Below are 57,298 nucleotides of genomic sequence, written 5' to 3' on the forward strand. Positions count from 1 at the left end.
GCGCAAACCTACGAGGTGCTGGCAGGCTGGGTCTCGGGCAAAGGCCTGCCGCCAGGGTATGGCGGAAGCATTCATATCTACGGCTAGCGCAGGTGCCACTCCCGTGCTGGCTACTTGGCTAGATAGACCTTGCGCAACGGTTGGTCCACCACCCAGGTGGTGTGCATGCCCTCGCGCAGGTGGCAGATGCTGCCCGGGACCAGGGAGATCTCCTCGGCTTCAAAGCCGTTGACCGGTTCAACCCGGACCGATGCCTTGCCCGACAGCACGATGAACAGCTCTTCAGCTTCGACGTCACGCATCGATCCTTCGCTCATTTCCCACAAGCCGAACTCCACATCGAAAATCTCGCCTAAGCGCTGCACAGCGGTGCCCGGGTTTCCGTTCACCAGCAGCCCGGCCTGCACAGGTTCCAAGTTCAAATCGATGCCCATCGCGTCAATGCTTCGGGTGTCATGTGGGTCTTCAAAGACCGCCGAATTATTGCTCATGAGTCGAACCCCATTCCAATGGCATCCATGGTGCGCAGGAACAATCCGCGCTTGCCCTCGCGGCGGTCGGCGCGCGCCATGGCAGCAGTCATCATCTTCACGCCCAGCCAAGCAGCAGGTTCCGGAGGGAACGGCAGAGGCTTTTTCTTCACCATCTTCAGCTCGGTCAGCTCGGTTTTGTGGCCTTCCAGCAGATCAAGCATGACCTTGGCGGCGAAGTGGGTGGCTCCCACACCTAGTCCGGTGAATCCAGCCGCTGAAGCGACCTTGCCGTTGTAGGCCAGATCGAAAAACGCGAAGAAGCGGCTGCAGGTGTCAATGGCTCCGCCCCAGGCATGGGAGAATTTCAGATCTTTCAAGTCGGGGAAGGTGGAGAAGAAGTGCGCTGCCAGCCGTGCGTAGGATGACTCGCTGTTGTAGTGCTTGCGGTCCACCTTGCCGCCGAAGAAGTACGGCGCGTCGTATCCGCCGTAGAGGATTCTGAAGTCCCTGTTCTCGTCAATGATGGGACGCGAGTAGTGGAAGCGGCTGTTCAAGTCAGCCAGCCCGGTCAGGGTTTCCCAGCCGATGGCTTCTCGCTGTGCTGCAGTCAGTGGCTCGGTGACCAGCGCATAGTCGTAAACCGGGACCGTCATCAGCGCGTTGCGCTTGAGCAGCGGCTGGAACACATTGGTGCCTAGCACGACCTTGGCGGCAAGAACTTGACCCGAATCGGTGTTCGCCGCCATAAGTTGACCCTGCTCGGCGAGGGAAAGCACGCGGGATTGCTCGTGGACTTTCACGCCGAGCTCTTCGCAGGCTTTGAGCAAGCCCCAAACCAGCTTGGCTGGGTGCACCAGGACAGTGTCGTCTTTCGACCAGGACCCGGAGATGAACGCGGTGGAACGGATCATCTTGGAGGTTTCTTCACGATCCAGATAGAGCACGTCCTCGCCGTTGGCTTCTTCGCGCAGCCACTGGTCCTGGTGCGGCTCGGTCGCCACGTTCAGGCCGCCGTCTTGGATCAGGTCGCAGTCGATGTCATATCGTTTGATGGCTCCAACGAACTCTTTGAGGTTTTCCTTGCCCAGCTCGGTCAGCCGGGCGTTTTCTTCCGGCAGGTGGTTTTCTCCATTGGATTCGCCGTGCACCAGCGACGCTTCACAGAAGCCGCCGTTGCGGCCTGAGGCTTCGTCGCCCACCCAGCCTGCTTCCAGCAGCACGACCTTGGCTTCCGGGTTGCGCTCCTTAGCCTGCAGGGCGCTCCATAATCCGGTGTAGCCACCGCCGACCACCAGTAGGTCGGCCGTGATCTGCTCAGCGAGCTTGGGCCGGGCGCCGGGGCGGTCGGGATTATCTAGCCAATAGACGGCCCTCTTGGTATCGCGCAAAGCTGCTGCGGTGAGTGCTGGGTCGATGTTCTTTTCGGCATTCTCGAAGAATGTCGGCGTAGAAGTAGTCATCACTGTTTCTTGGGTTGAAGTTGGTGTCTGATGGCTCGTGAGTCTTAAGGCTGCGAGCAAGTGAATGCAGTAGGTTGTCCAATGGCCCTGGCGAATGAGCAGATGAGATCATTTATCAGAGATATGACTTGACTCACATTCATTATGTTGCAAGTATATATCAGACCAACCAGTTGGTTGGTAGATTTTCGGGATTTACATAGATCTTAGGAGGCTTTCCGTATGACAAGCACTCAGCAGCGCACCAGCAGTCATGCCCAATCGGGTTCCAAGGGACTGGCTGCGGGAAAACTTGGACTGCTGCAGTCAACGGTCATTGGACTGGCCTCCAGCGCGCCGCTCTACTCGCTGGCAGCCACCTTGGGATTCATCGTCATGGCAGCCGGGGCGCAGACGCCTGCCGCCCTGATCGTCGCCTTCATCCCCATGTGCTTGACCGCCTTCGCCTACCGCGAGTTGAATACCGCGATTCCTGACAGCGGCACTGCCTTCACCTGGGCCGCCAAAGCCTTCGGTCCAAAAACCGGCTGGATGTCCGGCTGGGCGGTAATGGTTGCCGGCGTCATCGTCATGTCCAGCCAAACCGAAGTGGCTTCCAAATATCTGCTCCTGCTGATCGGCGACGGTTCAATTGCCGATTCAAAGGTATTGGTGACAGCCTTCGGCGCATTGATCATCATTGTGATGACCTGGATTTCCTACCGCGATGTTGAAACCGGCGCCATCACCCAGTACCTGCTCATGGCACTGCAGTATGTGGCGATTATTGCCTTCAGCATCGGCCTGTACCTTGCGCTGCAAACCATGCCGACACTGGGTCTTGAATTCTCCTGGGAGTGGTTCAATCCCTTCGCCAGCGAAAATCCGGTCGGCTTTGTCCAGGGCGTGCTGATTGCCATCTTCATCTACTGGGGCTGGGACACCTGCCTGGCCTTGGCTGAGGAAACCAAGAATCCGCGCCGGACCCCAGGCCTGGCCGCCCTGCTGTCCACCGTCATGCTGCTGGTGACCTATATCGGCATGACCGTACTGACCATGATGTTCGTGGGCATTGGCGAAAGCGGCAGGGGACTAGGCAACCCAGAAGGCGCAGACGACGTGTTCTTCGCACTGCGCCTAGATGCCATGGGTTCATGGGGCTGGCTGCTGGTTCTTGCGGTGGCTGTTTCTGCATTGGCTACTTGCCAGACCACCATCCTGCCCACCGCCCGCGGCACTCTGTCCATGGGCGTCTACGGTGCGCTGCCCAAGCGTTTCGGCGTAGTCAACGAGGCCTACAAGACCCCGACCTATTCGACGCTGTTCACCGGTTCAGCATCCTTGGTGTTCTACGTGGGCATGACGATCATCTCCGGGGACATCCTCGCAGACACCATTGAAAGCACCTCGCTGGCAGTGGCGCTGTACTACTCGATCACGTCCTTCGCCTGCATCTGGTACTTCCGTTCGTCCTTGACCTCATCTGCACGCAACTTCTTCTTCAGGCTCATCATGCCGCTGGTCGGCGGGCTGATGATGAGCGGCGTGTTCATCTTCTCGGCCATCAGCATGATGGATCCGGAGTACGGAACCACCACGATCCTTGGAATCAGCGGCACCTTCGTGATGGGCGTTGGGTCTCTTGCAGTGGGCTTCGTAGCCATGTGGCTGTGGTCCCTGCGCCCAGACTCCCGCGAGTACTTCGCCGGCCGGTCGCTGAACCGCGACACCCCGGTGCTGGTTCCGGAGAACTAGCGATCTGAGACCAAGGTATTCTCAGAACTAAGCACTAGTCAGCGTATTTTGGAGTAGCCGTGGCCGCGAGCACAGCAACAAAGCAGGAGATCATCCTCGAAGCCTATGTTGGGCTGCTCTACGACCACGGCACCCGCGAGGCAACCATCGACGCCACAGCCAAGCGCAGCGGGCTGTCCAAGGCCGGGCTGCTGCACCATTTCCACTCCCGCCAAGCGCTGGATACGGAATTGGTGCGGCGGCTGAACGAGCTGATCGATGCCGACGTGGCAGCCATGCGCACTGACCTGTCCCAAGCGGTGCACTACTACTTCACCTCGTCCATGGAGGAAGAATCCCCGCTTGAGCGCATGGTCGTGGCAAGCACCAGGCTGGCGCAGCGCGGCAATGCCGACGCGTCGGCAGCACTGCGCCGCGGACGCGACCTGTGGTTCCAGGTGCTCAACGAGGCACTGGGAGATCCGGTGCTTGCCAAGCTGGCACTGCTGGCAGGCGACGGGGTCAGCTACCACCTGGATATCTCCCGCGGGAACCAGGATGGCTTCCTGACTCCGGACACCATCGAGCAGCTGGTGCTGCGCCTGCGCCAGAAGTAGTCAGCCGGCCGTCCCGCCGTAATGGGCGGCAAGGCGCTGCAGCCCTTCATCGATGGTGACCTGCGGGGTCCAGTCGAGAACCCGGTGGGTTTCGCGCTGGTCGAACCAGTGCGCGGTGGACAGCTGCTCGGCCAGGAAGCGGGTCATCGGCGGCTCGTCATAGACAAGGCCGCGTGCACCGGCGGCAAGCCATGCGCGCTCGATCACCGACCCCGCGCCGCGGGCCAGCCAGCCCGGGACGCTGAACTTCGGTTCTGGCACCCCGCCGGCGCGGCAGATCCCAGCAATGAGCTCGCCGACCGGGCGCGGTTCCCCGTTGGTGACGACCAGGGCGCGGCCCTTGGCCTGCTCGATGCGTTCAAGTCCGCGCACGATCGCCGCGGCGGCATTATCGATATAGGTGGTGTCGATCAGCGCGGCGCCGTGGTCCAACAGTGGCAGCCGGCCGGCGGCCGCCCGCTGCAGGACGCGCTCGACTAGCTGAGTGTCGCCCGGCCCCCAGACAATATGGGGGCGGATTGCCGCGACCCGGAAGCGCCCGCTGTTGCAGCCCAGCGCGTAGAGCTCTGCGGCGGCCTTTGACCGGGCATAGTTTCCGCGGGCCCGCTCGGGGTCTGCGGTTCCCGCCGGGGCACCTGCCAGCGGTTCTCCGAAATGGGCTACCGACGGCGAGGAGACGAACACGAAGTCCGCGATGGCTGCATGCTGCGCCGCGGCGAGCAGCTGTTTGGTTCCCTCGATGTTGGTCGAGGCGAACTCTTCCCAGGGCACGGTGAATGACACCTTCGCGGCCAGGTGGATGACTGCATCCATCGAATCCACCGCCCTGGCGATGTCCGCCGGGTTCGCCAGGGATCCGAGCACCTCGTCGCCGGACCCGGGGGTGGGCCGGCGCTGGAAGGTGCGCGCATGGTGGCCCTGGCTGCGCAGCAGCGCCGCAACGGCGCCGCCGAGCATGCCGCTGGCCCCGGTGACCAGCACCCTGCGCGCTGCAGCTGGGGTTGTTGGACTCATGGCTTGCTGATCCTTCCGCCGGCGAGCGCGGACTGCGCCCAGCGGGCCAGATGGGCCCTGTCGATCTTGGAGTTGTGGCGGACGTCGGTGGGCAGCTCGGGCACCACCAGCACCGCCGCCACCTCGATGCCTGCGGCACCCACCGCGCTGCGGACCTTGGCGCTCAGCTGGGCTGGGGCAAGCCCCGGCTTGACGGCGGCAGGGGCGGTTTCCATGACTATCACCGCGCTCTGGGTGCCTGCCGGGCCCACCGGAACCAGCGCGGCGCGGCCCGCTCCGGGCACCGCTTGGGCCAGGTTCTCTGCCCTGACCGGGGTGATCGGGCCTGCGGCGGTGCGCAGCACATGGCCCAGCCGACCTTCGACCCACAGCCGCCCCTGCTCATCGAGGTGGCCGACGTCTCCGGTGCGGTGCCAGCCGGGGATCGCGGCGCTGTGCTGCTGGGTGATCCACAGCCTGTCGTAGCGGTCCTTGACGTGCGGGGCACTGACCAGGATTTCACCGGTCACCCCGGGTTCGGTGCTCGGTTCCAGGACCGGTTCGCCGTGCTCGTCCAAGACCGCGATGCTGATGCTGGCTCCTGCCACCGGGGTGCCCACGCAGACGCCGTTGCCGCTGCCGGCGGCGCGGATGCCCGCCAGGTCGATGTCTGTGACGCCCAGCGCCTCGGTCATGCCATAGGGGGTGTGCACGCTGGCGTTTGGGGTCAGCTGCTGGACCTCGTCAGCCAGGGCGGGCGGGATGGGCGCCCCGGCGGAGAGCATCAGCTGCACGTTCTCCAGGGCGCGGCGTTGCCTGGCCGAGAGCTGGTCCCTGGTGGCCAGGACGTTGGCCAGCGCGGCGGGGGAGGCGAAGACCACCGTGGCGTCCACTGCCGCGGCCGCGTCGGCCAGCGCCGCCGCGCTCAGCGTCTTGGGGGAGGTGACGTCCATGTCCGGGGTCACCGAGGTGGCGCCCAGTGCGGGGCCGAGCAGCGCGAAGGGCGCGAATCCCGCCACTAGGGCGGAGCCTGCCTGCAGCCCGTAGGTGTGCGCTAGGGTGTCGCGCATGGCTGCCAGCTGGCGGTGGGTATAGACCACGCCCTTGGCGGGGCCGGTTGATCCGGAGGTGAACAGCAATGCAGCGTCGGCGTCCGGGGCGGCGGGGGCGAAGTCCCCGGCGGCGGGCTTGCCGGCGGCTCCGGCGGCCAGCAGCTGCGGCACGCTGCTGCGCACCGAGAGCGTCTTGGCCAGTGCCGGCGGCAGCGTCTGGACGCTGATGCGGGTTCCCGGCCAGTTCAGCGCCTTGGCACCGAGCAGCGCCCGCTGGATGCCGATGAGGAACTGCGGGCCGGCGCCCTTGATGGCGCGGCCCAGTCCCTTGGTGCCCAGGCCCGCGTCGGCCACGACGATGACCGCGCCCAGGCGCAGGCAGGCGTAGATCAGCGTGGTCAGCTCGATGCCGGGAGGGACCAGCAGGCTGACGCGCGAACCGGGCTTGACCCCCAGGTGTTCAAGCCCCTTGGCCATGTCATTGACCCGCTGGCCCAGCTGAGCCCAGGACAGCGAGCGGGCGGGGAAAATGTCAACCACTGCTGGGCTGTGGTCTTCGGTGCGTGCATCAAGCTGCGCAAGCATCGGCTGGTAGTCCAGGCCGCCGGTGCTTCGGGGCGCGGCGTGACGTTCCTGGTCGGGACCGGACAGCCAGCTGAAGATCGGGGAGGCGATATCGCGGTCTTCTGCCAGCAGGTGCCCGGCGCCTTCAAAGCGGTGCACCTGGGCCTGGGGCAGTCGGCCGAGCAGGTCGCGAAGGTAGCGGTCGGAGAAGACCGGGTCTTTCGGCCCCCACAGCAGCAGTGCAGGAACCTTGAGGTCTCGGATGCCTGAAGAGATCCGGTTGAGCGCCGGCCGGCTGGGATGCTCCGGCGCGAACGGGATGTCTGCGACGAAGTTTCCCACGCCGGCTCGCCGCGCGGCGCTGGCGTAGGGGGCCATGAAGGCGGCGCGCACGTCAGGGGCGAGGGCCGGGTTGGCCAGGGAGTGGGTCACGCGCAGGAACGCGGCGGTGCTGGTGGTGCCCCAGTGGTGCACCGCCGGGTGGGATGCCAGCTGCAAGGCGGCCGGCAGTTTGAAGCCCGCTGGGTGCACTGCGGTATTCGTCAGCACCACGCTGGCCAGCTGGTCCTGGTGGGCCAGGGCCCAGCCCAGGGAAATGATTCCGCCCCAGTCGTGGCCTACGGTGGTGACAGGTCCGGACAGGTCCAGCGCATCGGTCAGGTCGCCCAGGTCGTTGACCCTGTCCGCCAGGCGGCGGAAGAGCCCGGTGCGTTCGGAGAAGCCCATGTCCAGCTGGTCCACGGCTATGATGCGCCAGGGAAGCGCGTTCTTTGATGCATGGGCGAACAGCGAGCGCCACAGGTAGGACCAGGTGGGGTTGCCATGCACGCACAGCAAGGTGCCTACCGGCTCGATGCCGGCGGCCTGCAGCTGCGCGCCGTTGTCCAGCACATGCCATCGGTAGCTGCTTCCCGGGGTGTCCACCAGGGAGCTGGACTCCACCTCCAGGTAGCGGGAGTATTCTGCGGGCAGTCCGGGGAATTCGCCGATCACCAGGCAAGCTCCATCATCGCCGTGTTCAGTCCCGAGCCCACGCCCATGCACAGCACCCGGTCCCCGGGCTTCAGCGATTTGGCTTCCTGCCACAGGGTCATCGGCAGCGAGGCCGGGCCTACATTGCCCCACTTGGGGAAGGTGACTGGCACGCGGTCGCGGACCAGCCCCACCGCCTTGATGATGGCATTGGTGTAGGACTTGGAGACCTGGTGGGTGACATAGCGGTCCATCGAGGTCCAATCCCAGCCGGCGGCATGAGCCTCATTCCAGGCGTCGACCACCAGCTCAAGGCCGTTGTCCAGCAGGCCCTTGCTGTCGGTGTACATCCCGGCTGGCCCGCCCACGCACAGCTCGTGGTGCGCGGTGCCGGCGCGGGACACCCCGCCCACGATCCGCGGCTTGCCCTCGTGCCTGTCTGCCGGGCCCACCACTGCGGCGGCCGCTCCGGAGCCTAGGGTGAGGGTCGCGAACTGGCGCAAGTAGTCTTCGCGGGTGGAATTCGGGTCGTTCAGCCGCTGGAAGGTGATTTCCTGGGTGGGCTGCGCGTCCTCGCCGGCAACGATCAAGGCATAGCTGATCTGGCCGGAGTCGATCATATTTGCGGCCAGGGTCATGCCGTTGACGAAGCCCAGGCAGGCGTTGGCGATGTCGAAGTTCAGCGCGGAGGAGGGCAGACCCAGCCCGTGGTGCACCTTGGAGGCCACCGAGGGTTCAAGATTGCGGCGGGTCACCGAGGTGTTGATCAGCAGGCCGATCTGCCCCGGCTCGATGCCCGCCGCGTCCAGCGCCTGCTTGCCAGCGGTGATCGCGGCGTCGTCGAAGCTTGTTCCGGCAGACCACCAGCGGCGTTCGGCCACCCCGGAGACGCGTTCCAGCAGCTTCTTGGACAAATGCAGCCGTTTCAGACTTGGCGCCAATCGCTCGTCGAACTCGGCGGAGCTGAGGACCTCGCCGGCCAGCACGCTGTTCACAGAGAGCAGGGCTACGTTGTTGTGTCTGAAGGTTGCATTGCCGTTCACGATAAAGCCTTTACAAGGGGACAGGCGTGCCAAACAGGCCACGGCGCCGGGCGCTCGGCAGGACCGTTGGGAGCTTTCGAGCTGAATTTCTCCTCTAACCGTATTCCTTCGAGGCCCCCTGCCCCTATTTCTCACGCGATTTCAGCCGTTAGCCCGAAAAAATCCAAGTTTAGCTGTGCGCTCGCCTCAGATCCGCTGGGAGTCTAGAGCCGGTGCCTGAGCTTGGCTGATATTTCTAACCTGCCTACAGCTCCTGAACACGGTGCGCAAAACCCAGCTGCACTTCCGTGCCTTCGGCGCGCAGTGCGGCGAAGCCGCCGATGGGCAGGGTGAACATCGGGCTGGTGTGTCCGAAGTCGAGGTTTGCGACGACCGGGATGTTCTGAAGCATCGGGTGCTTGGCGATAATCTGCGCAAGCAGGCCCCTGGTGACTTTCGAATCGAGTTGGAAGCGCCCGATCGCCACACCTGCCAGCTGGTCGGCGCCAGGAGCCTGCAAGATGGCGGCAAAATTGCGGCCGAACTCGTCGATGTCCACTGCGGCGTCGTCCTCGACGAAGAGCACAGCGCCTGAAAGATCTGGCATGTAGGGCGTGCCGCGCAGCAGGCTGAAGGTGCTCAGGCTTCCGCCGAGCACCCTGCCCTGCACCGAGCCGGCAGCGAAAACCCAGGGGCCGTCGGTGGCATGAACCCTCCGCTCGTCCTGGTTCATGAACCACAAATCGTCGGTGAACCCGCGCTGGTGTTCAATGCTCCAGGCAAGATCGTGGGTTGCCTTCTTGAACCAGAGCCCGGTTGGTTCGAAGAAATCTCGCATGCCAAAAGAGGACCAGTGCGCACCGACGTAGGTCAGCAGGCCGGTACGGGCATAGACGGCATTGGCCAGCGCGGTGAAGTCCGAGTACCCGCAAAAGACCTTCGGGTTCCGCGCGATCAGATCCCAATCGAGATAGGGGAGCAGCTCATTGGCATTGAAGCCTCCGATGACGCTGATGATGCCGTCGACCTCGGGGTCTGCGAAGGCAGCGTGCAGATCCTCCAGGCGCGAGGCGATGGGCGAGCTGTCGAAGTCGTCGTTCTCGTCGACATGCGCTCCGAAGTCCACCGTGATGCCCAGCTGCTCGAACCGCTCATTGATCCACTGCGTGTTGTCGTGCTCCATGACAAAGGCGCGTGAACAGGAAGGCGCGATGGCGCGCAGCCTTGATCCTGATTTCAAGCGTTGGGGAATCACTGTTTTCTCGGGCAGGATGCTCATGGCAAAACCCTATCCACGTGTTTGCCGTGCTTCAAGAGCTGAAACCGCTGATGAAATGGCTGGATTTCGTCATATTTGAACTGGTTTCCGACCCTTGCGGAAGACGAAGAAAAGCCGCTGAGCGTCATCCAGGTACCTCCGCAGCGTTTGTGTGACCCTTTCCAGATCGGCGCTGGGCGCAACAAAAGTCATATTCGCAGCCGGGACGCTGAATTCTTCGGCCTTTGGAACGAGACAGTGCGCCTTGGCGACACAAAGCTTTATCCAGGGACGCAATAAGCCAATATTTCACACTGTTGAGGTGCTTGACGTGGGTCTTTTTCGCAAGCTGTGGGGCTGTTTGGATGGTTTCTACCAACGCAGCCCACCACCGGACTACAAGGAACCACCCATGCAAACGAAGCATCAAATTTCAGCTCGCGCTTTGACGGCAGCCGCCCTGCTGGCCGTCGTTTCGATGGCGGTCAGCTCCTGCGCCACCTCCAGCCAGGCCGCCAGCTCAAACCCTGACGGTTCTGTCGTCGTCCGCTACGAAGGCGGGGCCAACGGCGTCAATCTCCCAGAGCTGGCCGAAGACCTCGGCTACCTGCAGGGCATCGATCTCCAATGGGTCGGCAACAACACCAGCGGGCCCGCCAGCATCCAGAACACCGCCACCTCCGCCACAGACTTGGGAAGCGCCTTCGCCGGAGCCGTCGTGAAGCTTCAAGAAGCAGGAGCCCAGATCACCGCCGTGGTCTCGTCCTATGGATCCGATGCGGCATCCAATTACACGTTCTACGTCCGCGACGACAGCAGCATCAAGGAACCGAAGGACTTGATCGGGAAAAGCGTCGCGGTCAACACGCTCGGGGCGCATTCAGAGGCGGTATTGAGCTCCTACCTACGCCGCAGCGGACTGACGGAAGACGAAATCAAGCAGGTGCAGCTGGTTGTGCTTCCACCCAGCGATACAGAGCAGGCCATACGCAGCGGCCAGGTCGATGTGGGCGCCTTGAGCTCGGTCTTCCAGGAACATGCCCTGGCCCAGGGCGGGCTGCGCAAGTTCCTGAGGGATGTGGACGTCTATGGGGATTTCAACGGCGGCCAGTACGTCTTGAGAGACGAATTCATTGCCGCCAATCCCGAAGCCACCCGAACCCTTGCCACCGGTATCGGCAAGGCAGCAGATTGGGCCAGCACACATAACCGCGAGGAAGTAGTGCAGCGCCTGAAAAGCATCATCGAAAAGCGCGGCCGTGGTGAAAGCACCGAACCGCTGAAGTACTACCGAAGCTTCGGCGTCTCAGAACACGGTGCCATCAAGGACGAAGACTTCAGCCGGTGGGGCCAATGGCTCAACGACACCGGGATAGTCGAAGGCGAAATTACGCCGGGGGACTACTACACCAACGAATACAACGATCTAGCGGTTGGAAAGTAGGACATCATGTCGAGTATTGAAATACAGAACGTCTCCAAGTACTTCCAGAGGAAAGCCCCGGGGACTACGGCAACAGTGACGGCACTTGAAGAAGTCAACCTGAGCGTAGGGCATGGAGAATTCCTCACCTTGGTAGGGCCCAGCGGCTGCGGCAAGTCCACCCTGCTGGATATTCTGGCGGGACTCAGCGAACCTGACGCGGGCCAGGTGCTGGTCGACGGCGAAGCAATCTCGGGACCTGGACTCGAGCGGTCAGTCGTATTTCAGCAGTACGCCTTATTCCCTTGGAAAACGGCGGCGGCAAATGTCGAGGTTGGCTTGGAGAGCCTAGCCCGTGGTCGTCGCGACCTCGGCAGGAAGCAGCGGCGGGAACGCGCAGTTGAGTACCTGCGGCTGGTGGGACTCGAAGGATTCGAAGACCGCTATCCGAGCGAACTGTCTGGCGGAATGAGGCAGCGGGTGGCAATTGCCAGGGCCTTGGCTCATGAACCAAAGGTCCTGCTCATGGACGAGCCTTTTGCAGCATTGGATGCGCAAACCCGCGAGCAGCTTCAAGAACTGCTGCTGCAGATCTGGAAGCGCACGGGGACCACCATCATCTTCATCACCCACGGAATTGAAGAAGCTATCTATCTCGGCCAGCGCGTGGCAGTGATGAGCGGGCGTCCAGGAAGAATCCAACGCATCATCAGCATCGATTTGGAACACCGGGACACTGAAGATGACGTGCGATCCACGACAGAATTCGGACGCTACCGCCACGAAATCTGGAACTTGCTGCACGCATCGGCCGATTCGATCGGCGCCAAGGCTGGACAGCCAGAACTCGCCCTGGCAGGAGCCGCGGCATGAGTACGATTCACGTCCCAGCTGCTGAATCCTCCAAGGCCAAGATCACCGGCGAAGCAACACAGTTGGCCAAGCCGCCGCGAAACGCCCACAGCAACGGGCTGCGGAAGATTCTGGATGGATCAGGTGCGATCATTCTTTTTCTGGTTGTCTGGGAAGTCATTCCCCAGCTGGTGCTCGCGCCATCAGCGAGAGTTTTCCTTCCGCCATTGCACGAAGTACTCGGGGCGCTGTGGCAGCTAGTTGCTTCAGGTGAGCTGTGGGTCCATGCTCAGGCAAGCCTCGGAAGGTCAATTGCAGGATTTGCCCTCGCCATTCTCACCGGGGTGCCGGCAGGGCTCGTCATTGCGTGGTATCCCCAGGTAAAGAACTTCTTGAATCCCCTGCTTGAAGTCTTCAGAAACACTGCCGCCTTGGCGCTGCTCCCCGTCTTCACGCTACTTCTGGGAATCGGTGAAACATCAAAAATATCAATCGTCGTGTTCGCCGCCTTCTTTCCGGTCCTGCTGAACACGATCCTCGGGGCGCAGAGTGTGGACCCGCTGCTGATCAGGGCGGCTAGAACGCTGGGATTGACCAACGTGGAAATCTTCGCCAAAGTCATCCTTCCTTCGGCGCTTCCGACAATTTTTACTGGAATCCGGATGGCAGGCACAGCTTCGGTGCTGGTTCTCATCGCAGCGGAAATGATCGGTGCCAAGGCCGGCCTCGGCTACTTGATCACCAACTCGCAAGCCAGCTTTCTCATCCCGCAAATGTATGCGGCGATTCTTACCGTCTCAATCCTCGGCTTCGCGGTGAACGCCGGCCTAGTTGCACTGGAACGGCGCTTCTCACGCTGGAACCAGCAATAGAACTCTCAACCTCATCCAACTGATACCCAAGGACTAAACATGTCACGATCGCTGATTCTCAACGCATTTCTCATGACCACCGGCCATCACGAAGCCTCATGGCGGCTGCCTCACTCCTCCGTAAATACAGGAACCGACGTTGCGCACTATCAGCGTCTTGCCCAGCTGGCAGAAGCAGCAAAATTCGACGCTGTGTTCTTCGCTGACAGTCCTGTTGTGCAGGCGCCGCCAGCGCAGCGGCCCGCCGGAGCATTGGACCCGATCCTCCTGCTCACCGCGCTGGCGACAGTGACAAAAAAGATCGGCCTGATCGCCACGGCATCCACCAGCTACAACGACCCCTATAACTTGGCCCGCGAATTTGCGACCCTGGACACCATCAGCAATGGCCGGGCCGGTTGGAATGTGGTGACCACAGCAGGCGACGCAGCCGCCAAGAATTTTTCCCAGTACCGGCAGTTCGACAGCACCCAGCGCTACTCCCGCGCCGATGAATTCTTGACTGCGGCGGTGAAGCTATGGGACTCGTGGGAGGATGACGCCCCCGTCGGCGATAAGCAGGCAGGGCTCTGGGCAGTCCCGGAGAAGATCCACCGCATCAACCATGAGGGCGAATATTTTCAGATTGAGGGACCCCTGAATCTGCCGCGCTCGCCGCAGGGCCGTCCGGTAATCATTCAGGCGGGAGCTTCGCCTGCAGGGAAAAACTTTGCCGCCAAATGGGCCGAAGCGATCTTCGCGGTCCAACAGTCGCTCACCCAGGGACAAGCCTTCTATGCGGAAGTGAAAACCAGAGCGGCAGCGGCGGGACGCGATCCGGAACAGGTGAAAGTACTTCCAGGGATCGTGCCGATCATTGGATCCACGGACCGTGAAGCCTCCGCCTTGGCGGACGAACTCGACTCGCTGATTCTGCCAGAACATGCATTGGCGAATCTGGCGCTGCAGCTGCATGTTGCTCCGTCGGAACTGGCGCTGGATTCCAAGCTTCCGGCAGGGCTAGAGCATGTGGTCGACGCCGAGAAATCCACGTCTCGACGGGACGTCATCCTCAAGCTGGGATACGGAAGAGATCTGACGGTACGCCAAATTCTGCGGGAATTGGGTTCAGGCAGAGGGCACCAAACAGTCATTGGCACACCTGAGCAAATTGCAGACTACATCGAAGAATCATTTACGGGACGAGCAGCAGACGGATTCAACATTATGCCCCCAGTCCTGCCTTCCGGACTAGAGACGTTTATTGAGCAAGTGGTTCCCATTTTGCAGCGCCGGGGCCTGTTCCGGACCGAGTACATTGCAGAAACACTGCGAGGCCACTACGGTCTGAGCCGCCCGCAGAGCATCTACTCTGAAGCCAGAGAAAAGCTTGTGGGTGTCTAGCGCACTGAAACCAAATTGCTACTAAACCATGAATGACGTGCCGTAAGAACGGCACGTCATTCATGGCTGTTGGGAGTTGTGAGGAAGTCACCGCAGTAGAGCCCTGGTGATTATCTTGGGAAGGCCCAATTACTTGGATTCATGAGAAAAATTCAAGCTGACCGTCGAACCGTGCGCAGTCAGTTCCGCGAACCCGCCAATCGGCAGTGTGAACATTGGACTGGTATGTCCAAAATCGAGGTTTGCGACGACAGGAACTTCCTTCAAGAGGGGATGTTTGGAGATGATGAGCTCCAGTTGCTCGCGTGTAACTTGTGATCCAGTTTGAAAACGTCCTATCGCCAGCCCGAGAATATTTTCCGCTTCAGGCAGCTGGAGCAGAGAGGCAAGATCGCGGGCGAAGTCGTGTGCGCCCACTGCTCCATCGTCCTCCAAGAAGAGAACTGTCCCATCCAGCGACGGCATGCAGTCGCCTCCTTGAAGGAGGTTAAGGGTGCACAAGTTGCCGCCGATGACTTTTCCTCCTGCGTCCCCTTCGTTCAGAATCCATGGCCCGTCAGTTCTGAGAGGGTTCCGATCATCTTGATTCATAAACCAAAGGTCGTCGGTAAACTCTGACTGGTGTTCGATGGACCATTCGAACTCGTGGGTCGCCTTTCTAAACCACTGGCCTGTCGGTTCGAAATGATCGCGCATGCCAAATGATGACCAATGAGCTCCCACATAGGTCAATAAGCCTGTGCGAGCATGGACAGCGTTAGCCAGCGTAGTGAAGTCGGAGTATCCGCAGAATACTTTCGGGTTGGCGGCAATTAGGTCCCAATCGAGATAGGGGAGCAGCTCGTTGGAGGTAAAGCCGCCGATGACGCTGATGATCCCATCGACGTTTGGATCTGCGAACGCTGCGTGGAGATCGGCTACTCTCGACTCGATCGAGGAACTGTCTAGAACATCTCGTTCATCGACATGGTCTCCGTACTGCAGCGTCAGCCCCATCGCTTCAAAACGTTCGATGATCCATTGCGTATTGTCGAATTCCATGACGAAGGATCGAGAATTTGACGGTGCGACGACGCGAATGGTGGATCCACGCTTGAGTCTGGCTGGTATCTGGATAGCCGATGGCATTGAGGTCATGCACTAAGGCTAAAGAGTGGTTCGACTGTAATCGAATTCTGATATGACATAAAGCGTCTGTTTCCTCAATTGATAATGAGGGAACAGACGCTTTACGCTTACCAGCCGCTATTCACTTTCACGGACAACACCGGACAGTGTGCTTGGAGGATAATCCGTTGGGCCGTGCTGCCTAGGATGAACTTTCCGATTGATGTCCGCTTGCGAAGGCCTATGACAATCAGCTCGGCTCTTTGGGCTTCGGCGACATGCAGAATATTCTCGGCAGCATCGGAACCCTGAGAGCTTCGCTCGATCCAGAAGTCGATGCCCGCTGAAGCCAGCCGCTCATCCAAGAGATGAAATTCTCTGGCATCAAGCAGCTTGTCATCCACCAATTGGTCGCCCTTGGACGAATTCACTACAACCAGTCGAGAACCAGATCTCTGTGCCTCGACAATTGCGCGGTCCAACGCCGCTTCGCCTTCCGGGGACGGGATGTATCCGACGACAATAGTCATTTCTTGTCACTTCCCTTAAGGCCAGACGTGTTGGTGGGCTGATTCGATCCTGCGCCTGCCTCGTCGCTAGGGACCTCGATATGGTCGATGGCAATTGCGTCTTCTGATACTGCTGGCTTGCCGCGAAGCCGGCGGAACAGTGCAATCCACAACGGCAAGGAGAGCAGCACAGCAATCAGGATGTAGATTCCCACAGCCAGAGGCTCGCTCCAGAGTCCCGAAATATCTCCGTTGCTCAGCTGGAAAGTTTTGCGCAGGCGAACTTCGGCCATAGGACAGATGATGACACCCAGAATGAGCGGCAGCACTGGCAACCCGAAGCGGCGTAGCGCAAATCCGAGCAGACCGATCAGTAGCAGCATCCACAAGTCCATGGCCTGCATGTTTACGGAGAAGGCGCCGAGTGTTGCGAAGAACAGAATTCCTGCGTAGAGGAACGGGCGTGGGATCTTCAGCAGCTTCGCCCACATGGGAGCCAACGGGAGGTTGATCAGCAGCAGCAGAGTGTTTCCGATGAACAGGCTGGCGATCAGCGCCCAGACAAGCTCAGGCTCATTCTCAAAGAGCAGTGGACCTGGCTGGATGCCCTTCATCATCAAGAATGCAAGCATCACAGCAGCGGTGGCGTTGGTAGGAAGGCCGAGTGCAAGCATAGGAGTTAATGTGCCTGCAGCTGAAGCATTGTTAGCCGCTTCAGGCCCAGCCACTCCTTCAATAGCTCCGTGGCCAAACTCTTCAGGATGCTTGGACAGCTTCTTCTCGGTGACATAGGACAGGAAAGTCGGAACTTCGGCGCCGCCGGCCGGCAGCGCACCGAAAGGGAAGCCGAATGCTGTACCGCGCAGCCAGGGCTTCCAGGAGCGCTTCCAGTCTTCCTTGCCCATCCACGGAGTGCCGACAGGAATGGTTTTTGCCGGGGTGGTGCGCAGATGCGCAGCAATCCACAAGGCCTCGCCGATAGCGAAGATCGCCACTGCGACAACAACAATGTCTAGGCCGTCGACCAGCGTGGGTATTCCGAAGGTCAAACGATCTTGTGCAGTAACGGGGTCAGCTCCGACCAGGCCGATGGCCAGACCCAAGCCTAGGGATGCAAAGCCGCGGATCTTGGAGGAACCCAGAACCGCTGTCACGGTGATGAGCGCCAACACCATGATGGCGAAGTAGCTTGGGTCACCAATGCTGACCGCAAACTTCACGACGAATGGTGCGATAGTCACCAATAACGCGGTGCCAATGGTGCCGGCAATGAACGAGCCAATGGCCGCCGTGGCCAAAGCTTGTGCGGCTCTGCCAGCCTTGGCCATCTTATGGCCTTCGATCGCCGTGATCACTGTGGCTGATTCGCCAGGTGTGTTCAACAGGATCGAGGTAGTGGACCCACCATACATACCGCCGTAGTAGATACCGGCGAACATGATCAAGGCGCTGGAGGTCTCCATTCCGTAGGTGACCGGCAGCAGCAGAGCAACAGCCATGGCTGGGCCGATGCCTGGAAGCACGCCAACTGCGGTGCCCAACATGACACCGGCGAATGCGAAAAGCAGGTTCATGGGGGTCAACGCGGAGGCAAACCCGTCCATGAGGAGGTTAAAAGTATCCATCTACTACAGCACCCCTGACAGGATTCCTGCTGGAAGTTTGATCCCTAGGCCTACATAGAACCCATAGAAGGAACCAAGAGAAACTACCAGGGCAATGAGGAAAGTCAGTACCCAACGCCGGCTTCCGAGGCAGACCGCGGTTCCAAAGAACAGGAGGGTCCCCGAAATCACCCAGCCAGCCCAATTGATGATGAGGATAGTCACTGCAAAGATTCCCAGTAACGGCAGGATGACTTTCCAATCGGTCGGCTGGTTCAAGTCGACGTCTTCCCCTTCTTCGCCTTCGGCTAGGTTGCCGCGAAGAACGGTAATTATCAGCGCGATCGCAGAAACGACGAGGATTCCACCGACAACGAATGGAACAGTTTTTGGCCCAATCACATCTGATTGGGAGTACGTCACCTGAAGCTGCGACGCATCAACAAATACAATGATTCCCACCAGAAGAAGAAACGCGGCGAACAGGAGTTCGACGCGCTTCTTCTTCGCTGTGGTTACTTCACTCACGCCAGACCCAGGGTCTTGAGCACGCTAGCTACGCGCTCGTCCTGTTCCATCAGGAAGGCCTTGAAATCATCGCCGGTCATGAAGGCATCGGTCCAACCGTTGGTCTTCAAGGCTTCCTTCCACTGCTCTGATTCATGCATCTTGGTAACAACATCAATCCACTTGGCCTTCGCCTCGTCAGACAGCTCCGGCGGGGCCACCAGTCCGCGCCAGTTGGTGAAGACCAAATCGATGTTTGATTCCTTCAGAGTTGGAGCGTCAACGCCTTCCAGACGCTTCTCGCCGCTGGTTGCCAGGACTCGCACCGAGCCCTCTTCGATTTGCTGCATGTACTCGCCTGCGCCGGAGGCGGCGAAGTCGACCTTGTCGCCGAGGATGGCAGGGAGCAAATCGCCGCCGCCGTCGTAGGACACGAAGTTCACACTCTTTGGATCCACGCCAACAGCTTCTGCCAGCTGCATCGGCAGCAGATGGTCTGGGCCGCCAGGGGAGGAACCTCCGCCAACCGACAGGCTTCCTGGATCCTTCTTCCATTCAGCAACCAGGTCGTCAATGGTCTTGAACGGGGAGTCCTTGGAGACCATGATGGCGCCCGGCTCTTCGATGAGCTTGGCGATTGGAGTGGTTTCGGTCAGCTTCGCGGAATCGTTCGTGTAGCTGGCGCCAACAACACCCAGACCCATCAGCATGGCAAGATCTTCCTTGCCCTTCTCATTGATCAAACGAGCCAAGCCCACGGTGCCGCCAGCACCTGCGAGGTTGAAGACTTCGGCGTTTGATGCAATTCCAGCTTCATCCATGACTTTGGCCGCAACGCGGGCAGTGGTGTCGTAGCCGCCGCCTGGAGTATTTGGAACCATGATTCGCAGCCCGGAAACCGGACCGCTGGAAGCCGAAGATCCGGAATCTGCCTTCTCTGAAGTGACACCGCAGCCTGTTGCGGTCAACGCGAGCGCAGCTGCTGCAGCAATTGCCGCAACGGCGCGGAATGGCTTGAAGGTTCGCATAGGAATAGTCCCCATATCTTTCATCGGTGGAGCGAATGAGTTTGATCCTATGAGTTGAATGTGGCTCGGGTCACGCTTGCGTAAGCAGAGTAGATACTGTTCATTGTGTAACCAGAAATGGTGACTTGGATCTCGTTTTGACTCGTTATTCTAGATGAGGGGCAGGATCCAGAAACAAGGAGTGTGCGAATCATGGCCACACTCGGCAAGAAGCGCGTGCGCGCTGTACGCCGCCACCTGAGTCTCGCAACCGAGCATTTGGTATTGCAGCTTCTAATCATCGCTGTGGTGATGGCGGGAGTGATTGCAGTGTCGGTGGATCAAGCAACAAATGATTTCGAACGCTCGGAAAGCAGACGCAGCCTGTCGGCCGCCGAATCGCTCGCTGCCAATCCCATGCTCCGTGCCTTGCTGCCCGAAGCCGCCCCAGAAATGGGTGCAGCACTGCCGGCAATGGCTGAATCCACCAGAAGCATCTCCGGCCTCGAATTCGTCGCGGTTGCCGATGCCGAGGGAAAGATCATCACCTCCAGTTATCCGCAGGATATCGGCAAATCCCTCATCAATTCCGAAACGAACGTTCTGGAAGGCCGAGCCTGGCGAGGCGAAGTAAAGAGAGAAAACGAACGGATCCTTCTTGCACAAGTACCCGTATTGAACGATAAAGGCCAGCTGATCGGCGTCGTTGAAGCCGGCCAAAGCTACCCCCACACCATTGAGATTTTCAGAGTTGTAGCGCCTAATGCCCTGATTACTTTGTTGATATGCCTTCTTCTGGGCGCAGGAGGGTCTTTCCTCCTGTCGCGCCGTGTCAAATATCAAACTCGGGGGCTTGAACCGCGGGAAATTACCGAACTCTTTGAACATCGTGAAGCACTATTGCACGGAGTCAAAGAAGGAATCATCTCTATCGGCCCGGACCAGCACGTGACCCTTGCCAACGATGTGGCCATCGACCTGCTGAACCTGCCCTTGGACTGCGTGGGACGAACCCTGAAAGAACTGAATGTCCAGCCGTCGGTTATTCGCGCATTGATGACAGAGCAGCCTGAACCCGACAGGGAATTTCTCATTGATGAAAAAGTCGTCGTTTTCAACCGCATGCCACTGCACAGCCGAGGAACCGACATGGGTTCCGTGACCACATTCAGGGACCGGACGGAACTGACGTTATTGGAGCAAGAACTTGGCGACACCAAGGCCACCAGCGACATGCTCCGCGCCCAAACGCACGAGTTCGCGAATCAGCTGCACACAATTTCCGGCCTGATCCAGCTGGAAGAATATGATGACGTGATCCGGTTTATCGATGGGGTCAGCTTCAGCCGCAGCAAGACCTTGGAAGAAATCACGCAGCGAATTCTCGAACCCACTATTGCGGCATTGCTGATCGCAAAGGCCAGCGTCATCGCAGAGCGGGGTATGGAGCTAATCCTGGCTTCGGACTCGTGGCTGCCGCGCTGCGAGGATTCCATGGCCAAGGACCTCACAACCGTCATCGGCAACCTCATCGATAACGCCATGGATGCCGTCGCGGAGTCGGAAATAGCTAAAATCAACCTACGCATCGATACCGCTGAAGAGCACGTCACAATTACCGTCAAGGACAGCGGTCCGGGCTTAGACCCTGAAGTCATCGAAGAGATATTTACCCAGGGATTCTCAACGAAAACTGTTCAAAAAGACCGAAAACGCGGCTTTGGTCTGGCGTTGAGCCGACTAGTCTGTCGACGCAGGGGTGGTGACATTCTTGCGGAGAACGACCATGGTGCAAAGTTTGTCGCCACACTCGCACAATTTAAAAAGGAAGATTCGGCATGATCAAGGTCTTGGTGATTGATGACGACTTCATGGTCGCCAAAGTTCATTCAGGATTCGTCAACAGCGAACCAGGTTTCAGTGTCGTCGGAGTCGCGCACTCCGCCGCTCAGGCGCTGAAGTCTGTCGCCGAACTTGCACCGGATCTTGTGCTTCTCGATATTTATCTGCCCGATGGCAATGGGCTGGACTTGCTGCAAAAACTCAGAGATATTCATCCTGAGCTTGATGTCATCGTGATTAGCGCTGCCCGAGAGATGGACACCGTGCGTAAAGCTCTACGCGGAGGCATTATTCATTACCTCATGAAGCCATTTTCGCGCGAAGATCTGCGCGAGAGGCTTGAACATTACAAAAAGACCTACCGCGGCCTAGGCGATGATGCGGAACACGAACTGGATCAGTCCGACGTGAACAGGCTCTTGGGATTGGGAACCCAGCAGCGCAAACCCCTGCCCAAAGGCTGCAGCGCCGAAACTCTTGGCCTTGTCGAGGGGATTCTCCGATCCAGCGACGATGCTTTATCAGCCACCGAAACAGCAGAGAAGCTGGGCACTTCTCGGGTCAGCGCTCGCCGATACCTGGAGTACCTCGCGGACGAAGGGCTAGTGCAGGTGAATTTAAAGTATGGGGGAGTGGGGCGCCCGGAACGACTTTACGGATGGTCTGCCTCTTAGAGTGAATTTCTCGGTATCTTCTTCGTTGGCTGCAATCTGATGTTCAATCTGTCGGATCGCCCGCGTAGGTTCTGAGTAGACGGTCTAACAGGAAGAAGGGCTCGGCATGTTCTCGAATTTGGTGCATCAGGAGTCGGATGTAGAGAAAATTAGAATTGTGCCTACTGTGTGGGACCTGCCCGACCAGGGAGTCCAATGGTGTGATTGCGGGCAAGATCATCCTCTGACCCTGGACTTCGTCATTGATGTGGCTGAGGATTTGGGTCTTGACGATGAAGTCTTTCTTACACATCAAGAAGTCATTGAGCTGACTATGGAAGTGTGGGGTTTCGCTGAAGTCTGCCGCTTCTTCCACCTTGCACTGAACGCCGCAGCGGAATACGTCAACGGAGCCGTGGAGGAGGAATATCGGACTTTCGTGGCTTTCGATATCGTCGGATATTTTTCTAAGACCTGGCAAGGGTGCCCAGCACAGGCCTGCGAAGGCGGCTACTCTTCGAGTGATATCCCGGATCCTGGCGCGTTGTAGCTCTCGATAAATGTTCGAGGAGTGCTCGGGAAGGTTTGACGCACTAGTCTTGGCGGCTGCAGCCAGCGTTGGATTCAACGTGCCCTAGACGGTGAGTGCAATGATCCCTGCGGCCAAGAGGCCCTGGCCGACGTGATAGGTGATCATGACGATGGTCCGTTCTCGTGGGCTGTCGGATTCGAAACCGCGCCGAGCGATCCCCGATGAAAGCAATGAGTCGCTGGCCATGAAGATGCTTGCACCGATGCCGCAAATCCAGGAGCCGGTGAGCCACGCTAGAAGCACCATGAGTGCGATGGTGGTGGCGTAGACAATGCATGAGATGCCGAGCCCTGCTCCGAAATCCTTCCATAATTTTGTCAGTGCCTTACGCATCAAAAGCACAGCGAGCACAACGATCCCCGCTGCGATTGCTGCCATCTGCCACTTCGGGGCTAGCAGCATCGACAGGGAAACCAAATAGGCAATGTGTCCCAGCAGAAACGACCCGAGGCCTGCCATGAAGTGTGCTTCTTTGCGACCTAGCAGCGCAATGTCGCCGAAAAGCCCTAAGGCCATGCCTGCTGCGAACCAAACGCCAGCCGTGCTGCCGAGCATTCCGGCGAAGACTGCAGCTACGGCCATGAGGAGCATCGTCAACGGCTTCGCGACGTATTCAACCCTGCGACGGGAAATGGCAACCGACCACCAGTTGGTTAGTGCCGATAATGCGCTGAAGATGGCAAAGGCGAAAGTCATAGAACCACAGTAATTTACCGGAGAGTAATTTGTGGCAGTGAATTTGGAAGATCAAACGTCATACGTCTAATGTTTAAAGAATGACGCAACCTACGCTAGAAGCATCGCGGGAGAATAAAAACCAGCAGTTCGAGCCGGAGTCGGAGATAGCCAAACGCTCCATGATCTTCTTGGCCATCGCCACCGTCGTACTGATGGGTATTAACCTGCGAGTCGGAGTGGTCAGTGCATCAGCACTTTTCAATGACCTGCAGAACCTCCAGGGGTATGGCGCCTTCATCTCTGCAACTTTGCCAACAATTCCAGTTCTGTGCTTCGCTGTCGCCGGGTCGGTGACAGTTTGGGTGACCCGGAAAATTGGGCTTGAACGAGCAATGTTGTTGGCAATTCTTCTACTGACAATTGGCCTGTCGCTGCGTGCCGTTGAATCCACCGCAATGCTTATCGCAGGAACGATCATCAGCATGAGCGGCCTTGCCGTGTGCAACGTCAGCCTGCCGTCCTTCGTGAGAAAGCACTTCCCTGAACGGACGTCGCTGCTGACAAGCACCTACACCATCTGCATGTCCCTGGGAGCCGCGGTGGCCTCCGCTGTAGCGGTCCCCATTGCGCAGCAGCTTTCCTCCCCGCTGCTCGGGCTAGCGGTCTGGGCAGTGCTTGCCCTTATTGCTGTTATTCCTATGGTCCCTATTGCGATCAAGAGCAAAAAGCCTGCAGCCGTCAAAGCGGTTAAGCATCATTCGCCATGGCCATTGCTTGCTACCCGCAATGGATTGCTGATTACCGGGCTCTTCACGGTCCAGGCTCTCTTGGTGTACTCGATTGTCAGCTGGCTGCCGTCAATGCTCGTCTCCCGGGGAATGAACTCGGCAACTGCCGGGCTTATGCTCGGGATCTTGCAGTTTATCTCCATCCCAGCCATTGCGCTGGTCATGTCCATCGCCAGCCGCCCGCGACTGCTGCGAACTGCCTTCATGATCGCTACTGGTTCGAGTCTTGTGGGATTCCTGAGCTTACCGATTCTGCCCACGAATCTGTCGATTATCAGCGTGGTATTCCTAGGAATCGGATTTACTGTCTTCCCATTGGTGATGCTGTCCATCAGCCGCAGCGGTGAAAGCGTTGAAGCGTCAGCAGCAATGTCTACTTTGGCGCAGACTGTTGGGTATTTGGTGGCTGCCGCCGGACCTTTTGTCCTTGGACTATTGGCATCGGCCCTAGGTGGCTGGACGCTGCCAATGTGGCTGCTCTTGGGATTTGCAGTGGCACAATTGCTTTTGGCGTATTTATTGAGCTCGGGCGTTCCTCGCCGAGCTGCACTGGAACCCGTCGATTCCGAGTAGTCGGCGCACTCCGAAAGGAAAAGTTTTGACTTCCGCTCTGCCGGGCCGCGCACGCGGACCACTCTCAGATGACGTCGCTTCATGGCTGTCGGAAAAAATCTCCTCGGGGCAATGGCCACTAGACTCAAAAATTCCTGCAGAGCCTGCGCTGATTGACGAACTGCAAGTCTCACGCGGCACGCTTCGGGAAGCCATCAAAGCACTGAGTCACGTCGGAATGCTAGAAGTACGACGAGGCGACGGAACTTACGTCCGCGCAACGAATGAATTCGACGGCACAGCCCGCCAAGTTTTCCAGCAGCATTCCGACACTGACGTTTTGCAGCTGAGGTTTGCACTGGATACACAAGCTGCTCGCCTTGCGGCCCACGCCGCTACCAAACAGCAGGTCGAAAAACTTCGCGAACTGCTGGAAACACGAAGAAGCGCGTGGAAAGCGCGCGACTACGAAGCGTGGGTACAAGCTGACTGGGAATTCCACCTCACGGTTGCCCAAGCATCTGGGAATACGCTGCTCGCAGAGGTCTACCAAAGCTTCGGTGAAGTCTTCCACGGCACAAAGATGGAGCAGCGCCTGCGCGAAGGCTTCGACGGCTGTCTCGCTGCCGGCCATGAAGACCTGCTGACGGCAATCGAGGAACGCAACGACTCGGAAGCCGCTCAAAGCGTCAACACAAATCTGGACTACTGCATGTCCTGGGCAGTACAGGGCTGAGTATCAAATAGCCTAAAGCCAACCAATAAAGCACGGAGAGGAACCAAGGTGCTGAGCGAAGCGCAAATTGACCGTTCTCTTGGAAGCATGATCGGGATGGCCTGTGGCGACGCGCTCGGTGCCGGTTATGAATTCCAACCCGCATTCGGGAAGCAGTTTCCAGTCTCAATGATCGGCGGTGGACTGGGTGATTTCGCAAAAGGGGAATGGACCGACGATACCTCCATGGCAATCGTCATCGCTCAAGCGCTCGCCGAGAGCCAGGGGGAGCTGAGCGATGCCGCACTGGACTACATGGTTCGTACCTGGGCCGAGTGGGCGCTGACTGCACCCGATGTGGGAAACCAGACTCGGGCCGTACTGTCGTCCGCGCAGAGCTTGGCGCAGGCAGATGGCCGCACCGAAATTTCGTGGCAGGACGCCATGAAATCCAGCGAACTAGTTCATCAACGAACTGGACGCTCAGGCGGCAACGGCAGTCTGATGCGTACCGCACCGGTGGCTCTTGCTTTTCATGAGCACGATGAGCATGAGACTTACGAAGCTGCGGTTCGAGTTAGTGAATTGACGCATTTTGATATCGAAGCCGGGGAAGCATGCGGGCTATGGACTGTTGCCATTCAGCACGCGATTCACACCGGCGAACTAGATCTTCGACGCGGGCTGAAGCTACTGGAGAGCGACCGGGCCTCGGTATGGAGTCGGCGCATCGAGTCGGCCGAGCTGGGCACCCCGGCACAATTTACCCAGAACGGCTGGGTAGTCGAAGCCTTGCAGTCTGCATGGTGTTCGATCAGCACCACAAGCAATGGCCGGCCTTCGGAACATCTGGTTGCTGCACTTGAAGCGGCTGTCCGAGGCGGACAAGACACAGATACCGTCGCGGCAATTGCTGGCTCACTTATTGGAGCTGCGTATGGGAAAGCAGCCATTCCAACTCAGTGGCAGACAAGCATCCATGGATGGCCGGGGCTAAGGGCCAAAGAACTCGAGGAATTATCACTAGCTTTGACGTCACACTAATTGCAGTCCGGAGCTGAGAGTCGGACACCCGAAGCAAAAGGCAGTTCCCGCCTCTAGACGGGAACTGCCTTTAAGCTGACGTCAATCGTTGCTAGCTATGCTTCCCACGGCGTATGCGCAGGACTATTGAACCTGCGATCAGCATAGTCAATGAGATTGCTCCAATGAGATACAAACCGGAGCTCACACCTGTTTGCGCCAACTGATCCCGATTCTCTTCTGGTTTTTCGCTCTTGGATTCAGTCGGAGTCAATGTCGTAGCTGTCGGGCTAGTCGATTGTGGAGTCTGTGAATCACTTGGACTTTCAGAAGAAGAACGTGAAGGCTCGGAGCTTTCGGTCGGAGATAGTGTTGCCGTCGGAGAGTAGACGCCGAACCAGCTGGATACCGACTGCTCCTGAACGGCAGACTTAGCTAACGCGTGAGCACCAGCATTTGGTGATCCGGAAACCATGTAAAGTCCGTCGTCTGCTTTCGGAACTCGTGCATCGTTGATGGTGAGCATATTTTCGGATATCTCAAACGAAACGTTTTTGATCGTTGACGGTACACCGTCAGTATCAACGTGCTGAACGTCGAAAGTGAAATTCGACTTGCTGATTTCTGGGAAGTCAGACGGAATCTTAAACGTCCACTCTGCGGTGCCGTGTTCAGCAAGCGGAACGCCTAGGCGATCATCGACCAGATCTGAGATCAGGCCCATAGAGCTCTTGCCTTTAAGAACAGTCGAGATTGTCTGGTCCTGTGCATCACGGATGGTGATGAGGAGTTCCTGATGCTCTTTGATCTCCTTCATCAAGTTTTCGTCAGCATCAAACGTGAGAGTATTTCCGGCAATGCTTCCCCGAACCGAGTGCGGTACTGCATTAGGAGCCGAGCGATACGATACTGACACGGGGCCATTTTCGACAGCGGCCTTCACGGTGAAAACGAAATGCCCCTTCGAAGGATCTGACTCTGCCTCATTCAACGCAAGCTTCTGATTCTTCGGATCTACTGGAGTTCCAGATTCGGGTTTCTGAGTATCGGGCTCGCCTGACGGCTTACTGGTAGGTTGAGTTGGTTCTTCTGTTGGTTGCTGGGTCGGTTCCTCAGTGGGAGTTTCGGTTGGTTCTTCTGTTGGTTGCTGGGTCGGTTCCTCAGTGGGAGTTTCGGTTGGTTCTTCTGTCGGTTCTTGGGTTGGTTCGTCGGTTGGGGATTGGGTCGGTTCCTCAGTGGGGGTTTCGGTTGGTTCTTCTGTCGGTTCCTGAGTTGGCTCTGCAGTAGGAGATTGCGTCGGTTCCTCAGTGGGGGTTTCGGTTGGGGATTGGGTCGGTTCCTCAGTTGGGGTTTCAGTTGGCTCTTCTGTCGGTTCCTGAGTTGGCTCTGCAGTCGGAGATTGCGTCGGTTCCGGCTGGCTGCCATATAGCCCTAACCAGACACCAGCCCGTTTCGTGTCGTCAGCACTTCGGATTGAAATGTAGTACGAAAAACCTTCAGTCAGTTTTGAAATCTCGTCATCAGAAATAACCAGCTTTCCATTGGAGATCTGAGTGTCGGTGAGGTCGAATTCGACAATATCGCCGTTGGTCGGCCCATCTTTGGGCATGCCCCAGTAAGTCAACCGCATCCGAGCGCCTGTAAGATCAAACATTCCCTCCGGGATATTCAAGGTCCATTGTTTGCTTCCCACGGGAAGAAGCGGGAAACCTGAGACTTTGTCAACGGTGGAGGTTTCTAGACTGGGAGCAGAAACTGGTACGAAAACTGCACCACCGATGTTGTCGCTGGGCGAGAAAACTGGATCGTCAAGGTTTTCCGGATGCCCGAAGGCGGCGTACGACTGCACATAGCGAAAAGCATCCGAGTCGGGGAACTCGGACGGCGGATTGTTTGGATCGTAGCGATCATCGGTGATGATCCCATTCTTTACGGTCGCGCTCCAGCTTTCGCCACTGTTAGGGAACCACGAGGTATCGGCATGCAGTACCTCCCCTTCTTTCACGAGCCCTTTTTGAGCCTTGAAGAAAACGGTGAAGTACCCATTGTTGTAGCCATCAGGTGATGTCAGGTCCTTATCGACCTGGATGAGTTCTTGGCCCATCGGCACCGGAACGACCTTGCCGCTGTCGTGGATCGGAGGAACTTCTTGTGTGGCCGCTGCAATGCTGACAGGAACAGGCGGAGTTGCGTCTGCTGCCGGGGCAATGGCCATTGCTCCGAAGCTTGCACTGACAACAAGTGCACCGGAAGCAATGACCGCGAGTGGGAGACGAGAACGTGAAAGTTGGTTCGTAGACAGCCTTTTCATCATCGGAGATACCTTTTGAAGGGGAGTGGGGGACTCGGATAGCCAAAATCAATTGACTTGACCAATCCATTTATTAATAGATCACGATTTGATTAACTTGGCAATGGTTAGTTCTCTTTGCACGAACATGCAATGGATTTGAGCCGTGATGCTTTGGGTGTTCCGGAGATGAAGAGCCGCCACGCCAAAGGTCTTTTTCATCCGGATTCTCACGGGTTTGAGGATTGGTCAATTTTGTTTGCGTCATTGAGTGGAATTGGCGAATCTGTTTGAAGTGGAAGCATGCTTCAAATCGGTACCGCGATGAGAAGTAAGTCGAAGATCATGGTGGCATTGACGGGCTGCGAACTGCGCGGTTTCCTAATTCCCGGTAGGCTTGGAGTAGGGCCTGTACACCTTGTGCAGGACTCCGAAAGAAAACTACTCCCAGGATCGACCGACCGTTGGTCCCGACCGCCAGTTTCGCGGTCCTCGGTAGTGACTTTCGCTTGGGCATCGGCCGCAAGCGCGGGTCTCGATCGAAGACCAGATCTGGGTAGGGCCAAACGGTTCGTTTATCCACGGACATGGGAGCAACTGAAAGGAGCACCCCCTTAATGGAGGGTCCAGAAATCCAGTTCGCCGAGGCCGTTATCGACAACGGCCGCTTCGGCACCCGCACCATCCGCTTCGAGACCGGCCGCCTTGCCAAGCAGGCTGCAGGCTCCGCAATGGTCTACATCGATGAAGAGACCGCACTGCTTTCGGCAACCACCGCCGGCAAGCACCCACGTGAGGGCTTCGACTTCTTCCCGCTGACCGTGGACGTGGAAGAGCGCATGTACGCCGCCGGCCGCATCCCAGGCAGCTTCTTCCGCCGCGAAGGCCGCCCATCGACCGAAGCCATCTTGGCTTGCCGCCTGATGGACCGCCCGCTGCGCCCTGCCTTCGTCAAGGGCCTGCGCAACGAAGTTCAGGTTGTCGTCACCGTACTGTCCATCGATCCAGATGAGCTGTACGACGTTGTAGCAATCAACGCTTCCTCGATGTCCACCCAGCTTTCCGGCCTGCCATTCTCCGGCCCAATCGGCGGCGTTCGCGTTGCACTGGTCGACGACGGCAACGGCGCACAGTGGGTTGCTTTCCCACGCCACTCCGAGCTGAAGAACGCCGTGTTCAACATGGTTGTCGCCGGCCGTATCGCAGGCGACGACGTTGCCATCATGATGGTTGAAGCAGACGCTACCGACCACGCATGGGACCTCATCAAGGAACGCGGCGCCGTGGCACCAACCGAAGAGGTTGTTGCACAGGGCCTTGAAGCCGCTAAGCCATTCATCAAGGTTCTGTGCGATGCACAGGCTGACCTTGCATCCCGCGCAGCAAAGGAAACCGTTGAGTTCCCGCTGTTCCGCGACTACGAGGACGACGCCTACGAGGCAGTCTCCGCAGCAGCTTCCGCTCGCCTGGCAGAGATCTACTCGATCGCCGACAAGCAGGAGCGCGACAACACCGCCAGCGAGTACAAGGACGAGATCCTTGCACAGCTCGGCGGCGAAGGCAACGCATTCGAAGGCCGCGAGGGTGAAATCTCCAAGGCATTCGGCGCTGTCACCAAGCACATCGTGCGCCAGCGCATCCTGACCGAGCAGGTCCGCATCGACGGCCGCGGCCTGGCTGACATCCGCCAGCTTTCCGCCGAGGTCGAGGTCCTGCCTCGCGTCCACGGTTCGGCCATCTTCGAGCGCGGCGAAACCCAGATCATGGGCGTCACCACCTTGAACATGCTGAAGATGGAGCAGCAGATCGACTCGCTGTCCCCAGTGAAGTCCAAGCGCTACATCCACCACTACAACTTCCCTCCATACTCGACCGGTGAAACCGGCCGCGTAGGTTCGCCAAAGCGCCGCGAAATCGGCCACGGCGCCCTGGCAGAGCGTGCACTGGTTCCAGTGCTGCCAAGCCGCGAGGACTTCCCATACGCCATCCGCCAGGTCTCCGAGGCGCTGGGCTCCAACGGCTCGACCTCCATGGGCTCGGTCTGCGCATCGACCCTGTCGCTGCTCAACGCCGGCGTCCCGCTGAAGGCACCTGTTGCAGGTATCGCCATGGGTCTGGTTTCGGACACAGTAGACGGCGAAACCCGCTACGCCGCCCTGACCGACATCCTGGGCGCCGAAGACGCCATGGGCGACATGGACTTCAAGGTCGCAGGCACCTCTGAGTTCGTCACCGCGATCCAGTTGGACACCAAGCTCGACGGCATCCCAGCCTCCGTGCTGGCAGCCGCCCTGACCCAGGCCCGCGAAGCACGCCTGCACATCCTGAACGTGCTGAACCAGGCCATCGACGCACCTGACGAGCTGAACGCCCACGCTCCACGCATCATCTCCGTGAAGATCCCAGTGGACAAGATCGGCGAGGTCATCGGCCCTAAGGGCAAGATGATCAACCAGATCCAGGAAGACACCGGCGCAGACATCTCCATTGAGGACGACGGCACCGTGCTGATCGGCGCAACCAACGGCGAATCCGCCGAGGCTGCACGTTCGGCTATCAACGCCATCGCCAACCCTCAGGTTCCTGAGGTCGGCGAGCGCTACCTGGGCACCGTCGTGAAGCTGACCACCTTCGGTGCGTTCGTTTCGCTGACCCCGGGCAAGGACGGCCTGCTGCACATCTCCGAGCTGCGCAAGATCAACGACGGCAAGCGCGTTGAGGACGTCGAAGACGTCGTCTCCGTTGGCCAGAAGATCCAGGTCGAGATCACCAAGATCGACGACCGCGGAAAGCTGTCACTGGCTCCAGTTGTCGAAGAGGCTGAAGAAGAAGCCGCTGAGTAATCACGGTTCCTTGATCTGAATAATCCCGTCTTGCCCCTGTGGGCAAGGCGGGATTTTTCATGTAGCTGAAATGTCGGAGGCACTCATCGCAGTCAACAAGTGGTGGACTGCCTTTGGCCCGGCATTCATTCTGGCTTGGCCGACGTGGACTAGATGGCTACAGCCTATTGGCGATGGAAGCAGCTTGGCCGGGTATCTGCCGACAAAGTCCAGCTGATTAAACGCCTATGGCGGCCGGCTGATGCCGACCGCCATAGCGAACGCACTGTCAAGGCTATTTAGCGATGACCGAATCGTAGAATTCGCGCAGCTGAACGCTCTTTTGCTTCACGATTGCATCCCACTCTTCCATGCTCGTGGAGCTGTCCGCGTAGTCGGAGGGGATCTTGAAAATCTGCAGCGGAACATTGAAGCGCTGGCACATGCTTGCGTAGGCATAGCCTTCCATATCTACCAGGGAAGCTCCAAGCCCGGAAATATGGGTGCGCTGTTCGTCATCGGAAACAAAAACGTCTCCGGTGGCCATGGTGACCTGAAGCTCAGGCAGGAGGATTGCGCCGGTTGGAATGACGTCAGCAGAGGGCAGCGGGAAGTCATGCTGGATCAGCTTGGTCACCTGGTAGATCGTGTCCAGGCTTGGACGGTCTTCACCGGCATGGCCGACAACACCAGCAGTGCCCAGGACAATGACGCGCTCAATCTCGTTCTCTGCAAAGGCGCCGGCAAGCGCGACGGTTGCGTTGACCTTGCCAACACCCGAGATCAGGTGCTCGACATCGCTAAAGGCCACTGCCTCGTCATCGTGCGCGAAGACGAGCAAGGTCTTCTTTTCAGCCATGAGTTTCCCCTCTAAGAAGTCAATTCGGGCAATATTCTCTTCCCGAAAGTCCTGAAGAAGTCTATCGGTTACCTTGGGTTAAACCGCATCGAACCTGGGCCCGGTGAGCAGATACACTTCTAGGTATGAGTGATATCGAACTTGCTGAAGTTGAAAGCTTTGCCTTGGACCACACCAAGGTGAAAGCCCCTTATGTTCGTAAGATCGGGGTTGAGCACGGTCCCAAGGGCGATGCGATCTCGAACTACGATATTCGATTCGTCCAGCCGAACCACGGCGAGATTCCCACCGCCGGCTTGCACACCATCGAGCACACCCTCGCTGGTCTGATCCGTACCCGCTTCGACGGCCTGATCGACTTTTCTCCCTTCGGCTGCCGTACCGGCTTCCACCTGATTGCCTGGGGGGAGCCGACTCCTGCAGAAGTAGCAGCCGCTATCAAGACCTCGCTGGAAGATCTCGCAGAAAAGGTGACCTGGGACGACGTGCCCGGCACCGAAGCCGTGAGCTGCGGCAACTACCGGGATCACAGCCTGCACTCGGCCAAGGAATGGGCCAAGCTCATTTTGGAGCAGGGCATCAGCCTTGACGCTTTCGACCGCACCAATATTGCCTAAGCACTAGTGCGCCTGAGCCAAGGGCTCCAATCTATGTGGGTTGGGGCCCTTTGCCATGCTCATAAGCCGCCTGTGCTACTGGTTGATAGCGCCTGCTCAGGGCTCTGACATGTTGACCCGGTAGCATTTAGGTCATGCGAAAAGTTCTACCCTCGGTTGCGCTGTGTTCCTTGATAGTGCTGTCAGTCAGTGGTTGTACAAATTTCGACGCAGCAGCCACTTCGCCGGTGAGCAGCGACTGTTCGGCAGCCATCCAGAACCAGAACAAGTCGTGGCAGGACAAGAAGGCTACCGAAGACCAAATAAAGCAGTTGGAAGTTACTTCGCTGCAGGTATGCAGAAATCTTGATGAGTGGGCTACTGCAGTTTCCTACAACCCCGGTTCCATGGGCTATGAAGTGCTGAGTACCGAGGAAGCAGCGAACCTGGTCTACCTTCCTTGTGAAGGAGACGATCCGGAGAACCAGACGCCAGTGTGCGCGGATGCCGCTGGACGAGGCTACCTCGGCTAGATCAGAGATCCTCAGCCCTCCAGATGGTTTCGAAGAGCGCTGGTAACTCCCATAGCCACTAGTTAGATCTTTATCGATAGACTGATGGAAAGCAGCACGTTCAACTAGTGCTTTCTGGGTAGAAAGAGATCGAATGCTGGTAACCATCACTTTGGATTCTCCGGTCGGCTCCGGGATCAATGCCATGGACTTGTCGCATCTGCTGCGCAAGCACCCTGCCAAAGTCCAGAACTTCGAGCTGCCGGTGGGCACAGCCTATGTCTTCTATCCCGAGTGCACAGAACAACGCACCACCGCGGCCTTGCTGCTCCAAATCGATCCGATCAACCTGGTGCGCAGCAAACGTTTTCGCGGCAACTCGGGAATTCTCGACTATTACGTCAACGACCGTCCCTATGCCGCGTCCAGCCTGACCTCGGTTGCCATTGGCAAAGTGCTGCGCAGCGCCATGACCGGAATCAGCCCCAGCCACCAAGAACTTGCCGACGCCCGGCTACCCCTGACCTTGAAACTTCCCGTGGTGTCTTCTCGCGGAGGCCACGGCGTTGATCTGGTGAGCGCACTCTTTGAGCCATTGGGATGGACAATCGAACAGCAGGCCATTGAGCTGGACGAAGAGTTCCCGCAGTGGGGCGATTCGCAGTATTCCTCGGTGGTGCTCAGCGGCGTTGAGCGGCTGGATGTCGCTTTGCGCCAGCTCTATGTTCTGCTCCCGGTACTGGACGATTCGAAACACTACTGGGTCGGCGACGACGAGACGGAGAAACTCGCGCGACAGGGTGAAGGATGGCTTGAAAACCATCCAGAACGCGACCTGATCACCCAGCGCTACCTTGTGCACCAGAAGAGCTTGGTTGCCATGGCAGAAGCCCAGATTTCTTCGGCAGACAGTGCCGGCTCACAGCAGCCGGGAGACAGCGCCGAGACAAGCTCTGTAGTCCCATTGCGGGTGGAACGTGCGCAAGCGGTGCTCAATGCGCTCAAGGAATATGGTGCACAGCGGATTGTAGACATGGGCTGCGGTCCAGGAGCGCTGCTGCGCAGGCTGCAAGCTGATCCGTATTTCACCTCCATCATCGGAACCGACGTCTCCGCCAGGTCCTTGGAACAGGCCGCCGCGGCCCTGCATTTGGATGAACGGTCTGATGCGCAGCAAGAACGAATCAAACTTCTGCACAGCTCTGCGGTGTACCAAGACGAACGGCTCAACAATTTTGATGCGATCGTACTGATGGAAGTCATCGAGCACCTCGATGGTTCGCGTCTTCCTGCATTGGTGTCCTCGGTATTCGGCGCCAACAGCCCAAGGGTCGTGGTCGTGACCACCCCGAACGTTGAATACAACGTGAAGTACCCGGGACTGGACCACCACGCGCTGCGCCACGAGGACCACCGTTTCGAATGGACCCGCGCAGAATTCGAAGCCTGGGCCCAAGAAACCGCGGGCGAGCATTCCTACGGCGTGCAATTCAGGACCATTGGTGCAAACGATCCACAGGTGGGGTCGCCAACCCAGATGGCAATTTTCTCAAAGGAGCAGGCATGAGCGAACTACAGCTTCCCGAGGTAGGGCTGGTCCTGCTCGTCGGCGCCTCCGGCTCCGGAAAGTCGAGTTTCGCCGCCCGGCACTTCGAGGCTTTTGAAGTCCTGTCGAGCGACTACTTCCGCGGGCTGGTCGGCAACGATGAAACAGACCAATCGGTGAGCAAGGCGGCCTTTGAAGCCTTGGAATTCGTGGCGGGCAAACGCCTTGAAGCAGGGCTTCTCACTGTCGTCGACGCTACCAACGTCCAGCAGTCGGCACGCCAGTCGCTGATCGAAGTGGCGCGCAAACATGATGTCCTGGTTTCCGCGATTGTGCTGGATGTGCCGATCAGGCTGTGCTTCGAACGCAACGAGCAGCGAGGGCGGCGCCGTGTTCCGCCCGGTGCCATCGAACGGCAGCACAAGGAACTGAAGCGCTCCTTGAAATCCATGCGCCGCGAAGGCTTCGCCAGGATCCATGTGCTGGACACCGAGGAACAGATTGCCCAGGCAAGCATCCTCCGGCACAAGCTGCTCAACGACTTCAGGGACCAGACCGGGCCTTTCGACGTCATCGGAGATGTCCACGGCTGCTTGGACGAGCTGGTGATGCTGCTAGAGAAGCTCGGCTACAGGTTTGAATACGACGCAGAGAAGAACCCTGCCAATGCTGTGCACCCGCAGGGGCGCCGGGCGGTATTCGTTGGGGACCTGGTGGACCGCGGCCCGGACTCCGTGGGCGTGTTGCGACTGGTCATGGGGATGGTGCGCTCTGGTGCTGCGCTGGCAGTCTCCGGCAACCACGAGGACAAGCTGGTGCGCGCGCTGCGCGGGCGCAACGTTAACCTGACCCATGGGCTGGACCAGACCATGGACCAAATCCAGCAGGCCGGTGCGCAGCTCAAGCGAGATATCACCGACTTCTGCGCCTCGCTGATTTCCCACCTGGTGCTGGATGAAGGCAAGCTGGTCATTGCCCACGCAGGACTGATTGAGAAGTACCAGGGCCGCGCCTCCAAGCGCGTCCGCGCCTTTGCGCTCTATGGACAGGTGACCGGCGAAGTCGACGAGTTCGGCCTGCCGGTGCGCTATCCGTGGGCTAAGGACTACCGGGGCAGCGCCGCGGTGCTTTTTGGGCACACCCCGATGACGGAAGTGGCATGGATCAACAACACCGCATGCCTGGACACGGGCTGCGTGTTCGGCGGGCAGCTGAGCGCCATGCGCTACCCGGAACGCGAGGTCGTGGCGGTAGATGCGCTGCAGCAATATGCAGAACCTGGGCGCCCGCTGGAATCTCCGTTCGGACCGCAGCGAGAATCCGGGGTGCTGTCCATGGAAGACGTCACCGGGCCGCTGCGGCTGAAGACCAGCTCCATGGGCACCGTGAAGATCAGCGCGGAACAGGCCGCCGGGGCCTTGGAAACCATGAGCCGCTTCGCCACCGACCCGCGCTGGCTGCGCTACCTGCCGCCGACCATGTCTCCTGCCGAATCCTCGCAGCGCCCCGGCTATCTGGAACACCCGGATGAGGCGCTGGCCTATTACAAGAAGCAGGGCGTTTCGAAGGTCATCTGCGAACAGAAGCACATGGGGTCGCGCGCTGTCATGCTGCTGGCCCGCAACCCCGAGCGCTTCGACGCGCCCGAGGGCTGGCTGGGCACCCTGCATACCCGCACGGGCCGCGAGTTCTTGGATCACGGGGCAGAGCGGGAACTGCTGGCCCAGGCGCACCGCGCGGTGGACGCCTGCGGCCTGTGGCAGGAGCTGGACACCGACTGGCTGATCCTCGACGGGGAGCTGCTGCCGTGGTCGCTGAAGGCCGAATCGCTGATCAAGGACAGCTATGCCAGCGTCGGGGCGTCCAGCGTCGCCGCCACGCAGGCTACCGTGCAGGTCCTGGAACAGGCTGCCGGGGCGGGACTGGAAGTTTCAGCGCTTCTCGCCTCGGTGCAGGAGCAACACCGCAATGCGCGGGCCTTCCGCGACTCCTACCGCCGCTATGTGGGGGACAAGGAACAGCTGCGCTTCGCGGCCTTCCAGGTGCTCGCCGCGCAGGAAAAGACCTTCGAGTCCAAGGACCACGGGTGGCATATGGGCATCGCCCAGCGCCTGGCCGAGGCAGCGCCAAAGCTGTTCATCCAGACCGAATGGACCAGCGTCGAGCTGGATTCGGAAGAGCAGGTGCAGGCGGCCGTCGACTGGTGGGAGCAGCTGACCCAGGCCGGCGGCGAAGGCATGGTGGTCAAGCCGTGGGGCAACCTGCAGCGCGGGGCCAAGGGCTGGATCCAGCCGGGCATCAAGGTCCGCGGGCGCGAGTACCTTCGGATCATCTACGGCCCGGATTATTTGGAACCGCAGAACTTGAAGCGGCTGCGCCAGCGGGCCACCGACAAGAAGCGCGCCAGGGCCATCCACGAATACATCCTCGGGCTTGAAGCCCTACGCCTGAGTGCGCAGGGCGAGCCGCTGTGGAAGATCCACCAGATGGTCTTCGGCGTGCTCGCCCTGGAATCCGAGCCCATCGACCCGCGGCTCTAGACGACAACGTGCCGGCCGCCCTTACCAGGCGGCCGGCACGATTGCCGCGTAGTGCGGCGGTCCTAGAACTCCACTGCGTCGCGGGAAATCGGGCAGGTCATGCAGTGCCCGCCGCCGCGGCCGCGTCCCAGCTCCGCGCCGACGATCGTGATGACCTCGACGCCCTGCTTGCGCAGCAGCGCGTTGACGTGGGTGTTGCGGTCATAGGCGAAGACCACTCCGGGTTCCACCGCCACCACATTGTTTCCCGAATCCCACTGCTGGCGCTCTCCTGCGTACCAGCCGCCGCCTGGCTTGATGGCCCGCAGCTGCTTGAGCCCCAGCGAGTTGGCCACCACGTCGACGAACGGGTCCTTCTCCTCGGTCACCTCGACCTTGCCGTTGTCGGCAGGGCGCAGCGAGAAGGTGTGGATCCCGTCGACGATGTCGGGGTAGTAGGTCACCAGGTCCCTGTCGGCAAAGGTGAAGACGGTGTCCAGATGCATTGCGGCGCGCAGCTTCGGCATGCCCGCCACGACGACCCGCTGTGCCGCGCCTTCGGCGAAGAGGCTCTGTGCCAGTTGGGTAATGGCCTGGCGGCTGCTGCGTTCGGACATGCCGACCAGCACCGCGCCGTTGCCGATGGGCATGATGTCCCCGCCTTCCAGGGTGGCCTGTCCCCAGTTCCGCTCCGGGTCGCCCCACCAGATTTTCGAGCCCTGGTACTCAGGATGGAACTGGTAGATGGCCTTCATGATCAGCGTCTCGTCATGCCGCGCCGGCCAGTACAGCGGGTTCATGCTCAGCCCGCCGTAGATCCAGGCTGTGGTGTCCCTGGTGTAGAGGGTGTTGGGCAGCGGCGGCATGAGGTATTCGTTGATGCCGGTGGATTCTCGGGCCAGCGCCAGGTAGCCGTTGCGGAATTCATCGGGCAGCTCGCGGGTGGACAGTCCGCCGATCAGGTACTCGGCCAGCAGCGCATTGTCCAGCGATTCAAGGAAGGCGCGGGTTTCGTCCACCAGCCCAAGACCCACCTCGTTGGCGATGATCTTGCGGTCCAGCAGCCAGTCCTTGGCTCCTGGAAGTCCCAGGGTCTGGGCCAGCAGCTCGTGCAGGTCCACCACTTCAACCCCGCGGGCCTGCATCTTGAGGACGAAATCATGGTGGTCCCGCTTGGCGTTGTGCACCCAGAGCAGGTCGTCGAAGAGCAGCTCGTCGTTGTTCGACGGGGTCAGCCGTTCGTGCCCTAATCCGGGCCGGCAGACGAGCACCTTGTTGAGCTTGCCGACTTCGGAATGGACGCCGTGTTGTGCCTTTGACATGTTCGACCTTTCGAGATGGAAAACAGCTAAACCAGATGGCTAGATTTGCACGGCTCCGGTGGACAGCAGGATGACCCCGATGATGCCGAAGACCAGCACGATAATGAACAGCACCATGCCTATCGGGGTGAAGATCTTGGCATTCAAGGCCTTGCGGGCCCGCCAGTAGAGGATGGTCGCCGGAGCCAGCAAGACGCAGGCCAGGAACAAGAACACATAGCCTGCCGCCCACAACAGGAAGAGGGTGTAAACCGTTGCGATCAGCGCGACTACCAATTCACCGGTGCGCCTGGAGTCGTTGGGTTCATACCCGTCATGCTTGATGGCGATCTTCAAGGCATAGCCTGAAGCAAGGGCGAAGGGCACCAGGGACAGCGCAGCGGTGAGGTCCAAGGTGAAATCAAGTGCGTTGTCTACGAACTGGACGGCAAAGAGGATTGCTGTGACGAAGATTGAGGTCCAGAGCACCGCTTTTTCCGGAACGTCGCGGCTGTTGAGACGGCTGAAGTAGGCGGGCAGATCTTCATCCTTGGCCGCTGCGAACACCACATCGGCGGCCAGCAGCTGCCAGGCGAGGTAGGCGCCGAGCACCGAAATGATCAGGCCGATGCGGATGACGATGCCGCCCCACTGGCCCACCGCTGATTCAAGCACGCCGCCCACTGAAGGCTGCGAGAGCGAAGCGATGTCGCTCTTGGGAAGGATGCCGTAGGACAGGATGGAGATGCTGGCGAACAGCGCCAGCACCGACAGGAAACCGAGCACCGTGGCCTTACCGACATCGGCGCGCTTTTTGGCATAGCGCGAGTAGACGCTCGCTCCTTCAATGCCGAGGAAGACGAAGACCGTGACAAGCATGGTTCCCTGGACCTGCATGAACAGCGCATCACCGCCCGGAACGTCGTAGCCTCCGGTCAGGTTATCCATGAAGACTTTGCCGTCGAAGAAGAAAATGACGAGTATCAAGAACAGGGCCAGAGGCACCAGTTTGGCAATGGTGACGATGAAGTTGATCGCTGCGGCTTCTTTAGTGCCTCGGCGGATCAGGAAATAAAAGCCCCATACGGCAACGGCTGAGACGATGAAGGATACCCAGGTATCGCCTTCGCCAAAGGTCGGCGCCATCTCCGGGAACAGCTGCGACATGGTGGTCATGATCAGCACCCAGTAGAACGCATTGCCTGCGCAGGCGCTGGCCCAGAAGCCGATGGCGGAGAGGAAGCCGGGATAGACGCCGAAGCCTTCGCGGGCGTAGACGTAGACGCCGTTGTCGAGCTTTGGTTTGCGATTGGCGAGGTTCTGGAAGACGAAGGCCAGCATGAGCATGCCGGTGCCGGCGATGGCCCAGGCAATCAGCGCGCCGTAGACGCCTGTCTGCGTTGCAAAACGAGCGGGGAGCTGGAAGACGCCCGCACCGACCATGGAACCGACGACCATCGCGGTGAGGGCGGGAAGACTGAGCTTTTTTGGTGCCTTCGTCTCGGTGGACTCGTTTGCCATGGGGAACCTCTGCTGTCGGTATTTCGAGAGTTAGGATCCCTTCGAATACTACTCAACTCAGAATTTCAGTCAATAGCAATTTCTGGTATCTGCCATGCAAGAAATAACGCCGGATATTTGTCGATTTTCAAGCCCTAGTTATTCGGATTCTGCCGGTGTAGGATGCGCCCTCGGGCTATGAATGGGCTACTCGGAGCGCAAATAATGGTGATTGGATCGCTGCTTGGTAGTTGCAGGCGAACGATTATTGACATTCGCGAAAAATATTCCATTTTGCGTTGGATCAAATTATGGTCATAGAAAATTGAACTGCTGTTTAAATTCGGTTTTTTATTGCAGGAATTTATTTGCTGGATCGAGAATGCTGCCTGTCCTCAGAGTTGGAGGTTGAAGCGTCACAGTGCACTATCGTGGCTGTGGGAGAATATAGGTCAGAATTCCCGGCACATGCTGGAACATCAAATGAACTAAGGACGTATTCCGTGGTCATGATTCCGTTGCCGTTGCACTCGGTAGAGGATCAACAGTTTTCGCCCATCGACCCAGCCGACCTATCGCTGGTCCATCGGGGCGAAGGCGGGTCAGAAGTTCGGCGCAGCATTCTCCCCGGCGGCGTCAGGGTATTGACCGAGGCAATGCCAGGGCAGCGTTCGACCACCGTGGGTTTTTGGGTGCCGGTAGGTTCCCGCGACGAAGAAGCCGGGCACTATGGCTCGACCCACTTCCTGGAGCACCTGCTCTTCAAGGGAACCAGCAAGCGCACCGCGCTGGAGATCGCCCAGTCCTTTGACGCGGTTGGCGGCGAGTCGAACGCGGCGACAGCCAAGGAATCGACGTGCTACTACGCCCGTGTCTTGGACACCGATCTTCCTATGGCCTTGGAGGTCATTGCAGACATGGTGACCTCCGCGGTGATTGACCCCCATGAGCTGGAACAAGAGCGCGGGGTCATTATTGAAGAGCTGGCCATGGACGCCGATGACGCCACCGACGTCGCCCACGAACGCTTCGTTGCCCGAGTCATGGGGGACCACCCGCTGGGCCGGCCCATTGGCGGCAGCCCGGAAGAAATCATGGAGATTTCGCGTGAAGCTGTCATGGAGCACTACCGCGCCCACTATCGTCCGAGCGAACTGATTATCACCGCTGCAGGTTCGCTGAACCACGACGAGCTGTGCACCATGGTGCTCAATGCGCTGACCGAGGCCGGCTGGGAACTTGACCCGCTGGCAGTGCCGGAGCCCCGGCGCAATCCGGAGCCTGCCCAGGTGGTCAGCAACCCGGGGCTTGAAATCATCAACCGCCCGGTGGAGCAGGCAAATATCATTGTCGGCTGCACCGGCATTACCGGCCACGACCAGCGCCGCCAGATCCTTGCGGTGCTGAACGCGGTGCTCGGCGGGGGAATGAGCTCGCGGCTGTTCCAAGAGATCCGTGAAAAGCGCGGCCTGGTGTATTCGACCTATTCCTTCTCTGCCGCATATACCGATGCAGGATACTTCGGCATGTACGCAGGCTGCGCCCCGGCCAAGGCTTCGGAAGTCATTGGGCTCTTGGGTGCCGAACTTGATCGGATGGCGGCCGAGGGCATCACCGAGGCCGAACTGGTGCAGGCCAAGGGCCAGCTGGCTGGTGGCACGGTGCTGGCTCTGGAAGATCCTGGAAGCAGGATGTCGCGCCTTGGCCGAGCCGAAATGATTACCGGGGAGTTCCAAGATATCGACGAAGCTCTCGCCCGGGTCCATGCGGTGACCAGGGAACAGGTCCAAGATCTGGCCAAGGAACTTGCCTCGAAGCAGCGGGTCATCACCGTGGTGGGGCCTTTTGAAAATGAAGAAGCGCTGGGACTGTAGCCCCAGCGAAAACGCAGATGGCGCAAGGCTGGTTTCAGTCTTGCGCCATGTCAATTAGGGTGTCAATTAATCGGTGCAGGGAATTCCGCTATGCCGGCAATGAACAGGCTTCCGCACGATCACAGGCAGAGCCGGCGCTGGCTAGACGAAGCATCCAGAAGCTGGATCAGACCCCTTGGGAATGCTGGTCGACTGCATTCCACAGCTCTTGAGGGAACAGCTGATGGACATCCTTCTGGTAATCGGAGCCCTCATCGGGCTTGAGCACCTTGTCTCCGGAAATCTTGAAGGGGAATGCTTCTGCCTTGACGTTTGACGCAGAAGCGGCTGACTCGCTGTCCGTGCATGAAGCCCAGCCGTAGATGTCCGAGCCCTCGGCCCGGAAGACTTCGACATTGCAGGCAGGAGATGGAATGTCTGCTCCCTTGTCCTGGACCAGCGAGACGATCTTCTGCTGTTCGTCGTCGCTGAGAGTGTCAGGCTGCGAGAGACTTGCGCATGATGCGGCAAGCAAGGTTACCGAGAATGCCGCGAATATTCCTACGCCAAGTTTTGCCGTCTTCCGAGTCATCATGATCCGCCCCATCTTCCTTGCGCGCTGCTTAATCATGATGGCGCAGCTGTGCCTGAGACTCGGTGAATTCGCTCGGTGCGCCACCGGAGATTTCGCAGGGACGCGCTTCGCCCCTGTCGGAAAGCTGATGGCCGCGTCACGAAAATCATTGAGAGCTGCTCAATGGCGATAGGCTTAAAGCCATGAGTGCACAGATCAAGGTTGCCGTGCTGGGCGCGGCTGGACGAATGGGTTCGGAAGCGGTCAAGGCCGTCACCGAGGCCGCAGATATGGAACTAGTAGCGAGTTTGGGCCGCGGCGATGATCTGCAGCAGATCATTGATGCCGGCGCTACCCATGTCGTGGACCTGTCGGTCCCGGGATCCACCGAAGACAATGTGCGTTTTGCCGTTGAGCATGGGCTTCATGCGGTCGTCGGCACGACCGGCTGGACCGAGGAGCGCCGGGCGAACCTGCAGCTTCTTCTGGAACAGAACCCAAGCGTCGGCGTATTGATTGCACCAAACTTTGCCCTGGGTTCGGTGCTTGCCAGTGCTTTTGCCGCGACGGCAGCCAAGTACTTTGAATCTGTCGAAGTCATCGAATTGCACCACCCCAACAAGGTTGACGCACCCAGCGGCACCGCCGTGCGCACCGCTGAGCTCATCGCCCAATCCCGCAAGGAAGCAGGGGTCGGGGCGAGCCCGGATGCTACAGAAACCCAGCTTGAGGGAGCCCGCGGCGCGGTCGTCGATGGAATCCACGTTCACTCGGTACGCCTGCGGGGACTGGTGGCCCACCAAGAAGTGCTCTTGGGCGGTCCAGGGGAGCAGCTGACGCTGCGCCATGATTCATATGACCGTGCCTCGTTTATGCCGGGTGTGCTCTTGGGGCTGCGCACCGCTGAGTCAATGCCCGGCCTGACCTACGGGCTGGATGGATACCTGGAGCTGGGACAGTGAAAACCAAACTGTGGGTAGGCGGCATCCTGCTGTTGTTCGTGCTGTATATCGCCATGGCGTTCAACCAGGCGTTCCGCTTTATCAGCACCGGAGTGCCGCAAGCGCAGATCATGGGCGTCGCGATTTTCGTCGTTCCTGCTTTTGCTGTGTGGATTCTGATCCGCGAGGTGCTCTTCGGCCTGCGCACTGAAAAAATGGGCAAGACCCTGGCCGAGCTGGGGGAGCTGCCCAAAGACCTGCCGCGCATGCCCTCGGGGCGATTCGTGCGCGAAGCGGCAGATGCGGACTTCCCCAACCACCAGCGCGACGTCGAGGAACACCCTGAATCCTGGAAGTCCTGGTACCGGCTGGCCCTGGCCTATGAAGCCAGCGGAGACAAGAAACGGGCACGCAGCTCGATGCGCACTGCCATCGGGTTCTGGCGCGGCGAACAGAAAAGCGCCAATGCCTAGGAGCTGATCACCAGCTGCCAGCAGAACTGGGAAACAAGCCGCGACGGCAGGCACGGATCAAAAGATCCTGTGGCTGCCGTCGCGGTTTTTGCATTGAGCTGAAGGAGTTTAGGTGCTGGTGTCTTTGCGGTGGCCTTGCTGATCATCAGCACCGGTCAGCGTCCGTACCAGCGACTCCAAGGGGCCGGGCGTTGAATTCAGCAGAATCCATGCACCCAGCAGGGCGGTGGCAGCACACAGCACCCACCATGTTGATGTTGGACTGAGAATCCCGATGACCAGTGGCAAGAGGAGTACGTGGCCCACATACAGTGTTAGCGGGGCTCTGCCTGATGCGGCGATGAACTGGCCGACCATGCCCATGCGGGGCACCGTAAGCTGCATCAACCCAATAACTGATGCGGCGAAGGCCGCGGTGTGAATGGTGGAGATCAGTGACTGGCTGTGAGCCGTTGGCAGCCACTGGTACACCGGATCCAGCAGCAGCGGACCGATGTTGTGTCCCGGCACGTGGCCGGTGATGACCAGCGTCCAGATATCGCTGAGAGGCACCCCGGCAGTGTTCGCCAGATTTTCCAGATGCGGTGTGATCAGCGCGATGCCGCCAAGGAATGACGCCGCAGCGGCCAATAGTCCGCCCACGCCCAGATACAGCGCGGGCTTGATGGCGGACAGGTTTGTTTTCCCGATGGCCATGCCCAGCAGTCCATAGCCAATCCATACCAGCAGCGGATAGTAGCCGGTGACGAAAATGTCTTTGAGCAAGAGTCCTGGGTCCAGCAAATCTGCGAAGCTCGGGTTGTGGTTGAGTCGCTGACCCGTCCACTGAACCGACAGCAGCTGCCAAATTATAGGTGTGATTGCCAGCCACAGGGTCGAGACTACCCAAAGTGTTGCCCTTGGGGCCCTGAGGATCAGTGAAAGCAAAAGAAAAAGTATTCCATAGTGGACAAGAATGTTCGCGATCGCTTCATTTGCTGGACCAATCAGCAATCCGAGCACGGCAATAATTAATGCTCTCCTGAGGAGGACTGAGTAAACCTTGGGGTTGGGAAACCCTTTTCGCTCCAGTGAATTGGTCAGCAGCACCAGGGAGACTCCAGCCAAAACCATGAACAGGGCCGAGGCGCGCCCAGAAGCCACAGCCCCCGTAATCGTAGGGGAGTAGGCCTGTTCGGCGGTGGTAGTCGACAGCGGAAAAACGTGCGCCGCGAACATTCCCAGGATGGCTAGGAGCCGGGCAGCATCTACCCCCAACAGCCGCGACGAAGAGCGTGAATGGTCCATGGATTCATCGCATCACGAGTGTGAGCCAAGATGCTATTCCAACATGCGCGAGTGTAGATTAAACCCATGGCTACAAGTGCAATTGATAATCAGGCATTCCCCTTCGGAACCGTGCTGACCGCAATGGTCACCCCCTTTGATGAAGCAGGTGAGGTCGATTATGCGCTGGCCGCAAAGCTGGCCGTAAAACTCGTGGACGACGGCTGCGACGGCCTGGTGGTCACCGGCACCACCGGCGAGACCTCCACCCTGACCGATGAAGAGAACATCGGCATGTTCCGCGCCGTCGTTGAAGCAGTCGGCGACCGCGCGGCAGTGCTCGCCGGTTCCACCACCAACGACACCCGCCACTCCATTGCCCTGTCGCTGGCGGCCAAGGAAGCCGGCGTGGACGGCATCCTCGTCACCACCCCCTACTACAACAAGCCGAGCCAGGCAGGCGTCGTTGCTCACGTGAAGGCAATTGCCGAAGCAGTCGAGTTGCCGATCATGCTCTACGACATCCCGGGCCGCGCAGGAATCGCACTGGCGCCGGAAACGATTATCGAGCTGGCAAAGATCCCTCAGGTGATCGCGCTCAAGGACGCCAAGGCCGATTACCAGTCCACCACCACGGTGCTGGCCAAGACCAATCTGCACGTTTACTCGGGCGACGACAGCCTGACCCTGCCGCTGATGGCGGCCGGCGCCGTGGGCGTAGTTTCCGTTTCGGCTCACGTCGCGGCGGCTCAGTACCGTAGGCTGGTTAATGCAATGCATGCTGGCGACTTGGCCACTGCACGCGCTACACACTTCGAGCTGGATCCGATCCAGCGCGGCATCATGGGCCACATTCAGGGCGCGGTTGCCGCAAAATATGGACTTCACTGGCAGGGTGTCCTGCCGAACACCGTCGTCCGACTGCCATTGGTGGCACCGTCGGACGCTGAACTGGATGCCATCCGCGCGGATCTACGTGAAGGCGGATGGGATCTGTAACGAAAGGGTATAACCGCATATGACTGAAAGCTCCGTAGGTAAAGCCGACTCTGCACGGCTGCAGAGCCCGGCCAAGCTGAAGAAGGGGACCATGCGCATCGTCCCCCTCGGCGGCTTGGGCGAGGTCGGCCGGAATATGACCGTGTTCGAACTCGACGGCAAGCTGTTGATTGTCGACTGCGGTGTGCTCTTCCCTGAAGAGCACCAGCCGGGCGTGGATCTGATCCTGCCCGACTTCTCCTACATCAAGGATCGCCTTGACGACGTGGTGGGCCTGGTGCTGACCCACGGACACGAAGATCATATTGGTGCGGTGCCGTACCTGTTGCGCCTTCGCGAAGACATCCCGCTGTACGGGTCCAAGCTGACCCTGGCCTTCGTGGAAGCCAAACTGGCAGAGCACCGCATCAAGGCGGTCACCAACATCGTGGTGGAGGGCGAGATCGCCCAGATCGGCAACTTCGAATGCGAATTCGTCGCCGTGAACCACTCGATCCCTGACGCCCTGGCGGTGTTCATCCGCACCGAGGCAGGCACCGTCCTGCACACCGGCGACTTCAAGATGGACCAGCTGCCGCTGGACGGCCGCATCACCGACCTGCGCCACTTCGCCCGCCTGGGCGAGGAGGGCGTGGACCTGTTCCTGCCCGACTCCACCAACGCTGAAGTGCCTGGCTTCACCATGCACGAGCGCGAAATCGGCCCCGTGCTGGAAGCCAAGTTTGCCCGTGCCCGCCGCCGCATCATCGTGGCTTCCTTCTCCTCGCACGTGCACCGCGTGCAGCAGGTGCTGGACGCCGCCGCCCTGCACGGACGCAAGGTTGCCTTCATCGGCCGCTCGATGGTGCGCAATATGGGCATTGCCGAGCGCCTGGGCTACCTGGATGTGCCGCAGGGCGTGCTGGTCGACCTCAAGCAGATCGACCAGCTGCCGGACCACAAGGTAGTGCTCATGTCCACCGGTTCGCAGGGCGAGCCGATGGCGGCCCTGTCCCGCATGGCCAATGGCGAGCACAAGGTGCAGATCAACCCGGGAGACACGGTCATCCTTGCCTCCAGCCTGATCCCCGGCAACGAGAACTCGGTCTTCCGCGTGATCAACGGCCTGATGCGCCTGGGCGCCGAGGTCATCCACAAGGGCATGGCCAAGGTCCACGTTTCCGGCCACGCCTCGGCCGGCGAATTGCTGTACTGCTACAACATCCTGCGTCCGAAGAACGTGCTTCCGGTCCACGGCGAGACCCGCCACCTGATTGCCAACGGCCGCCTGGCCGCGCAGTCCGGCGTCCCGGAAGAGAACGTGCTGCTGGCAGAAGACGGCTCGGTCATCGACCTGGTCGGTGGCGTAGCCCAACTGGTGGGCCAGGTCGAATGCGGCTATGTCTATGTCGATGGATCCAAGGTCGGCACCATCACCGATGACGACCTCAAGGACCGCGTGACCCTCGGTGAAGAAGGCTTCATCTCGGTCATCACCGTCATCAACAGGACCACCGGCACCATCATCTCCGGCCCTGACATCCACGCCCGCGGTGTGGCTGAAGAAGACTCGGTCTTCAACGAGATCAAGCCGAAGATCGCAGCGGCGATTGTGGAAGCTGTGGCGAACAACCCGAACCACAGCACCTACCAGCTGCAGCAGATCACTCGCCGGGTCATCGGTTCATGGGTTTCGCGCAAGCTGCGCCGACGCCCGATGATCGTCCCAGTGGTGCTGGAAGCCTAGGTTCCTCCAGCTTCGCGAAAACCCCGCCCAACCTATCGGATGGGCGGGGTTTCCTGCGTTTCAGTGCAGGTGCAAATTGCGTGTGACTACCACAGGAATGCTGCCATGGTGAGTGAAAGTTAATAGTTCAACAACGTATCCACCTCGTGATACTGTCATCTTCATTTACCCGAATTTTGAATACCAGAGGTGCAGCGTGGCCGATGTAGCCAGCTTCCAACAGCCGCAGGCTCCCGGCCAGCAACAATTCGCCGTCAGCGACAAGAGCTTCGTCGCCACCTGGCTGCTGTCGCTGCTGCTCGGTTGCTTTGGGGCGGACCGGTTCTACCTGGGGAAAACTGGAACCGCGGTCCTCAAACTGCTGACCTTCGGAGGCCTAGGCCTCTGGGCGTTGACCGATCTGGTGCTCACCCTGTGCGGCGTCCAGTACGACAAGCTCGGCAGGCCCTTGGAGGGATACAAGCAATACCGATTCATGGCTTGGATCGTGACGCTGGTTCCGACAGGGCTCGCGGTGCTGGGAGGCTTCGCACTTGTCACTGCGTCGCTTCTCGTCAGCGGTTCGGGGCCCATCGAAGCCATGACCAGTGGGGGCTTTGCCAATACCTCCGGCGCTGCCGTCGATGCAGAGAAGGAACAGGCCCTGGATCAGGCACAGTACTACTCCGATGAGTATGCGATGAGCGAGTATGGCATTTTCGCCACCTTGGTCGACCCTGAAGAAGACGGGTTCAGCGAGGAAGCCGCCTACTACGCCTTGGACAATGTGGCTGCCGACTGGAATGAAAACGCGCTGATCGTTGCGGAGTATCTGCGCGACGAGGAACATCTGCCCAAGGAAAAAATCCGCGATGAACTACTGAGCATTGATTCTGAAGCGTTCACAGTTGAGCAGGTGAAATACGCGATGGAGCATCTGGACCTGGCCGAGTGAGGTAATCTTCCTCACCAACGTTTAGATTTATTCTTTTATCCTTGTCAGTAGCCTATGCTGAAACCAACTACAACTTCGCAGAAAGCGCAGGGATCACCGTGGTAACAAGAATGTTCGTCAGTTCAGCTTGTATCGGTGCAGTTATGGGAATGATCGGCTTTGTGGCAATTCTTTCCCCTGAAGCGTTCGCAGGTGTCGACCTGTGGACATGGGCTGCCGAAAACGCCATGTTCCTTGCCACTGCAGCCTTGGCCGGCGTGGGTGTTGGAGTCCTCGCCTGTTCCGGCGGCTACGTCGTCATGGAAGTCGCCAAGTCTTCGCACCCTGAAGCCAGCAAATTCAAGCAAGCCATCAGCGGCGGAGCCGGTGCAGCGCTCGGAGGCCTGCTGCCTGCCGTAGCGGTGCTGCTGCCGGTGGCAGTCTCGGCTGGCGATCTCGACTCTGCCAAGGGGGCGCTCCTCTTCGCAGCGGCACTGCTTGCCGCCTGCTTCATCTTTGGAAGCGCAATTGTGGCGGTGCTGAACTCAGCGCGAGTGCGCGGAGCGTTCTAAAGCCAGCACGACGGCGTGAAGCAGATGCCGCGTGCCCGAGCAAGAACTGCAACGGATACGCGGGCTGCCTCACAAAAGACAACACAGTGGTGCGTCGGGTGGAGATTCCCCGTTGCCATCATGTCTACTTAATCCCCAGCGTTCGATTCCTGCGACGGCCGGCAACGGCTGAAGCTGGATGACGAGCTCTTTTCATCACTGCACCACCACCTTCGAGGAGCACCCATGTCATACCCGCCGAACCCATACCAGCAGGCCAACGGCTACCAGCAGACGAACAACGGGGAGGGCCAGAAGAGCTTCATCGCTACCTGGCTGCTGTCCTGGTTCCTCGGCGGATTCGGCATCGACCGGTTCTACCTGGGCAAGATCGGCACCGGAATCCTGAAGCTGATCACCATCGGTGGTTTTGGTATCTGGTACGTCATTGACGTCATCCTGATTCTGGTCGGCGCCATGCGCGACAAGGCCGGCTACAAGCTCCAGGGCTACGAGCAGCACAAGAAGATCGTCTGGATCATCTCCCTGATCCTCTTCCTGTTGGGCACCGGCATCAGCGCCACTACCGCTCCTGACTACATCAACCAGCTGCAGTCGGTCTAAGACACTGGCTCCATTGCCGCGGCTTTCAGCCCGCACCCAGCACCGCCTTCACGGATATGTACTTGTGAAGGCGGTGTTTTGTCTTCTGCGAAGCTGACAGCGAAGTGCTGGGGCATGTTCCCGGGGAATTTTCCGAACCTCAGGCAGAATGGGGTGTGGGCAACAAAAGGAGTTCAACATGCCATGTGAGAAGTCCATGAAGGAAACCGCCGCTGGGGGCGGGCCGCGCTGATGATTGAATTCAGGACAGTTGCCAAACGATACCTAGACGGAACCACGGCGGTTGACAACTTTTCACTGACAGTGCCGAACGGAAAAACCACTGTCCTGGTGGGCTCGTCCGGCTGCGGGAAAACTACGCTGCTGCGCATGGTCAACCGCATGGTCGAACCGACCAGCGGAAGTGTGCTGATTGACGGAGAAGACATCCGCTCGCAGCCAGTCGTGCCCCTGCGGCGCAGCATCGGCTATGTCATGCAGAACGCGGGCCTGCTGCCGCACTTTACCGTCGCTCAGAACATCTCCACCGTTCTCAGGCTGCAGAAAACCGGCCGCAAGGCCGCCGAAAACCGGGCGCACGAGCTGATGGAAGTAATGGGGCTGGATACCGCCCTGGCCCAGCGTTATCCGCACCAGCTTTCCGGAGGCCAGCAGCAGCGCGTGGGGGTGGCCCGCGGTCTGGCGGCAGACCCTGCGATTCTGCTGATGGACGAGCCCTTTGGAGCAGTTGACCCGATCGTGCGTTCAGAACTGCAGAAAGAGCTGATTCGGCTGCAGAGCGAGCTGGGAAAAACGATCCTCTTCGTTACCCACGATATTGACGAAGCATTCCTTCTGGGCGACCAGGTCGCCATCTTGTCCGCAGGAGCCAACCTGCTGCAGCTGGGAAGCCCCAGCCAAATCATTGAAGCCCCTGCCAGCGACTTCGTTGCCTCGTTCATCGGGGCCGAACGAGGCCAGCGGGCCCTGTCGGTCAAGCAGACGCCCACCGGCCCGGTGCTGGTCGACGGCCAGGGGCGCACCCAGGGCCGGCTGGTCGGAGCAGATGAAGCCTCATGACATGGATCGCTGAGAACTTCGAGCTCATCGCGTCATTGACGCTGGTGCACCTGCGCCAAAGCCTAGTTGCGCTGGGCCTGGGTTTTGCCATTTCCCTGGCTCTGGGCTGGGTTGCCTGGCGGGTGGAATTCCTGCGCAGCCTGCTGGTCACCACCACCGGGCTGATGTACACCATTCCGTCGTTGGCGCTGCTGATGATCCTTCCGGTGGCCACCGGGATGAGTGCGATCAGCGAGGGCAACCTCATCGTCGCGCTGGTGGTCTACGCGGTGGCGATCCTGCTGCGCAGCGTCGTCGACGGGCTCGAATCCGTCGGGCCTGAGGTCCGCCAGGCGGCCACCGCCTTGGGCTATGGTCCTGCCCGGCGCTTCGCGGCCGTTGAACTGCCTCTGGCCGGACCTGTCATCCTCTCGGGGCTGAGAGTCACGGCAGTGAGCACCATTTCACTTGCAACGGTGGGAATCCTCGTCGGCGTGACAAATCTCGGCTACCTGTTCACCAATGGGCTGCAGCGGCGAATCATCCCTGAAGTTTTCTCCGGAATCCTGGCCGTCGCCGTGGTGGCGCTGGCCATCGACCTGCTGCTCGTGCTGCTAGGGCGCGCGCTGATGCCGTGGACCCGTCCGGCAGCAGCGAAGCGCAGGTCCTTATCGCCGCACACGGCTGGGGCCGGTGAGGCGCCATGAACCTGATTTCTGATGCACTGGCATGGATTGCCGACCCGCAGCAGTGGCAGGGCGGCGATTCTCTGCAGCTGCTGATCGGCCAGCACCTGATGTACACCGCCTGGGCAGTCTTGATTGCCGGGGCCATCGCGATCCCGCTGGGCTGGATGATCGGGCACACCGGCAAGGGCAGGGAAGCTGCCATGGCGGTGTCCGGGGCGGCCCGGGCGGTGCCGTCCTTCGGGCTGCTGATTCTCCTGGTGCTGCTCATGGGCGTGCTGCACAAGCCCGAAGCCGCGCTGCTGACATTCGTGCTGCTGGCCATTCCCTCCTTGCTGGCGGGCGCCTATGGCGGGTTTGAAGCCATCGACCGGAAAACCATCGACGCTGCCCGCGCCATGGGCATGACCGAGAAGGAAATCCTGTTCAAGGTAGAGATCCCGCTGGGGTTGCCTTTGCTTCTTGGGGGAGTACGCTCGGCTGTACTGCAGGTTGTTGCCACGGTGACCATCGCCGCCTACGTCAATCTGGGCGGCCTGGGCCTGCCGATCATCAGCGGATTGAACCTGCGCAGGTTTGACATGGTGCTGGGCGGATCGCTGCTGGTTGCCGCCTTGGCGCTGCTGCTCGACACGCTGTTCATGATCCTGTCGCGGTGGGCGGTGCCGCACGGACTGAGGCTGCAGAGGCGGCCGAGCGCCAACCCTGCGCGAATGCTTTTTAGAAAACCGGCTCCACCTATGCAAAGGCAGGAAAGATGAAAAGACTGGCAATGAAACTTGCGGCGGCGGCCTCGCTGGCCGGGCTCATGGCGCTCACCAGCTGCGGCGGCTCCGATCCGCTGGCCCAGAACACGCCGTCGGCGGATTCCACCGATGCGCAGCAGGCAGTAGTGGTCGGCTCGCAGGCCTACTACTCGAATGAGATCATCGCGGAGATCTACGCCCAGGCCCTGGAAAAATCCGGAATGAAGGTCACCCGCCAGTTCAACATCGGACAGCGCGACGCCTACATGCCGGAGCTTGAAAACGGGTCGATCGACATCATGCCCGAATACACCGGCAACCTGCTGCAGTACTTCGACGCGAAGACCGAGGCACGCTCCTCCGAGGATGTCTACACGCAGCTGCAGGAGGCGCTGCCACAGTCAATGGCCGTGCTCTCCAAGTCCGAGGCCTCGGACCAGGACTCGTACACCGTGACCGAGGCTTTCGCCCAGGAGCACCAGCTGAAATCGATCGGCGATCTGGGCTCGGTGGGGCAGAAGCTGACCCTGGGCGGCCCGCCCGAGCTGGCCCAGCGCCCCTACGGCCCCAAGGGTCTTGCCTCCACCTACGGCGTCGACGTGGACTTCAGCGCCACCGGAGACACCACGGTCGAAGACCTGGTGGCGGGTACCGTCGACGTCGCCAACGTCTTCACCGCAGACCCGCGCATCCAAACTGACAAGCTGGTGGTGCTGGATGATCCCAAGTCGCTGTTCTTGGCCTCCAATGTGGTCCCGGTGGTGGACTCGTCGATAAAGGACCAGCTGGCGGCGGTGATCGATCCGGTCAGCGAGAAGCTCACCGCCACGTCGCTGGTCCAGCTCAATGTGCTCAGCACCGTGGACAAGAAGTCAGCCAAGGACATCGCCTCGGCCTGGCTGGCGGAGAACATCGGCTAGCCGCCGGCCGAGGCCCCGGGCGAGTGATTATTCTCTAGCGCGGATGCAGGGTGCGGGCTGTGTGTAAATTCGGCCCGTTCCGCAGCGCTCGCGCTACCCTTGAAGCATGGCCCCACGTACCCAATCTCAGGGGACGAAGAAGCCCGCGGCGCGAAAACCCAAGGCGTCCGGCTCCTCGTCTTCCAAGAAACCTACCGAGAATCTGGAACAGGAACTCGCCCTGCCGCTGCGCGCAATCCGCAGCGTGTGGATGGGCATCGCCCGGATTGTCGGCGGCGCCTTCCGCCGCATCGGCGGCGCCGTCAAGCCCGACTACGAGCTGCGCCGCGACGGCACCGGACTGTTCCTCGCGCTGATTGCCCTGGCGGTCGCCGTCATCGAGTGGTGGGGCCTGCGCGATGCCGGGTGGTTTGGCCGCGGCGTGCACGCGGTGGCCGGAGGAACCCTGGGCTTCATGGCGGTGCTGCTGCCGGTGATCCTGTTCATCGGCGCCGCACGGCTGTTCCGGCACCCCGAGGCGGAGGCGGAGAACAACCGCATCGGCATCGGGCTGCTGATCATGACGCTGTCCGGGTCCTCCATCGCTTCGCTGGCCAACGGCTCGCCGGCGGTCTCCGAGGACTTCGACGTGCTGTGGCAGGCCGGCGGCATGGCCGGCTCGATTCTGGGCACCCCGCTGGGCCTGCTGATTTCGGTGCCCGGAGCCATGGCGGTGTTCATCTTCCTGGTCTTCATGTCGGTGCTGATCATCACCGCCACCCCGATCACGCAGATCCCTGCGCGCATCAAGCTGGGCTACAACCGGCTGCTGGGCCAGGATCCGGATGCCCCGCGCCCGCAGCGCGAGGCAGATCCCGGATCGGGGCTCGACGCACGGGCCGAGGCCCACGACCAGTCGTACCTGTACCCGGAAGCGGATGAAGCCCCCGCGCCGAAAAAGAAGAAGCCAGGCTTCTTCGAGCGCCGCGCCGCGGCGGCCCGCAAGGTCACCGAGGTCTACGACGTGGACGACCACGACGGCTCGGCACGCACCGGGGACGTGGCCTATGACAAGGCAGTAGTGGATGAGAACGGCGAGGACTTCAACGAAGCCGCCACCACCTCGCTGCCCACCCTTGACCGCTTCCGCAAGAAGAACAAGCGCAACGAGGTTTTCGACGCGGATGCCGGCGCCACCCAGGCGCTGTCCCGCGAGCAGCTGGCCGCCGCCCGCGGCGAGAATCCCACCACCGCACACCCGGTGGTCGACGACCATCACGAGCCGGAGCCCGAGCCGGCACCGGCCGAGCCGGCCATCCCGCCGGGGGTCAAGCGCCCCACCAAGGCCGAATCCGAAATGGCGCAGATCATGGAGAGCATCGGGCTCAAGTCCGAGCCCGAAGCCGCCACCGACGCCATCAGCCAGGTCTCTTCGCGCGCCGCCGGCCTGCCTGCAGCGCCGCAGGCTCCGATCCCTGCCCGCACCGAACAGCTGCAGCTCTCCGGGGACGTGAGCTACACGCTGCCTTCGGATGACTACCTGCCGCCGGGACCGCCGGCCAAGGAAGCCAGCGAGGCCAACCAGGTGGTGGTCGACGCGCTGACCAACACCCTGCAGCAGTTCAAGGTCGATGCCCAGGTCACCGGGTTCTCCCGCGGTCCGACGGTGACCCGGTATGAGATCGAGTTGTCCCCGGGCACCAAGGTGGAGAAGGTCACCGCGCTGGCCAAGAACATCTCCTACGCCGTGGCCTCCTCGGATGTGCGCATCCTGTCGCCGATCCCCGGCAAGTCCGCCATCGGCATCGAGATCCCGAACACCGACAAGGAAGTCGTCGCGCTGGGCGACGTGCTGCGCAGCGCCAACGCGCGCAAGTCCGAGCACCCGATGATCATGGGTGTGGGCAAGGATGTGGAGGGCGGCTTCGTCGTCGCCAACCTCGCTAAGATGCCGCACCTGCTGGTGGCAGGCGCCACCGGCGCGGGCAAGTCATCCTTCGTGAACTCGATGATCACCTCCATCCTGATGCGCTCCACCCCGGACCAGGTGCGCATGGTCATGGTCGACCCCAAGCGCGTGGAGCTCACCGCCTATGAGGGCGTGCCGCACCTGATCACCCCGATCATCACCAACCCGAAGAAGGCCGCCGAGGCCCTGCAGTGGGTGGTGCGTGAAATGGACACCCGCTACGACGACCTGGCGAACTTCGGCTACAAGCACATCGACGACTTCAACAAGGCGGTCAAGGCCGGCAAGGTGCACCCTCCCGAAGGCTCCAAGCGCGTGCTCAAGCCCTACCCGTACCTGCTGGTGATTGTGGACGAGCTCGCCGATTTGATGATGGTCGCCCCGCGCGACGTGGAAGACTCGATCGTGCGCATCACCCAGCTGGCCCGCGCCGCCGGCATCCACCTGGTGCTGGCCACCCAGCGCCCGTCCGTGGACGTGGTCACCGGCCTGATCAAGGCCAACGTGCCTTCGCGCATGGCCTTTGCGACCTCCTCGGTGACCGACTCCCGCGTGGTCCTGGACCAGCCGGGCGCCGAAAAGCTGCTGGGCCAGGGCGACGCCCTGTTCCTGCCGATGGGCACCTCCAAGCCGATGCGCGTGCAGGGTGCCTGGGTGACCGAGTCGGAGATCCACCGCGTGGTGGAGCACGTCAAGGCCCAGCTCAAGCCCGAATACCGCGAAGACGTCATGCCTGCGGTGGAAAAGAAGAAGATCGACGAGGACATCGGAGACGATCTGGACCTGCTGCTGCAGGCCACCGAACTGGTGGTCACCAGCCAGTTCGGCTCCACCTCGATGCTGCAGCGCAAGCTGCGCGTGGGCTTTGCCAAGGCCGGGCGCCTGATGGACCTGATGGAATCGCGCGGCGTGGTCGGCCCGTCCGAAGGCTCCAAGGCCCGCGATGTGCTGGTCAAGCCGGACGACCTGCCGATGGTGCTGGCGGCGATGCGCGGCGACGATCCAGGCACCGCGCAGGCCTCCGCCGCGGAGCAGGCGCTGGTCGACGAGGCGAATGTGAACCACGCCGATCCGGTGGCAGAATATGCTGAAGACCTAGTGGCCAAGGACCTTGAGAACCGGCCGCAGGCCGTTGACTACTTCGACGGTTCCGACGACGATGATTCAGGCGAGGACGCCTGGAATCTGACAGGGAGAAACTGAAGCCGATGACCGATCAAGCTGGCCAGAACCAGCAGCCGCAGGCGCCGACGCTGAACATCGCCAATGTGCTGACCACGATCCGCATCATCATGGTGCCGTTCTTCGTCTGGGCGCTGCTGGCCGATGCTTCGCAGCAGGGCACCTGGCGCTGGGTGGCCTTGGCGATCTTCGTGCTGGCCATGTACACGGACAAGCTCGACGGGGACCTGGCCCGCAGCCGCGGGCTGGTCACCAACTTCGGCAAGATTGCCGATCCGATCGCCGACAAGCTGCTTACCGGCTCCGCGCTGGTCTGCCTGTCGATTATTGCCGAGCTGCCCTGGTGGGTCACCTTGACCATCTTGGTGCGCGAATGGGGCATTACCCTGCTGCGCGTCGTGGTGATCAAGTACGGCGTCATCGCGGCGAACATGGGCGGCAAGATCAAGACCGTGCTGCAGGCGGTGTCCATCGGCCTGTACCTGCTGCCGTTCACCCACACCATTGGCTGGCTGCACACCGTGGCGTGGTCCCTGATGCTGCTGACCATGGCGGTGACCGTGGTCACCGGCGTGGAGTACATCTTCAAGGCCGCGGCGCTGTACGACGCGCACAAGAAGAACCAGGGCAAAAACTAGAAGCCGGGAACATTCCGGCATCCGCACAGGTGCGCATCGAGAAG

Annotated in this window: 50 protein-coding genes (1 of these 50 running past the window's edge); 32 read left to right on the forward strand and 18 right to left on the reverse strand. The window is 60.0% G+C overall.

What is annotated here, in order from left to right; all coding sequences use genetic code 11:
- On the forward strand, window positions 1-87 hold the end of the coding sequence (locus tag AUR04nite_RS10550) for a hypothetical protein (protein ID WP_141364751.1). 408 nt of this gene lie to the left of the window's left edge; only the last 87 of its 495 coding nucleotides appear in the window; its start codon lies beyond the left edge, outside the window; the stop codon is at window positions 85-87.
- Between the two features lie 23 nt (window positions 88-110).
- Here AUR04nite_RS10550 and AUR04nite_RS10555 read toward each other — a convergent pair whose 3' ends face one another.
- Together AUR04nite_RS10555 and AUR04nite_RS10560 are read right to left on the reverse strand one after the other, a co-directional pair.
- Window positions 111-491: a cupin domain-containing protein gene (locus AUR04nite_RS10555; protein ID WP_218024675.1), complete on the reverse strand. Its 381-nt coding sequence runs from the start codon at window positions 489-491 to the stop codon at window positions 111-113.
- Entirely contained in the window at window positions 488-1,933 is a 1,446-nt protein-coding gene (locus tag AUR04nite_RS10560) for an NAD(P)/FAD-dependent oxidoreductase (protein ID WP_141364753.1), read from the reverse strand. Before AUR04nite_RS10560 ends, AUR04nite_RS10555 begins: the two co-directional genes overlap by 4 nt.
- Before the next feature lie 222 nt (window positions 1,934-2,155).
- On the opposite strand from AUR04nite_RS10560, the gene AUR04nite_RS10565 reads away from it, so the two are divergent.
- Together AUR04nite_RS10565 and AUR04nite_RS10570 are read left to right on the forward strand one after the other, a co-directional pair.
- The gene (locus tag AUR04nite_RS10565) at window positions 2,156-3,667 is read left to right on the forward strand and encodes an APC family permease (protein ID WP_141364755.1); all 1,512 of its coding nucleotides are present in this window, start codon (window positions 2,156-2,158) and stop codon (window positions 3,665-3,667) included.
- A 59-nt stretch (window positions 3,668-3,726) separates the two neighbouring features.
- On the forward strand, window positions 3,727-4,263 hold the full coding sequence (locus tag AUR04nite_RS10570; protein WP_141364757.1) for a TetR/AcrR family transcriptional regulator: 537 nt from the start codon (window positions 3,727-3,729) through the stop codon (window positions 4,261-4,263).
- Here AUR04nite_RS10570 and AUR04nite_RS10575 read toward each other — a convergent pair whose 3' ends face one another.
- From AUR04nite_RS10575 to AUR04nite_RS10590, 4 genes are all read right to left on the reverse strand, one after another.
- On the reverse strand, window positions 4,264-5,277 hold the full coding sequence (locus AUR04nite_RS10575) for an NAD-dependent epimerase/dehydratase family protein (protein ID WP_141364759.1): 1,014 nt from the start codon (window positions 5,275-5,277) through the stop codon (window positions 4,264-4,266). It abuts the gene before it with no gap.
- Window positions 5,274-7,868, reverse strand: a complete 2,595-nt coding sequence (locus AUR04nite_RS10580; protein ID WP_170184184.1) for an alpha/beta fold hydrolase — start codon at window positions 7,866-7,868, stop codon at window positions 5,274-5,276. The genes AUR04nite_RS10575 and AUR04nite_RS10580 overlap by 4 nt, the downstream gene beginning before the upstream one ends.
- Window positions 7,862-8,887, reverse strand: a complete 1,026-nt coding sequence (locus tag AUR04nite_RS10585) for a 3-oxoacyl-ACP synthase III (RefSeq protein WP_141364763.1) — start codon at window positions 8,885-8,887, stop codon at window positions 7,862-7,864. Before AUR04nite_RS10585 ends, AUR04nite_RS10580 begins: the two co-directional genes overlap by 7 nt.
- A gap of 244 nt (window positions 8,888-9,131) precedes the next feature.
- The gene (locus AUR04nite_RS10590; protein ID WP_141364765.1) at window positions 9,132-10,145 is read right to left on the reverse strand and encodes a S66 family peptidase; all 1,014 of its coding nucleotides are present in this window, start codon (window positions 10,143-10,145) and stop codon (window positions 9,132-9,134) included.
- A gap of 391 nt (window positions 10,146-10,536) precedes the next feature.
- Between AUR04nite_RS10590 and AUR04nite_RS10595 the strand changes: the two genes are divergently transcribed.
- From AUR04nite_RS10595 to AUR04nite_RS10610, 4 genes are read left to right on the forward strand one after another with little or no spacing between them, the layout of a single operon-like run.
- Window positions 10,537-11,568: an ABC transporter substrate-binding protein gene (locus AUR04nite_RS10595; protein ID WP_141364768.1), complete on the forward strand. Its 1,032-nt coding sequence runs from the start codon at window positions 10,537-10,539 to the stop codon at window positions 11,566-11,568.
- Window positions 11,569-11,571: 3 nt separating this feature from the next.
- On the forward strand, window positions 11,572-12,420 hold the full coding sequence (locus AUR04nite_RS10600) for an ABC transporter ATP-binding protein (protein ID WP_218024676.1): 849 nt from the start codon (window positions 11,572-11,574) through the stop codon (window positions 12,418-12,420).
- Window positions 12,417-13,271 carry an ABC transporter permease gene (locus AUR04nite_RS10605; protein ID WP_141364772.1) on the forward strand — a complete coding sequence of 285 codons (855 nt, stop codon included), beginning with the start codon at window positions 12,417-12,419 and terminating at the stop codon, window positions 13,269-13,271. Before AUR04nite_RS10600 ends, AUR04nite_RS10605 begins: the two co-directional genes overlap by 4 nt.
- A gap of 39 nt (window positions 13,272-13,310) precedes the next feature.
- A complete protein-coding gene (locus tag AUR04nite_RS10610) occupies window positions 13,311-14,654 on the forward strand; it encodes an LLM class flavin-dependent oxidoreductase (protein ID WP_141364774.1) in 1,344 nt (447 codons plus the stop codon).
- A gap of 129 nt (window positions 14,655-14,783) precedes the next feature.
- Here AUR04nite_RS10610 and AUR04nite_RS10615 read toward each other — a convergent pair whose 3' ends face one another.
- From AUR04nite_RS10615 to AUR04nite_RS10635, 5 genes are all read right to left on the reverse strand, one after another.
- A complete protein-coding gene (locus AUR04nite_RS10615) occupies window positions 14,784-15,791 on the reverse strand; it encodes a S66 family peptidase (RefSeq protein WP_246055487.1) in 1,008 nt (335 codons plus the stop codon).
- A 98-nt stretch (window positions 15,792-15,889) separates the two neighbouring features.
- On the reverse strand, window positions 15,890-16,291 hold the full coding sequence (locus AUR04nite_RS10620) for a universal stress protein (RefSeq protein WP_141364777.1): 402 nt from the start codon (window positions 16,289-16,291) through the stop codon (window positions 15,890-15,892).
- Window positions 16,288-17,895 carry a tripartite tricarboxylate transporter permease gene (locus AUR04nite_RS10625; protein ID WP_141364779.1) on the reverse strand — a complete coding sequence of 536 codons (1,608 nt, stop codon included), beginning with the start codon at window positions 17,893-17,895 and terminating at the stop codon, window positions 16,288-16,290. The genes AUR04nite_RS10620 and AUR04nite_RS10625 overlap by 4 nt, the downstream gene beginning before the upstream one ends.
- Before the next feature lie 3 nt (window positions 17,896-17,898).
- Window positions 17,899-18,402 carry a tripartite tricarboxylate transporter TctB family protein gene (locus AUR04nite_RS10630; protein WP_141364781.1) on the reverse strand — a complete coding sequence of 168 codons (504 nt, stop codon included), beginning with the start codon at window positions 18,400-18,402 and terminating at the stop codon, window positions 17,899-17,901.
- On the reverse strand, window positions 18,399-19,409 hold the full coding sequence (locus AUR04nite_RS10635; RefSeq protein WP_141364783.1) for a Bug family tripartite tricarboxylate transporter substrate binding protein: 1,011 nt from the start codon (window positions 19,407-19,409) through the stop codon (window positions 18,399-18,401). The genes AUR04nite_RS10630 and AUR04nite_RS10635 overlap by 4 nt, the downstream gene beginning before the upstream one ends.
- A 192-nt stretch (window positions 19,410-19,601) precedes the next feature.
- Between AUR04nite_RS10635 and AUR04nite_RS10640 the strand changes: the two genes are divergently transcribed.
- The 3 genes from AUR04nite_RS10640 (at window position 19,602) to AUR04nite_RS10650 (ending at window position 22,433) form a co-directional block, all read left to right on the forward strand.
- Window positions 19,602-21,230, forward strand: coding sequence for a sensor histidine kinase (locus tag AUR04nite_RS10640; RefSeq protein WP_246055488.1), 1,629 nt, complete (start codon window positions 19,602-19,604; stop codon window positions 21,228-21,230).
- Window positions 21,227-21,904, forward strand: a complete 678-nt coding sequence (locus AUR04nite_RS10645) for a response regulator (RefSeq protein WP_141364785.1) — start codon at window positions 21,227-21,229, stop codon at window positions 21,902-21,904. Before AUR04nite_RS10640 ends, AUR04nite_RS10645 begins: the two co-directional genes overlap by 4 nt.
- Before the next feature lie 106 nt (window positions 21,905-22,010).
- The gene (locus tag AUR04nite_RS10650) at window positions 22,011-22,433 is read left to right on the forward strand and encodes a hypothetical protein (RefSeq protein WP_141364787.1); all 423 of its coding nucleotides are present in this window, start codon (window positions 22,011-22,013) and stop codon (window positions 22,431-22,433) included.
- Window positions 22,434-22,517: 84 nt separating this feature from the next.
- On the opposite strand, the gene AUR04nite_RS10655 is transcribed toward AUR04nite_RS10650, so the two are convergent.
- Window positions 22,518-23,171 (reverse strand): lysoplasmalogenase, encoded by a 654-nt coding sequence (locus AUR04nite_RS10655; RefSeq protein ID WP_141364789.1) that lies wholly within the window; start codon window positions 23,169-23,171, stop codon window positions 22,518-22,520.
- 161 nt (window positions 23,172-23,332) lie between these two features.
- On the opposite strand from AUR04nite_RS10655, the gene AUR04nite_RS10660 reads away from it, so the two are divergent.
- From AUR04nite_RS10660 to AUR04nite_RS10670, 3 genes are read left to right on the forward strand one after another with little or no spacing between them, the layout of a single operon-like run.
- The gene (locus AUR04nite_RS10660; protein WP_407646689.1) at window positions 23,333-24,514 is read left to right on the forward strand and encodes an MFS transporter; all 1,182 of its coding nucleotides are present in this window, start codon (window positions 23,333-23,335) and stop codon (window positions 24,512-24,514) included.
- Window positions 24,515-24,539: 25 nt separating this feature from the next.
- A complete protein-coding gene (locus AUR04nite_RS10665; protein ID WP_141364793.1) occupies window positions 24,540-25,229 on the forward strand; it encodes a FadR/GntR family transcriptional regulator in 690 nt (229 codons plus the stop codon).
- 48 nt (window positions 25,230-25,277) lie between these two features.
- Window positions 25,278-26,252: an ADP-ribosylglycohydrolase family protein gene (locus AUR04nite_RS10670; RefSeq protein WP_141364795.1), complete on the forward strand. Its 975-nt coding sequence runs from the start codon at window positions 25,278-25,280 to the stop codon at window positions 26,250-26,252.
- 91 nt (window positions 26,253-26,343) lie between these two features.
- On the opposite strand, the gene AUR04nite_RS10675 is transcribed toward AUR04nite_RS10670, so the two are convergent.
- Entirely contained in the window at window positions 26,344-28,446 is a 2,103-nt protein-coding gene (locus AUR04nite_RS10675; protein WP_141364797.1) for a hypothetical protein, read from the reverse strand.
- A 692-nt stretch (window positions 28,447-29,138) separates the two neighbouring features.
- Between AUR04nite_RS10675 and AUR04nite_RS10680 the strand changes: the two genes are divergently transcribed.
- Window positions 29,139-31,364 (forward strand): polyribonucleotide nucleotidyltransferase, encoded by a 2,226-nt coding sequence (locus AUR04nite_RS10680; RefSeq protein ID WP_141364799.1) that lies wholly within the window; start codon window positions 29,139-29,141, stop codon window positions 31,362-31,364.
- Window positions 31,365-31,638: 274 nt separating this feature from the next.
- Here AUR04nite_RS10680 and AUR04nite_RS10685 read toward each other — a convergent pair whose 3' ends face one another.
- Window positions 31,639-32,202 (reverse strand): phosphorylase family protein, encoded by a 564-nt coding sequence (locus tag AUR04nite_RS10685; RefSeq protein WP_141364801.1) that lies wholly within the window; start codon window positions 32,200-32,202, stop codon window positions 31,639-31,641.
- Window positions 32,203-32,327: 125 nt separating this feature from the next.
- On the opposite strand from AUR04nite_RS10685, the gene AUR04nite_RS10690 reads away from it, so the two are divergent.
- The 4 genes from AUR04nite_RS10690 (at window position 32,328) to AUR04nite_RS10705 (ending at window position 37,396) form a co-directional block, all read left to right on the forward strand.
- On the forward strand, window positions 32,328-32,819 hold the full coding sequence (locus AUR04nite_RS10690; protein WP_141364803.1) for an S-ribosylhomocysteine lyase: 492 nt from the start codon (window positions 32,328-32,330) through the stop codon (window positions 32,817-32,819).
- Window positions 32,820-33,046: 227 nt separating this feature from the next.
- On the forward strand, window positions 33,047-33,331 hold the full coding sequence (locus tag AUR04nite_RS10695; RefSeq protein ID WP_141364805.1) for a hypothetical protein: 285 nt from the start codon (window positions 33,047-33,049) through the stop codon (window positions 33,329-33,331).
- Window positions 33,332-33,464: 133 nt separating this feature from the next.
- A complete protein-coding gene (locus AUR04nite_RS10700) occupies window positions 33,465-34,877 on the forward strand; it encodes a 3' terminal RNA ribose 2'-O-methyltransferase Hen1 (RefSeq protein ID WP_141364807.1) in 1,413 nt (470 codons plus the stop codon).
- On the forward strand, window positions 34,874-37,396 hold the full coding sequence (locus tag AUR04nite_RS10705; protein WP_141364809.1) for a polynucleotide kinase-phosphatase: 2,523 nt from the start codon (window positions 34,874-34,876) through the stop codon (window positions 37,394-37,396). Before AUR04nite_RS10700 ends, AUR04nite_RS10705 begins: the two co-directional genes overlap by 4 nt.
- Window positions 37,397-37,458: 62 nt before the next feature.
- Here the strand turns inward: AUR04nite_RS10705 and AUR04nite_RS10710 are convergent, their stop codons facing one another.
- A complete protein-coding gene (locus AUR04nite_RS10710) occupies window positions 37,459-38,697 on the reverse strand; it encodes an arginine deiminase (RefSeq protein WP_141364810.1) in 1,239 nt (412 codons plus the stop codon).
- A 39-nt stretch (window positions 38,698-38,736) separates the two neighbouring features.
- Window positions 38,737-40,197 carry a basic amino acid/polyamine antiporter gene (locus tag AUR04nite_RS10715; RefSeq protein ID WP_141364812.1) on the reverse strand — a complete coding sequence of 487 codons (1,461 nt, stop codon included), beginning with the start codon at window positions 40,195-40,197 and terminating at the stop codon, window positions 38,737-38,739.
- 482 nt (window positions 40,198-40,679) lie between these two features.
- Between AUR04nite_RS10715 and AUR04nite_RS10720 the strand changes: the two genes are divergently transcribed.
- Window positions 40,680-42,050: a M16 family metallopeptidase gene (locus AUR04nite_RS10720; RefSeq protein WP_246055489.1), complete on the forward strand. Its 1,371-nt coding sequence runs from the start codon at window positions 40,680-40,682 to the stop codon at window positions 42,048-42,050.
- Between the two features lie 166 nt (window positions 42,051-42,216).
- Here the strand turns inward: AUR04nite_RS10720 and AUR04nite_RS10725 are convergent, their stop codons facing one another.
- The gene (locus AUR04nite_RS10725; RefSeq protein WP_141364816.1) at window positions 42,217-42,624 is read right to left on the reverse strand and encodes a hypothetical protein; all 408 of its coding nucleotides are present in this window, start codon (window positions 42,622-42,624) and stop codon (window positions 42,217-42,219) included.
- Window positions 42,625-42,806: 182 nt separating this feature from the next.
- Here AUR04nite_RS10725 and dapB point away from each other — a divergent pair, with 182 nt between their 5' ends.
- A complete protein-coding gene (gene dapB / locus AUR04nite_RS10730) occupies window positions 42,807-43,565 on the forward strand; it encodes a 4-hydroxy-tetrahydrodipicolinate reductase (RefSeq protein WP_141364818.1) in 759 nt (252 codons plus the stop codon).
- A complete protein-coding gene (locus AUR04nite_RS10735; protein ID WP_141364820.1) occupies window positions 43,562-44,017 on the forward strand; it encodes a tetratricopeptide repeat protein in 456 nt (151 codons plus the stop codon). Before dapB ends, AUR04nite_RS10735 begins: the two co-directional genes overlap by 4 nt.
- A gap of 108 nt (window positions 44,018-44,125) precedes the next feature.
- On the opposite strand, the gene AUR04nite_RS10740 is transcribed toward AUR04nite_RS10735, so the two are convergent.
- Complete coding sequence (locus AUR04nite_RS10740; protein WP_141364822.1) at window positions 44,126-45,304, reverse strand: heparan-alpha-glucosaminide N-acetyltransferase domain-containing protein; 1,179 nt, start codon at window positions 45,302-45,304, stop codon at window positions 44,126-44,128.
- Window positions 45,305-45,370: 66 nt separating this feature from the next.
- Here AUR04nite_RS10740 and dapA point away from each other — a divergent pair, with 66 nt between their 5' ends.
- The 11 genes from dapA (at window position 45,371) to pgsA (ending at window position 57,254) form a co-directional block, all read left to right on the forward strand.
- The gene (gene dapA, locus AUR04nite_RS10745; protein ID WP_141364824.1) at window positions 45,371-46,282 is read left to right on the forward strand and encodes a 4-hydroxy-tetrahydrodipicolinate synthase; all 912 of its coding nucleotides are present in this window, start codon (window positions 45,371-45,373) and stop codon (window positions 46,280-46,282) included.
- A 19-nt stretch (window positions 46,283-46,301) separates the two neighbouring features.
- Window positions 46,302-48,008, forward strand: a complete 1,707-nt coding sequence (locus AUR04nite_RS10750; protein ID WP_141364826.1) for a ribonuclease J — start codon at window positions 46,302-46,304, stop codon at window positions 48,006-48,008.
- 196 nt (window positions 48,009-48,204) lie between these two features.
- Window positions 48,205-48,942 (forward strand): Ltp family lipoprotein, encoded by a 738-nt coding sequence (locus AUR04nite_RS10755; protein WP_141364828.1) that lies wholly within the window; start codon window positions 48,205-48,207, stop codon window positions 48,940-48,942.
- A 41-nt stretch (window positions 48,943-48,983) separates the two neighbouring features.
- Window positions 48,984-49,493, forward strand: a complete 510-nt coding sequence (locus AUR04nite_RS10760; protein WP_141364831.1) for a hypothetical protein — start codon at window positions 48,984-48,986, stop codon at window positions 49,491-49,493.
- Window positions 49,494-49,718: 225 nt separating this feature from the next.
- Window positions 49,719-50,096, forward strand: a complete 378-nt coding sequence (locus AUR04nite_RS10765; protein ID WP_141364833.1) for a TM2 domain-containing protein — start codon at window positions 49,719-49,721, stop codon at window positions 50,094-50,096.
- A gap of 231 nt (window positions 50,097-50,327) precedes the next feature.
- Complete coding sequence (locus AUR04nite_RS10770; RefSeq protein WP_141364835.1) at window positions 50,328-51,155, forward strand: ABC transporter ATP-binding protein; 828 nt, start codon at window positions 50,328-50,330, stop codon at window positions 51,153-51,155.
- Window positions 51,152-51,841: an ABC transporter permease gene (locus AUR04nite_RS10775; RefSeq protein WP_141364838.1), complete on the forward strand. Its 690-nt coding sequence runs from the start codon at window positions 51,152-51,154 to the stop codon at window positions 51,839-51,841. Before AUR04nite_RS10770 ends, AUR04nite_RS10775 begins: the two co-directional genes overlap by 4 nt.
- On the forward strand, window positions 51,838-52,581 hold the full coding sequence (locus tag AUR04nite_RS10780) for an ABC transporter permease (RefSeq protein WP_141364840.1): 744 nt from the start codon (window positions 51,838-51,840) through the stop codon (window positions 52,579-52,581). Before AUR04nite_RS10775 ends, AUR04nite_RS10780 begins: the two co-directional genes overlap by 4 nt.
- Complete coding sequence (locus AUR04nite_RS10785; RefSeq protein WP_141364842.1) at window positions 52,578-53,486, forward strand: ABC transporter substrate-binding protein; 909 nt, start codon at window positions 52,578-52,580, stop codon at window positions 53,484-53,486. Before AUR04nite_RS10780 ends, AUR04nite_RS10785 begins: the two co-directional genes overlap by 4 nt.
- 106 nt (window positions 53,487-53,592) lie before the next feature.
- Window positions 53,593-56,637 carry an FtsK/SpoIIIE family DNA translocase gene (locus AUR04nite_RS10790; RefSeq protein WP_141364844.1) on the forward strand — a complete coding sequence of 1,015 codons (3,045 nt, stop codon included), beginning with the start codon at window positions 53,593-53,595 and terminating at the stop codon, window positions 56,635-56,637.
- Window positions 56,638-56,642: 5 nt separating this feature from the next.
- The gene (gene pgsA / locus AUR04nite_RS10795; protein ID WP_141364846.1) at window positions 56,643-57,254 is read left to right on the forward strand and encodes a CDP-diacylglycerol--glycerol-3-phosphate 3-phosphatidyltransferase; all 612 of its coding nucleotides are present in this window, start codon (window positions 56,643-56,645) and stop codon (window positions 57,252-57,254) included.
- Window positions 57,255-57,298 lie beyond the last annotated feature (44 nt).

The organism is Glutamicibacter uratoxydans (assembly GCF_006539925.1).
GTDB classification, from domain to species: Bacteria; Actinomycetota; Actinomycetes; order Actinomycetales; family Micrococcaceae; genus Glutamicibacter; species Glutamicibacter uratoxydans.

What these genes read in the sequence shown, in the direction of transcription:
- AUR04nite_RS10555 (WP_218024675.1), bottom strand. Translation starts at nt 491, where the DNA reads ATGAGCAATAATTCGGCGGTCTTTGAAGACCCACATGACACCCGAAGC.
- AUR04nite_RS10645 (WP_141364785.1), top strand. Translation starts at nt 21,227, where the DNA reads ATGATCAAGGTCTTGGTGATTGATGACGACTTCATGGTCGCCAAAGTT.
- AUR04nite_RS10750 (WP_141364826.1), top strand. Translation starts at nt 46,302, where the DNA reads ATGACTGAAAGCTCCGTAGGTAAAGCCGACTCTGCACGGCTGCAGAGC.
- AUR04nite_RS10790 (WP_141364844.1), top strand. Translation starts at nt 53,593, where the DNA reads ATGGCCCCACGTACCCAATCTCAGGGGACGAAGAAGCCCGCGGCGCGA.
- AUR04nite_RS10680 (WP_141364799.1), top strand. Translation starts at nt 29,139, where the DNA reads ATGGAGGGTCCAGAAATCCAGTTCGCCGAGGCCGTTATCGACAACGGC.
- AUR04nite_RS10640 (WP_246055488.1), top strand. Translation starts at nt 19,602, where the DNA reads ATGGCCACACTCGGCAAGAAGCGCGTGCGCGCTGTACGCCGCCACCTG.
- AUR04nite_RS10595 (WP_141364768.1), top strand. Translation starts at nt 10,537, where the DNA reads ATGCAAACGAAGCATCAAATTTCAGCTCGCGCTTTGACGGCAGCCGCC.
- AUR04nite_RS10605 (WP_141364772.1), top strand. Translation starts at nt 12,417, where the DNA reads ATGAGTACGATTCACGTCCCAGCTGCTGAATCCTCCAAGGCCAAGATC.
- AUR04nite_RS10650 (WP_141364787.1), top strand. Translation starts at nt 22,011, where the DNA reads ATGTTCTCGAATTTGGTGCATCAGGAGTCGGATGTAGAGAAAATTAGA.
- AUR04nite_RS10590 (WP_141364765.1), bottom strand. Translation starts at nt 10,145, where the DNA reads ATGAGCATCCTGCCCGAGAAAACAGTGATTCCCCAACGCTTGAAATCA.
- AUR04nite_RS10565 (WP_141364755.1), top strand. Translation starts at nt 2,156, where the DNA reads ATGACAAGCACTCAGCAGCGCACCAGCAGTCATGCCCAATCGGGTTCC.
- AUR04nite_RS10710 (WP_141364810.1), bottom strand. Translation starts at nt 38,697, where the DNA reads ATGTCAAAGGCACAACACGGCGTCCATTCCGAAGTCGGCAAGCTCAAC.
- AUR04nite_RS10615 (WP_246055487.1), bottom strand. Translation starts at nt 15,791, where the DNA reads ATGACCTCAATGCCATCGGCTATCCAGATACCAGCCAGACTCAAGCGT.
- pgsA (WP_141364846.1), top strand. Translation starts at nt 56,643, where the DNA reads ATGACCGATCAAGCTGGCCAGAACCAGCAGCCGCAGGCGCCGACGCTG.
- AUR04nite_RS10765 (WP_141364833.1), top strand. Translation starts at nt 49,719, where the DNA reads ATGTCATACCCGCCGAACCCATACCAGCAGGCCAACGGCTACCAGCAG.
- AUR04nite_RS10575 (WP_141364759.1), bottom strand. Translation starts at nt 5,277, where the DNA reads ATGAGTCCAACAACCCCAGCTGCAGCGCGCAGGGTGCTGGTCACCGGG.
- AUR04nite_RS10705 (WP_141364809.1), top strand. Translation starts at nt 34,874, where the DNA reads ATGAGCGAACTACAGCTTCCCGAGGTAGGGCTGGTCCTGCTCGTCGGC.
- AUR04nite_RS10740 (WP_141364822.1), bottom strand. Translation starts at nt 45,304, where the DNA reads ATGGACCATTCACGCTCTTCGTCGCGGCTGTTGGGGGTAGATGCTGCC.
- dapA (WP_141364824.1), top strand. Translation starts at nt 45,371, where the DNA reads ATGGCTACAAGTGCAATTGATAATCAGGCATTCCCCTTCGGAACCGTG.
- AUR04nite_RS10725 (WP_141364816.1), bottom strand. Translation starts at nt 42,624, where the DNA reads ATGATGACTCGGAAGACGGCAAAACTTGGCGTAGGAATATTCGCGGCA.
- AUR04nite_RS10785 (WP_141364842.1), top strand. Translation starts at nt 52,578, where the DNA reads ATGAAAAGACTGGCAATGAAACTTGCGGCGGCGGCCTCGCTGGCCGGG.
- AUR04nite_RS10780 (WP_141364840.1), top strand. Translation starts at nt 51,838, where the DNA reads ATGAACCTGATTTCTGATGCACTGGCATGGATTGCCGACCCGCAGCAG.
- AUR04nite_RS10770 (WP_141364835.1), top strand. Translation starts at nt 50,328, where the DNA reads ATGATTGAATTCAGGACAGTTGCCAAACGATACCTAGACGGAACCACG.
- AUR04nite_RS10625 (WP_141364779.1), bottom strand. Translation starts at nt 17,895, where the DNA reads ATGGATACTTTTAACCTCCTCATGGACGGGTTTGCCTCCGCGTTGACC.
- AUR04nite_RS10660 (WP_407646689.1), top strand. Translation starts at nt 23,333, where the DNA reads ATGATCTTCTTGGCCATCGCCACCGTCGTACTGATGGGTATTAACCTG.
- AUR04nite_RS10675 (WP_141364797.1), bottom strand. Translation starts at nt 28,446, where the DNA reads ATGGCCATTGCCCCGGCAGCAGACGCAACTCCGCCTGTTCCTGTCAGC.
- dapB (WP_141364818.1), top strand. Translation starts at nt 42,807, where the DNA reads ATGAGTGCACAGATCAAGGTTGCCGTGCTGGGCGCGGCTGGACGAATG.
- AUR04nite_RS10610 (WP_141364774.1), top strand. Translation starts at nt 13,311, where the DNA reads ATGTCACGATCGCTGATTCTCAACGCATTTCTCATGACCACCGGCCAT.
- AUR04nite_RS10560 (WP_141364753.1), bottom strand. Translation starts at nt 1,933, where the DNA reads ATGACTACTTCTACGCCGACATTCTTCGAGAATGCCGAAAAGAACATC.
- AUR04nite_RS10690 (WP_141364803.1), top strand. Translation starts at nt 32,328, where the DNA reads ATGAGTGATATCGAACTTGCTGAAGTTGAAAGCTTTGCCTTGGACCAC.
- AUR04nite_RS10620 (WP_141364777.1), bottom strand. Translation starts at nt 16,291, where the DNA reads ATGACTATTGTCGTCGGATACATCCCGTCCCCGGAAGGCGAAGCGGCG.
- AUR04nite_RS10700 (WP_141364807.1), top strand. Translation starts at nt 33,465, where the DNA reads ATGCTGGTAACCATCACTTTGGATTCTCCGGTCGGCTCCGGGATCAAT.
- AUR04nite_RS10775 (WP_141364838.1), top strand. Translation starts at nt 51,152, where the DNA reads ATGACATGGATCGCTGAGAACTTCGAGCTCATCGCGTCATTGACGCTG.
- AUR04nite_RS10635 (WP_141364783.1), bottom strand. Translation starts at nt 19,409, where the DNA reads ATGCGAACCTTCAAGCCATTCCGCGCCGTTGCGGCAATTGCTGCAGCA.
- AUR04nite_RS10685 (WP_141364801.1), bottom strand. Translation starts at nt 32,202, where the DNA reads ATGGCTGAAAAGAAGACCTTGCTCGTCTTCGCGCACGATGACGAGGCA.
- AUR04nite_RS10715 (WP_141364812.1), bottom strand. Translation starts at nt 40,197, where the DNA reads ATGGCAAACGAGTCCACCGAGACGAAGGCACCAAAAAAGCTCAGTCTT.
- AUR04nite_RS10655 (WP_141364789.1), bottom strand. Translation starts at nt 23,171, where the DNA reads ATGACTTTCGCCTTTGCCATCTTCAGCGCATTATCGGCACTAACCAAC.